The sequence below is a fragment of the Peribacillus sp. NPDC097224 genome (genome assembly GCF_044761985.1).
Taxonomy (GTDB): domain Bacteria; phylum Bacillota; class Bacilli; order Bacillales; family DSM-1321; genus Peribacillus.
The window spans coordinates 230,686-278,205 of sequence record NZ_JBIWDK010000006.1; the positions used below are offsets into that span (position 1 = coordinate 230,686).

Here is a 47,520-nt window from a genome sequence, read left to right on the forward strand (position 1 = left end):
TATTATAGGTATGCCCTCTTAAGGGTTTATGTGGGTGTCCTTGTCGGGCACCCTTTAACTATGATGGAATTAAACATAATACTTCCTTATAAATGCCCACATCTCAACCAATTTATTTCCTATATCTATCCAGATAAATCTGATTTACTATAGTAGTAGCAATGAATGATTACATTTTGATGGCAATCTATACATTGGTTTCCCTACATCTACTTTCAACGATACCTGAAAGTTCGACCAAAAGGCATGTAATATTTTTGAATGCCCGACCAAGCTAATAGACTTCAATAAAAATCTTAATTATGCAAAAAAAGGGATAGTCTCTCAAAGTTGAGAGACTATCCCTTTTTAATATGAAGCCCTAGCCCTACGTGTCAAACTAATTTTATTTTAAATTAATTGGATTTAAGATTTTTGCTTTTTGATTTAGATAATTCAAAGATGGTTCCGTTAGTTAACATACCTAATAATCAATGTTTGATCCAGCGCATTGACCTGTAACACTATAGCACTTGCTTCATCAATCTTTTCGCAGTTAATTACTTTGTAAGATGTGCTTCGAACATGTCAATAATTTCAAGAAATCTTTCAGCTTCACGGAAAACATGGTCTGCTAATAAAGGATGGATAATGCTCTTAATTTTACATTCCTCAATTAGATCCCGAGCTGTTTTCTTGAAATCTCGAAGCGAAACTACAGATACCCTATTCTGATCAAGAAACTGATCTAAAAGAGGACCGGTCTTTGATTGTGGTTTCATAGACTCTAAGTCTGTAGCCTGAAACAACAATTGATCAAAATCATTGCTAAACTCCCTTGCCATATCCACAAGCTTTCTTTCCGATGGATCAAGGAGATGTCCAATGAATTTGGCATGATCGGCCATAATTCTTAAGAAAAAAACATTCTCTTTGATTATTGCATCAGGAAGTGGTTTCAACTTCCCTTCATTTAATTCAATTAACCGTTTTCTAAAATAATTTGCTTCTCGACTTGTATGGTCCACTAAAAGCGGGAAATTGTTTGCTCCTGGTAATTGACCGGTTAGTATCAGTCCTAACACTTTCCTCTTAAAGGCAAATATACCTGTCGCAGCCTGTTGAACTTCCGAATTAAACCTTTTAATTTGTTCTGGATCGGTTTGATTTGTAAAAGAATGTGATTGTTGCTCAACTTTTTCAAACAATTGATAATACTGATTTGCTTCTTCAATTAACTGTGTATCGTCACATCTAAAACCCAATCTAAGAAATAAAGAGTGTTCCTTCATAATTCTAGACCAAAAGCGAATTTCATCTAAAGACCGTGCAACAAACATTCCTGTAGCTGTTCCCATATTTGAACCTTGTGAGTTTTCATTCCAATTCATACTATGCCCCCAATATCATGCATAAATAAAATACCTTTAATATTGTATTAGCAAGTGTTCATAAAAATACTGCCAGCCTGGATAAAATATATGATTGTACATTCAAAAGGCCTCGAATTGGCAGCCCTATAATGGCCCGAATTCTACAAGATTTCGAATGAGAGGCTTGTATGTTCAACAGTCATAATTAATAAAAAAAGTCGCTCAACTACTGATTTCTCAGCATGTTGAACGACTTTTCCGATTTGGTTACGGCAGGATTTGAATATTCCTTAGTGATTTATTCCCTAAAATTCAACGTGAAGGTTTAGGAGCTGAACAATCTGAACAACTTCTCTGATTGCTCCCTTTAAATTTAGTGAAAGATTTTTCAAAGATATTTCCGCATGAACATTTAAACTGTAGTTTTTGAGAGTACCCAAGATATTCAGTAGAAAGTAATTCACTATCGGAATTCTTCGTGACATAGTCACGGATATTTTCAATAGTCCATTTTTTATTCATATTAACACACCTCCGATAGTGTTTCCGAATTAAAAAAGGAAGAAGTTTCGGATAATTCCCTTTCAATGTAGGTAAAAGGCTACCCAATCTACTTGAGTACCCTATTATAGCATTACTTTTATCATATAACACATAGCTCTTTCATATTTTAAAGTATATGAACCCCTTTCATTCTGAAGGTAGAAGGCTAACATCCTCCAAAGAGTAGAATTGTCAGCCTCTACTATTTTGCCACTTACTCTTTAGCCCTTTTTTTAATGGGTAACTAGGGGGATTTTATCTAGGCAGCTTTTACATAAGATATCTCTTCATTTAACATTTAATGGACACATTAGTTTATAAACAATTGGGTATATGAATGAATAGAATGTTTAACCAGTCTTTATAATTTTCTTTGTATTGATATTCATGATAAATAATTTTTAACTGGAGTGTTGTTAAATGCATATTGAGCTAAAAAAAGAAGCAGTAGAACAATTAAGAAAAGTGGACTATAAAAAGAACGAAGGGATACGAATCGAAGCCATCTATCTTGGAAGCTGTTCCATTTATGTGGAACACGAACTGAAAATTGATAACCAAACAAAAGAAGATGAGAAATTCATAATCGATGGAGTGCCTATATTAATATCAAGTGAATCCAAAAAGCATTTACCTAATAAAGTATTTCTTAGCTACAGTGATAGTCTTGGATATAAACTATATTCAGACGAAGAAACTTTGAGATATAATCTCCAATTGAAGAGAGTAAATGAATAAATAACTCAAAAAAAACCAACTTCTATTTCAGTTGGTTTTTTTAAGTGTAACCATATTGTTGGTTCTGTTTTAAAACTCGACCGTTTCCAAGTACAACCCAGCTGGGTCTGCCATACGGCCCGTTTGGATTCTTTCTTTCGACTCAATGATACTTGGGATATTTTTAGCTTCTATTTCATTCAATCCGACTTCTATTAACGTTCCCACAATCTTTCTAACCATATTATAAAGGAAACCATTACCTCGCACTCTAATTTCAATGAAGCCTGCAACTTCTTCTATATCAATAGAATATATTTCACGGACCATGGACTTCTTCTTTGACTTTGCATTCGAATAAGCCGTAAAATCGTGACTGCCTATAAAGTATTGACTTCCTTCTATCATGCTTGGAATATTGAGGTTTTCCTCAACATGCATACTGTATTTTCGCATGAACGGATTTGTATAGGGTTCGTTCCAGATCTTATACAAGTAGGTCTTATCCTTCACATTATAACGGGCATGAAAACGTTCAGGAACCAATGTAACTTCCACAATACTGATATCCCGTGGTAAATACCTATTCAAATAATTCATGACTTCAGTTTCAGTCATATTCAAACTCATCTTAAAATTGGCTATTTGTGAAAACGCGTGTACACCCGAATCGGTCCTGCTACACCCAATGATTTCAATGGGTTCTCCTACCATTTCCGTTAACACACTTTCTATTTTTCCCTGAATCGTATTTTCACTATCGCCAAGTCGTTGCCAACCCTGATAGCGTCCACCATCATATTGAATGGTCAATTTGTAGTTATTCATTACTTCCTCCTACTATTATTACTAATAGAGTATATCCAAAGAAAAATCCAGACAAACTAGCCTAGCCCTCACGACCCTTCATGAGGGATTGAATGATTTTTTCATTATTAGTAACACTGGTAATTATTATGTGTTTGTCCTCAAGTCACAAAATAGGAAATTCCGATTTACATATCCGGTTTCGGAATTACTCTTACAATCTTTAATACATGGTCTATGTAAAGATATACAAACATCATATTATCCATTATAAGCCTGGCAACCAAGCTGAGTACTTCATCATAGTGTACCAAAGCGGCTAACATCGTGCAAAGAAACAAAATATTCAAACAAAAAAACATGAATATACCTATCTGGATAAAAAAGAAGAAGTAACTGTGCTTACTCTCACTATAGAAATGATTTAGGTGTTGGATATGCATCCAAGTTTACATACTTATGGAGCGAGTTAAAAGGCTAATTATGTCCAAAGATTTCCCATATTAAAAACAGGTGGAGAAAAGCGTTTCTTTTTCATCCTCCTGTTTTTATTTTATTTTTTTAAGCTAAAAGCAGTTGAACATCCAAATAAACTGGATATCTTCATGTGATAAATTTCCTGTTTCATTTACGATTCAAACATTTTAGTTACAAATAATAATATTTGAGTTTTAAGTTAAAGACGCTTTTTCCCCGCCTCTTACCGGGAGTCCATGGTCGTTTTTGCAATCCGGAACAGGAACCAATCCGTAAAGTCCACGAAGCCTTGCTACTGCGTCTGCAGGTGGTTTTGAATTGTAAAAACCTCGTCGAGTCATGTAAACACCTGAATTCTTCTTAAGATCCACTAACGATTCACACATCTTAATCCCAGCAGCAAAAGAGTCGATCACCGGAACATCCCCAATCCTTGATATGCCATGGGTTGCCAGGAATACATTCATTGGTCCTTCTCCCGGTACGATTATATCTGCTCCCTCAGCAATGGCCTTTTCAGCAGCCTTTTTGAATGAAGCTATGACTAGCTCAGGATTTTCGAACCCGGCCAGCACATCGTCAAAACCAATCTCCGTCTGTACAATGGGACCGAGTTTCCCTCCCAAGCCATATCGTTCCGCATTTTGACGAAGCTCATCTGCTAGTGGGGCCAAGAAATTCACCACACCGATTCGATCACCAAGCATGGAAGCAATATGGAAAGAGGCTTGTCCATACCCGATAACCGGAATATCCACCAATGTACGGGCTTCTAACAGACCCACATCTGGAATTGTACCGATGAACATGGCATCATATCCAGCACTTTCAGCCATTAATGCTGCGCGGACAAACTGCTCACGGTGTAAATTTTGAAGATAAGAATAAGTAATAAAATGTCCAGGGTAATTCGATGGGTAAGTCTCTTTCTCCATTCCGTGGAGAACAACCTCCACCCCCGGGCGAGCTACACGATCAATGTGCTTTAAAACAGCATCCCTGTATGGAACCACTGATTCAATACTGGTTAGACTTTGATGCCAGATTTTCATGAGTTACCTCCTTAATTAGAAAATGTGTGCAATTTACGAAAAGGGAATATTACATTTATCAATTACATTAAAATCTTACCCAAGCGTATTATCGGTTTACACTTCCTTACCAACATTCAGTGGGAATTTTCTATGATATTGATTCAAGGTAATGAGCGTCAGCAAACTAACAAGCATAAACCCTGTAATGACTAGCATACCTTGCTGTAAATTTAAGACACCTAATACCATCGGCCCAATAAAACCACCCAAAGATGACAAGGTACTTACGAGAGCGATTCCTGCAGGTGCTGTAGATTCACTGAAGAAAAAGGTTAAATAAGCATAAAATGAACCCGAAATTCCATATAGTCCTGCGGAAGCTATTGAAAGCATTAAAATCATTAATGGTATGGTTGTAACAAAGGCACATCCGATTAAGCCAACCATAGCAATTGATACACAAACAGCCAGATGTTGTTTATGCTTATTGGTTCTGTCCGCATTCCAACCAACAAATAAAATCGAAGGTATGGCAACCAATGGAGGTATCATTGCAAGCCAACCGACTTCCATGTTTGAAGTACCGGACGCAGAAAGATTTTTAATAATGGTCGGTATCCAGAAATTCAGACCGTTCACAGCTACAAATCCTGCAATATTAAATACTGACAGTTTCCAAACATTCGAATCTTTCAGCATACCCCTATGCGAGGTTTTATTATGTTTTGCAGCTAACTTTCTTTCCGTTTCTAGTTCCCCTTCCAGCCATGTCTTTTCTTCATTTGTTAACCATTTTGCATGGGCAGGGCGATTTGTCAAATAAAACAGCACAATTATGCCTAACATTACAGCTGGGAGGCCTTCGAGAATAAACATCCATCTCCAGCCAGATAACCCACCCCAAGCTATTTTATCGATAATCCAAGTTGAGAGCGGCGCACCAACTAATGCAGCTAATGGGAGAGCAACAAAAAACGCTGCAGTTGCTTTTCCACGTTCCCGGGCACGGAACCAATACGTTAAATACAAAATGATGCCAGGGGTGAACCCTGCCTCGGCGACACCTAACAAGAAGCGTAAGATATAAAGATGCACTGCCGATTGAACGAAACCGGTAAGTATGACTATGATTCCCCAGGTAATCATGATGCGAGCGATCCAAAACTTTGCCCCAACCTTTTGCAAAATCATATTACTAGGTACCTCAAATAGACAGTAACTGATATAAAAGAATCCTGATAGAAGTCCAAACATTTCGGCCGATAACGCCAGTTCAGCATTCATTTCTAACGCAGCATATCCCATATTAACCCGGTCAAGGAAAGCAACAATATACAAAACCAAAATAAAAGGCAAAATCCTTACCATTGTTTTCTTCAATGTACTACTTTCAATTTCCTGTATATTGATATTCTGGCTCATATCTATTTCCTCCCACTGAATGGGTTTTCCAAAAGACTAATAGTCTCTATATAACTGAAACCAGTAACGGTCATTCTCCTGTGAGGCTCTTCATCCAGACGTCCATATTTTTAAAAGAATGTTGAACAACTGCGCACATTTTATTTTGTTAACGATTTTCCAGCCCTCAACTTATTTATAGCTTGGTTCGCTGCCACTCTACCAAAAATGGCTGCTTTCCCTAAAGAACTCCCTGTCATGTACCCTGCTCCATGAAATCCACCAACCATCTCTCCTGCCGCATACAAACCAGGAATCACTTCATTAAATGGATTGATGACTTCTGCTCTGGTATTAACCCGTACACCTGCGTATGTCGCTAGCATAGCCGCAACGGTTTCCATCGCATAATATGGTGCTTGTTGAATTGGCAACGGCGTTCCAAATGTATGAGTTAAAGTTTTTCTACCAAATGCATCGTTTCCTCTAGCAATCCCTTCATTATATGATGCGACGGTCTGGATTAAGCTTTCAGTAGGTAGTTGAAGTAAAAGAGCTAGCTCTTCTAAGGAATCTGCTTTCACTATTAAATTTTCTGAATATAAAAGATCAAAATCATATAGGGCATCGTTTTTTACACTTTCATTCATAACTGCTTGATCAAAGACTTGAAAGGTTTTTTGTTTTTGTTGTAATGCTGCATCGCCTAATAATTTGTAAGAAATCGATTCATTCACAAAACGGTTGCCTTCTTCATTTACAATGATGCCACCCTTATAGAATGTATGGGCTTGGAGCTTTCCCCCATTAGTCGATTTTGGATGAAAGCCATATGTGCCTTTCAAATTCGGAAAATCTATTAACCATGCACCTACAGAAGCTGCTAACTTTAATCCATCTCCTTGATTCCCGGTCCCTCCAAGGCGAATCGTACCATCTAATTGAGGGGCATATAAATGCAGCATCTCTTCACTTTGAGAAAATCCACCAGTCGTTAAAATCACACCTGAATTGGCAAAGCATTCTTTTTTCTCACCATTCTGTTCATACACTACACCTTTAACCGAATCTTCCTTGATGATCAATCGATTTACAGGGCTATTCAAATACAAGATAGCTCCATTTTCCACTGCCTTATTCCTTAGCGAGTAAATTGCTTGCTCCGGTATGATTGTATGTCCTCTTGGATTAGAATGGCCACTCACTGCCTGACAATCTTGAAACTGAATACCATGTGCTACGAGCCAGTTATATGTTTCCAGTTGATGTTTTCCATACGCTTTTACTAGCGCCTCATCATTTTGATGCTGGCCAACCGTTAACATATCTTCTATTAAACTAGGAGTTGAGTCTTGGATGCCGAGACGTTTTTGAAAATCCGTTCCAGCAAAGGCCATAAAACAACCGCTTAAAAGGGAACTGCCCCCAATGGTATCTTGTTTTTCAAAGATAGCGACGCTTAATCCTTGCTCGGTAGCTTCCAGTGCGGCACATAGGCCAGCCATCCCAGCCCCGACAATAATCACATCTACTTGGTTCATTACCTTATACTTCCTTTGTTGCTGCTAACAAAACGCTTAGCCCGGCCTCACACACTTGCATATCATGCGTGTAATGCCCACCGCTAACACCAATCCCCCCAACGCACTCACCATCTACCTGGATTGGATATCCTCCACCAAATACCACAAGGCGATTTGTATGTACTAATCCAGCCATTAATGGTGGATCATCCTTCAAGCGATCATACCATTCATGTGTCGCACGATTATAAGCGGCTGCTGAAAATGCCTTATTTTGAGCGATTTCCAATGCCAAGACAGGCGTACCGTCCATAGCAGAAAACGCCTTTAAATTTCCCGCTTTATCCACGATAGAAATCGCAAAGTTCATGCCTAACTCTTTCCCTTTCTCTTCTGCCTTTTTAAGTATCTCCTTAGCCAAATCCAATGTAATTGTTTGTTGTGTGTAAACCTGTTTCAATTCTGTCATTATAAACTCCCCCATTTCATTATTTTGTAATTCCAACTGGCATTCCAGCACCAAATGCTTCTACAGAAGTTGCCGATATAGCCTTACTCTTTGGTAAAACTATATCCACGATTACATAGGCTATATCGATGGGATGCAGCCATCCTGCCTTATTGATATTTCCGCCTAGTGCTGCGGTCATTTGCGTGTCGACAGGTCCCGGACATACTGCATTCACTCGCACGCCATAAGGTTTTAATTCTTCTCCCAATGCTTTCGAAAAACCGATTACAGCATGTTTTGAAGTGATATAAGCACTGCGATCCGGACCACCTTTAGTACCCCATATAGATGAAATGTTCACAATAACTCCATCATTTTTTTGCTTCATTTCCTTTACAACTTGTTTGCTGAAATAGTACGGACCATGCACATTCACATCAAACATCCTTTGCCACTCATAAGTAGATGTTTCAGTAAAAGGTTTTAAAAGCATTGCTCCTGCATTATTAATTAAAATATCAACCGTCCCAAGTTGTTCCCTAACCTTCTCTACAACCGCCTCGACTTCCTCTTCATTCGCTACATCGCATGAAACGGCAATTGCTTTCGTGCCATAAGTGTTTTGAATAAACTCTGCCACGTTTTCACATTCCTGCAGATCTCGGGCGCAAATGGCCACCTTTGCTCCGTAGGAAGCCAGTAAAATGGCGGTTTCTTTCCCAATCCCCTTACTGGCACCTGTTATAAGTGCCACTTTTCCCTCTAGTTCCATTTAAGACCTCCTCCTTCATTAAATCGTTTGATAGCTATCTATATACGACACAGCATGTTTACCCGCACGACGTCCGAATACTAAGCAGCGCAATACAGATGTACCGCCTGGATATTTTCCATAATATATGCCTGATGTTTCACCAACAGCATATAAACCAGGAATCGGCACTGCATCACCTGTTAACACGCGACCCTCGACATCTGTTGCAAGCCCACCGTTAGTAAATACATTGCAACAATGTATGGGATACGCAATAAAAGGCCCCTCATTAATGGGAATCGACCAATTAGATTTATTTAAAGCTAATGTCGTCGTCGCTAAACCATCTACTTTGTCATAAATGAATTCCCCAGTTGGACAATCAGCGTTAAAATTGTCTACCGTTTGTACAAGGTTTTCACGATTCACATTGATTTTGTCCGCTAACTCTTCGATTGTACTAGCAACAATTGGTGGCCTATCAGTTTGTAAGGCCTCTTCGTAATTAGGAATCGTATACATCTTTTGATCTGTAATCATATAGGCGACATGATTTTCGCATGTATAAAAGATTTTGCGTGCTACTTCTTCGTACTGCTCATCAATTGTTGATACACCTTCATCGGTAAAGCGTTCACCATTTTGATTCACCAAAATTGCGTATGGAAATAACATAACAGCCGCTTCTTCACGCTTACTCCTAGGGTCTACCGGCTCTGCATGAAAGGAATCAAATTGACCGTTTCCTGTTGCACCAATTCGCATCGCCATTCGAATAGCTTCTCCTTTATTAAACAAGCCACCTTCTGAAACCGGAGGGATTTTGTGTGCATCTCTCCCCACATATTGAGCCATCATTTCTTTATTGCCTTGAAATCCACCTGCCGCTAAAATTACAGCATTGGTTTTCAAGTAGATGCTACTGCCATCAGATACACGTACATGTAGTCCATTTACAGCTCCTGTATCATCAAGGGTTAAGTCCCAAGCTGTAGCCTCATATATAATTTCGACACCTAAAGCACGAGCGCGTAAACTTAACGTATCAACAATCGCTTTACCTCCCCCCACTGGTAATAAACGTGGCCGGGAAGCGGTTAAAAACATTGTAGGTAAGAAATCAAATTCAACCCCCTTGGATTCAACCCATCGTAACGTTGGCCCAGCCTCTTTTTCCAATGTTTCAGCATATTGAATATCAATTAAATTATCTGAAAAATCACGCATGTCGCCCACCAAATTAGGTGCCGGTGTATCAATGTTTTCCATTCGCATATATGCAGCAGTCCAACGGGTATTCCCACCCCGTTTTTCAAACGGTGCACGTTCTAAAATTGCAATAGAGAGTGATTGGTTTTGAGCTTTTGCCTCTTCCGCTGCGGCTAAAGCAGCTGCTGTTCCAGCTGCTCCACAACCAACAATAACAAGATCATAATTTACTTCATCCATGTGCATTCACCACTTTCTCACTTTTCAGAATATTTTTCTTCCATTTTATTAATCTCATGTAATTTAAATAATTCTTGACGTTCCTCCCATGAGCAAATATATGGTGCTATATTTTTCTGTGACTGTTCTTGCTTTAAAACGTTCACTGCATCTTTTACTCCTTTAATGGCACCACGTAAAACCGTATTGGCACAAAGCATAACGCGATAACCCATTTCTTGTACTTCCGTTTGAGAAAATAGAGGGGTCTTTCCCCCTTCTACCAAGTTCAAAATAAGTGGAATGCCTGTTACTAATTTTGGAATTTCTACAATCTGTTCATATTCTTGTGGAGCTTCGATAAAAATGGCATGAGCACCAGCTTCTTTGTACGCATTCGCACGTTTGATTGCTTCATCAAAACCTAACACAGACAGTGCATCCGTACGTGCAATGATTGCCAGTTTTTCATCTTGACGCGCATCAAGAGCTGCATGTATTTTCCCTATCATTTCTTCTTGAGAAATCACTTCTTTACCATTAAAATGGCCACATTTCTTTGGCATGACCTGGTCTTCAATTTGAATGGCAGCGGCCCCTGCCTTTTCTAATATTTTTATAGTTCGTTGCATATTAATAGAATTTCCAAATCCAGTATCTGCATCTACCACCAAAGGGACCTTTGTGATATCGGCCATCCAAGAAACAACCTGTGCAATTTCCGTCAACGTCGTTAACCCCACATCCGCCCAACCAAGTTGCGCATTGGCAATGCCTGCTCCTGTCACATAAATCGCTTCAAAACCTGCTTCTTCTAATATCCGAGCTGTCATACCGTCATATGCGCCTGGTAATAACAGTGTCTCTTGCTGCTGTAATAATTGATAAAATTTTTCTGTCTTAAGCATGTACTTCATCCTTTAACTAGTTACTTGTAAGTCATGTGCTACACTCTGATGAAAAATAATTGTAGATTCCTCAAAATGAAAGTTTTGATTGAATTGTATTCTTTGATCAAACACATGCACAACTTGGGAAATAACCCGCTTTCCAATCAACATGGAAACATAATAACTACCCTCATCAGGGAGAGTATAATGCTCTTTCAAACCCTCATGGAAATGGTACTGGACTTGATAAGGTCTTCCGAGTAGTGCAGTCATCGTTTCCACTTTTCCTTTTCGTAAAAGTTCTCGTAAATAAGTGGAACTTACCTTAGTACCATACATTTCATACTTTTCTACGGCATCCACGGATAGAAGTTGTTCACTGTGCTCTGCAATCGTTTTAATCGTTCCAGCACCCTTCGCTCCATACGTATAATCAAAACCAGCTACCACGTGTTTCACTTGTAAGTTGATTAAATATTCTTGCACAAATGTTTTCGGTGTTTGAGATGCAAATGTCTTTGTAAATTCCACAATGTAGAAAATATCTACACCCAGTGTCTTTAATTGTTGTACTTTTTGCTCCATTGGCATTAAATAATCGATTTCTTGATTTGAAAACACGGTTTTGGGATGTGGAAAAAAACTCATGACCGCTAAAGGAAGCCCTCTTAGCTTTGCTGATTTTTTAGCCTTTGTTATGACATGTTGGTGCCCCTTATGAACTCCGTCAAAAAACCCTAATGCCATTACGCTTGAACAACTATTAGATTGAAAAAATGATAGATTTTGTTCATTTACAAGAATCACTTTCATCACTCTTGCCTACCTTCCATACATTAGCGAACTTCAATAGTAAGATTGTTCAGTTCCTTATCCTGCACAGTGTCACCCCAATACGTATTGCAGGAAGACCGTTCCTCTAATGTCCACTCAATCGGCTCCCAGTCCGGTTCGAAAATTTGATAACCACCTGAAAACAATTCCACACGACACCCACTTCCTGGGTCTATAACATATAGATAAATAGCTTGTGTTGCACCGTGCTTTCCTGGTCCGATAAATTGCAGTCCATTCTCTTTTAAAATATCCGCTGCTCGTAAGATATCTTGTGAATCATCCAACCAATATGAAATATGATGCAAACGAGCCGGAGTTGGTAATTTATCTTTCTTTAGTAAAGCAACATCATGAACCAAGGATGTTACACTTAACCAAGCTGCTAAAATACCATCATCACCGCGCATATATTCACGCATGTTAAAGCCCAAAACATCCATTAAAAACTCGTATGAAGCGTTTACATCTGTAGACGTATGAATATTCACATGATCGAAGCGTCGAGGAGAAATACCCTTTCGCCATGATTGATATACCTGATTTTTTAATATCGATGCATTTCCATTTGTTGCTTTCGGCTTCTCAACATCATAATACAGCTCAAATGTATGGCCACTCGGCATCTTAAACCGGATTGAATCTCCTATTCCAACCGTTGTCCCTTTTGGATATTCTTCAAAGGCCACTTCGTGTTTTTCCAATATTCCCTTGAAGCTTTCAACGCAATTTGCTGTTTTAGTACGCCAGCCAATATGTTTCACATAGCCTTCCTCTCCAGCTTCCAGGCTTAATGTGTGATGTTGAAAATCGCTATATGCACGCAAATAATGAACACCATTTACCTCCTCAGTTTCTTCCAAGCCGATCACTTCTTTGAAAAAGAATAGTGATTTATTTAAATCGCTCGTAACTAATGCAACATGTCCTAACTTCGCAATTTCTGGTTTCAATGCTCCTCTTCCTTCCTGTATGAAAACTCGATTAGCTTTGGTTCCATCTTACAAACTTTTTTTATTGAAAACTACGAATCATTTTTCTGAAATTCAATCAGTTTTCCATAAAGAACTACCTAATTTTCGCTTTATCCTCATTGGTCATAAACTGATAGTTTGCCACTCCTCGTTGTTCAATCGGAATAGCCAGTAAATATCCCGCAAGAGGTTCCCGCTTAACCTTGTCCTCTGGTAATGGTTCATATGCAGTCGTGACAAACAAGGTATCTAGGTTTTCACCACCAATTGTGCAAGAGGTCACGTGTGATAATGGCAGTTCAATTTCTTGAATGACTTCCATCTTTTTAGGACAGATACATACAATTCGCGTCGGTGTCTTTAAGCGAGCAGCTATGGTACCACCTTTATATAAAGCTACCCATAGGTTTCCATCTGCATCGATTACCATACCGTCAGGGAAACCTTCATCCATTTCAAAAGAGTAGATGATTTTTTCAAATTGGATTTCACCATTTTCTTTTAGCTGATATTGGAAAATCAGATGCTTAGAAGAGTCAATATGATAAAAATTATGGGTCTTGCGATTCCAATCCAATCCATTCGAAAATGTTATATTTTCCAGTTTCACAGAAATATTCCCACCAGCATCAACACTAAATAACTTGGAGTTTTCAAAAGGGTAATGTGACAATGCTGTATAAGGAGATTCTTTGAAGCGTTTAAAAAAACCGTCCGACATTCCTACCCAAATCTGTCCATCCGGTCCGCACTTGCCATCATTCAAATAATGAATATCATTAAGTCCATCTGGTAAGACAAAAGGGACTTTACTACCTTTTTTAAAATTCAAATAATACAAACCATCTTTATATATGCCAATAAACTGTCCATCCGCTGATGGCACAATAGATTTGATCCAACCTAGTGCATCATATACACTTTCTTGTTCCGTTTCCGGGTTGTACGTAATGATTTTCTTCGCCGTAATATCCAGCCAAATTAAACCATATCCTTCATGCCAAATCGGGCCATCTCCAAATTTCGCACGGTAGTTTCCACATTTTTTTATATTAATCACCCACTATTTCTATATCGTTCCACCCTGTCTTCCCTTCTGACATATTAACTCGTTTTCACAAAGGTGAACTTGCATGGAAAACGGATAAAGTTCATAAAATCATTAGTGAATTGTAAAAAAAGAAAGAGTATTTATCTCTTCCTTTTCTTACGATATGAGAGGGTATTTACTTTGCGTGTTGCAATTGCTGTGCTACTTCATAAATCAAGTCTTCCTGACCCCCAACTGCCTTGCGCTTTCCTAGTTCTACTAAAATATCACGTTCATCTACCTGGAATTGTCTTGCAGCTTTTTCAGTGTGAAGTAGAAAACTCGAATATACTCCCGCATAGCCCATCATAAGGCTTGAACCCGATATTTCTTGTGGTCTCGGCAAGATTGGCGCTACAGTATTATTTGCCGTATCAATAATTTTGTATAAATCAATACCAGTTTGAATATGGAGACGATTTAAAACAGCAATCAATGCTTCTGTTTGAGTATTGCCACTACCTGCCCCAAGCGCACGTAGTGAACCATCAATATATGTAGCTCCTGCCTCAATAGCTGCTAGGGAATTCGCCATCGCTAAAGACATGTTATTATGTGCATGGAAGCCAATTTCACAGTGCACATGCTGCTTTAAGGCTTGGATGCGTTCCGTCACTTGATTCGGTAACAAATGCCCTGCCGAATCGGTCACGTAAATGATGTCCGCACCGTATTGCTCAAACAATTTCGCCTGTTCTACAATGACATCGACTTGTGCCATATGCGCCATCATTAGAAAACCTGCTGTTTTTAAACCTAATTCCTTACTCATGGCAATATGTTGTGCAGCTATATTCGCTTCCGTTACATGCGTTGCAATACGGGCCATTTTTGCCCCGACTTTAACCGCCTCTTTTATATCTTCCTTAATACCGATTCCTGGGATTAAAAGTACGGCTACTTCTGCCTGCTGACATTCATCGACAGCCGTTTCAATGAGTTTCAGTTCATCTACCAAGGAAAAACCGTATTGTAAACTGGAACCGCCAAGCCCATCTCCATGAGCTACCTCAAAATACTCCACTCCTGCCTGATCCAAACCTCTTGCAATATCTCTTACTTGCTGCTCGGTAAAAGCATGTTTCATTGAATGACTGCCATCCCGTAATGATACATCCAGCACATGAACATCCCTCATGAAACCGCTCCTCCCTGAGCCAACATACTCTTCGCCATTTCATTAGCCACACGCGCGGCCGCTGCGGTCATAATATCTAGATTCCCTGAGAAGGCTGGAAAGAAATCGCCTGCACCTTCAACCTCTAAGAATACAGAAATCTTATGATCTTCAAAAACAGGTTCTCCACGTAAACGATAGCCTGGCACGTATTCCTGTACTTCTTGTACCATAGCTCGAATAGAGCTAATGATTGCTTCTTCTTTTCCCTTTTCTGAAACAAGGGCATGCACCGTATCTCGCATAATGATTGGTGGCTCAGCAGGATTAAGAATGATAATGGCCTTACCCTTTTTAGCACCGCCTACGACTTCGATTGCACGAGAAGTCGTACGTGTAAATTCATCGATGTTGGCGCGTGTGCCAGGGCCTGCACTTTTGCTCGCAACCGTGGCAACTATTTCGGCATAATCTACAGCTACTACACGATTGATAGCATGTACGATGGGAATTGTAGCTTGTCCACCACATGTCACCATGTTTACATTATCTTTATCAAAGTGCTCCGTTAAATTAACGGGTGGCACTGTGAAAGGTCCGATTGCTGCTGGTGTTAAATCAATCATCTTTTTACCCGCGGACTTGATTACCTCGTAATTTTCCGCATGTGCGTAGGCGCTTGTTGCGTCAAAAACGATATCAACAAGATCCAGCTGATTTTTCAACCCTTCTATCCCATTTTCAATCGTATGATAACCTCGATCTCTAGCTCGTTTTAAGCCTTCTGAATTCTTATCGATACCGATCATGACCGACATTTCTAATGCATCGCAACGTTCAATTTTATACATTAAATCGGTTCCAATATTCCCGGAACCGATAATTCCCACTTTTAGTTTTTCCATATTGTCACCTCAGTCTGAAAAAGTTACCTTCATATGGCCGTATGGGCCATAATCTATTTCAAATACATCTCCCGATTCAAACGGTACAGCCGCAGTGATTGCACCGGAAAGAATAAATTGTCCTGCTTTTAATGTAATATCATAGGCTGCTAACATGTTCGCAAGCCATGCCACGGCCTTTGCTGGGTTCTCCATGACAGCATTGCTAATTCCTTCATCAAAAACCGAACCATTTTTCATCGCTATAATCTTAATGTTTGCTAATTCAGCCATTGTTGGTTGGGAATGGATATCGCCTAGTATGGCACCGGCCGATGAACCATTATCAGCAACCGTATCCTCAAAACGGAATTTCCAATCTCTAATTCGGCTATCGATTATTTCAATTGCCGGTACCACCGCTTCGGTTGCCTTTAAAACATGTTCCGCCGTAATGTTCGGGCCTTGTAAATCCTCCCTTAATATGAAAGCGATTTCAAATTCTACCTTTGGACTGATAAAATTTGAAACGGATACTACACTATTATTCTCGAAAACCATATTGTTCAAAATATGTCCAAAATCCGGTGAATCAACACCAAACATGTCCTGCATGACCTTACTTGTCAAACCAATCTTCATGCCTACTAAATTAGCATTTTCTAATTTCTTTTGGATCTGCAGCAGTTGAATATGATATGCATCATCTACCGAGATTTTAGTTGTGGATGTAAAAGGTTCAATAGGTATCTTGTTTTTTTCAGCATCTAGTAATGCTTGGCTTGCTGATTGAATGTTCATACCTTCCCCCTAGACGACGGTTTGCAGTGAGTAATATTTTCCTGAATAGAATAATAATGGTTCTTTTTCTTCCAGGAGAATATCCTGCACTTTACCGATAAATAATGTATGATCCCCTTCGACATATGAAGAAACTACTTCGCAACTAATTTGAGCTAAAGCACCTGGTAGTACCGGAACCCCAGCCAATGTATCAAATTCAATATCTATTTCACCCTTCTTCTGTCCAGCAAATATCATCGAATATTCTTGCTGATCTTCGGCTAATATATTGACTCCAAATTGGCCACTTTCTCGAATTTTGTTAAGACAACGAGCATTTTCACCAATTGAAATAACAACTAATTTGGGATTAAGGGATACGGACATGAAAGCATTTGCCGTCATCCCGTGCACCTTACCATCATGCTTTGTTGTGATCACGGTCACGCCCGTCGAAAATTTCCCCATTGTATCTCGAAATAAACGATCGTCCATCCAGATTCCCCTCCTTTATGCTTTAATGGTTGGATTATTTTCTGTATTCGCATCCATTTGATCTCCCCAATATGTGAAACCGATATCCATTTCATCAACCGTCCAACGAATTGGTTCCCAGTCTGGTTCAAAAATTAAATAGCCGTTTGTAAAAATCTCCAATCTTACACCACTACCCGGATCAATCGCATATATATACATGGCTTGTGAGATACCATGCTTTCCAGGTCCTTTAAAGAAGATTCCATTTTCTTTTAAAATATCTGCCGCTCTCAATAAATCTTGTGCATTATCTAACCAGTAAGCGATATGATGGACTTCATGTGTTGACGGTGAGTTTGGATCGAAGCTAAAGGCAATGTCATGGACCAGTGGAGTGACACTCATCCAAGCGCCTACATACGTACCATCTGGTGCCTCTACATATTCACGGAGATTAAAACCTAGGTGTTCTTGCATGAAGTCTACCAATTCATTCGCAGGCAATGAACTTAATAGATTTACATGGTCAATTCTGCGCGGAGACACACCTTTGTTCCAAGATTTATGTGTTTGATTTTTTAGCACAGAACGTGTTTCTGGAGAAGCTAATGTTTTTTCCATATCGTAATAGATTTCAAAAGTATGACCGCTTGGTAGTTTGAAACGGAATGCCTTTCCTTGTCCTTTTTCGGTTCCTTCTTCTACCCATTTGATGGCTATGCCGCTATTTTCGAGTTGTTCAGCAAATAAATCGACATCTTCACGACGCTTTGTACGCCAGGCAATGTGATCTAAGTAAGCTTCCTCTCCAGCACGTATCGACAATGTATGGTGCTCGAAGTCACCCCATGCACGAAGATAATGGACGCCATTCACTACATCAGTTTCCTCTAATCCAACCACTTCTTTAAAGAACCAAAGTGATTTTTCTAAATCCGTACTCACTAACCCAAAATGACCCAATTTTGAAATTTCTGCTTTACTCATACCATTTCCCCCTTATCTAATTTATGCAAAGTATGTGTTTGCCTCTAAATCACACATAACCCGGCCATATGTCTCCAATAAACTTGACGGTGTAATGAAACCATGTAAATGCATGGTGATGAAATCACGATAAAATGTTTGGAATACATTGTTGTTATAAGCGAATATGGATCCTGATCCAGCTAACATCAAATCAAATGCTTCCTTACATAATTGATTAGCATAGCCAAACTGCGCTTTTATCCGGATACTTTCTTTCTGTGTAAAAACTTGCCCTTTTGTCGAATGGCCATCTAAATTCCCAATGGCATTTTCCAGTAACATTCGTGCACATTCCAGTTTCATATCAATTTCAGAAATTTGCAGATGCGTCACTGCCGCTTCATCCATTTTGTTGTAGAAGGTATTACCGATTCCCGCTTTTGCCACGCGCTCCATATGCAAATCAAAGCCACCAAGCGCGATTCCCAAAGCCGGAGCCACGATGGACAACGTTAACGATGGTACAAACGGTGTGCGATATAGCGGATTATCCTTAAGTTCATCGATAACATAATGTCCTTGCTGCGCAAGACGATCCAATGACGTACGATGTTCCGGAATGAACACATCCTTCACAATAACACTGTTACTACCAGATCCCCGAAGACCCACAACGTCCCAGTCATCTAAAACCGTGACATCTTCTTTTGGAATAACCAGGATTGCCATCTCAACGCCGCCATTGCCATCATCAATTGGTGCACCAAAGTAAAACCAATCCGCGTATGGTGAACCGGAGACAAATGGCCATTTAGCATCTTTAATCATGTAGCCGCCATCTACTTTTTCAATATCAATGTGAATGGGTTTGAAATTCCCAGCTAAGACAACATCCCTATCTTGATTAGGTCCAAAAATATCCATCAGTGCTTTTCGACCAAACGCATACGAAATCATGTAATCCCGAATATTACTAAGCGAAACAAACCATCCAGCTGAAGCATTGCCACGACTAATTTCTGTTACAACATCAAAGTACGTGCGCATGTCCGTTTCATACCCCTTGAACATTTTCGGACGCAGAATTTTCAAAAGTCCTTTATCACGTATAGAATCAACGATTTTCGTAGATAATGTACTCGTTTGATCTATTTCTAGAGTAGCATCGCGTAATTCCTTTCGTAGTGATCGTGCGTTTTCAATAAGCATCTCACTGACGTTTTCTATATTCACTATGGCTTCACTCATCGTAATTCCTCCTTTCAATCATTTAGATTTTCACTTGAACTTTATCTTTGGTAAAGAAATGCTTCGTCTCATGCAAAAATTCTTCTCGTTGTTCAATCATTACCCAGTGTCCACATTTTTTGAAGACGCGCAATTCCACATTTGGCAAATGGTCAAGTGCATATAGACTACTTTGTAATGGTACGAAACGATCGTAGTAACCATGAATCAATAAAAACTCATTCTCCATCCGTTCAAGTGCAGTTTGTGGAATAAGCATTTCTGTCAACGAAGACTTGGTGAAGTTCTCTCGATATGAACGAAGAATTTCCGGACGCTGGAACATTGCAAAACGCTCATCTACTACCTGATCCACAAAATCTTTCATGCGATTCACATCATGGACAAACCAGCTTAATAAGTTCCTTAAATTTTCTTTTGTCGGGTCCAGATGGAAACTAGAAAGTTTCATCAGTTCTGGAGTAGGCTCTTTTAAAAGGACCCCTGCTCCCATTAGAACGACTTTTCCAAAGCGTTCCGGTGCCTGCATGTTCAAGTACATGGATACAACGCCACCAAGGGAATTTCCTATTAAATTGGCTTTTTTAACTTGCAATGCATCCATCAAGTCCAGAATTTGCTGAACGCGCATCGACATCCATTGCACACCATTTTCCGGATAGACTTCCGGATGATCCGTATCCCCGAATCCGATTAAGTCTGGTGCAATAACATGGAAATCTTGTGCATATTCTTCTAAGACAAATTGCCAGTTGGCTTTTGCATTGGCTCCTGGACCTGACCCATGAATGAAAATGACCGTTTCTTCATGTTCCTTACCACCCTCATGAAAATACGTTTCAAAATCACCTGTTTTAACTTTATTTTGTTTGATTGTCATATCCATACCCCCTAAGTAGTTTTAATTTTCAATCTTTTTAACTTTTGAATGTATTGCCCAGCGTGTTCACCAGCCCTTTTTCCAAATACAGCACCGGAAGTCAAGCCAGCACCACCAGGGTAGTTATCATAATACAACCCACCTACGATTTCACCGGCTGCATATAACCCTTCAATGGCAGTGAAGTCATTGTGTATCACTTGTGCCTGTTTATTGATTTTTAACCCTCCGTAGGTGAACGTGATTCCGCAAGCCACTTCATAGGCCTCAAAGGGTCCTTCATCTAGTGTATTGGCCCAATTTGATTTTGGTACAGCCAAGCCGACAGCACTCTTGCCATCTAGAACATTGGGGTTGAAAGCCACATCAGAAACGGAAGCGTTGAAAGTTTCCACTTCTTTTAAAAATCCATTTTTATTGATGCCATCCAGTTTGTCAGCTAATTCTTCTAATGTATTGGCCGTCACTTTGGTAATATGGCGACCATTGTATTCCTCTCGGATAAAAGGTTTAACCTTTGCATCAAAGATTTGCCATGCAACTTGTCCCGGTTGCTTTAAAATTTCTCTACCGACTTTCGCATAAATATAGTTACGGAAATTTTCCCCTTCATCAAAGAAACGCCGGCCTTGTTGATTAACCATAATGCCAAAAGGGAAACTTAACTTTTGAAAACCTTCCTTATAATCTTGAAGATATCGATCTCCACATACTGCATGTGCCCCTGACCAATTGCCAGTCGTACGCGCCCCAAGTGACATTGCCATCCGTAGACCATCACCAACATTATATTTACAACCTCTTGTATGAACCGTATCCCATCCGGGTCCTAAATACTGTGTCCTCATCGCCACATTGGCATGAAATCCACCAGATGCTAAGATGACAGCTTTACAGGAAATTATCCGTTCTTGGTCACCGTTGCGCACTATAACTCCTTCAATTGTGCGGTTTGCGGTTACGAGGTCGATTGCTGCTGTATCATAGTGAATTTTCACACCCAGTCGTAATGCTTCTCGGTGGAGAGCATCGACCAATCCTTTACCTCCACCAACGGCCTCAATGACCATTCCTCCCCAAAAATTAAACTTATTTTCCATTTTATAAGCCTGCCGACCGTAGATTGGAATCCAGTTAACATGATGTTCAGTGAGCCAACGAACGGTATCATAACTCATTTTTGTCATGATCGAAGCCAAATCATAATCCGTTCGATAGTTCGACATCACGGCAAGGTCATCAAAAAATTGCTCTTTCGTATAAGTACCAAAGTCAATTGTATTAAACTCCTCATCCGTCATGTCCGGTAATAGAGTGCGGACTTGTTCACCATTTTCATAGGCGAATCGAATGGAGCCATGTGTATAGGCTGTGTTACCGCCTTTTTCTTCCGCGGATGATATTTCTAAAATCGTGACAGTCACGCCTTCTTCAGCTGCTGCAATGGCAGCACATAATGCAGCATTTCCCGCTCCAATGACCACGATATCCGTTATTTCCGACATTCTTTTCACTCCTATAATCTACCTATTTTATAAGCCTTTTAATAAGAGGTTATAAATGCCTATTAAAGAATTCTTGTATTAGATGATTGAATTGTTCTTTCTTTTCGATTTGCGTCCAGTGTCCACATTGACTGAAAACATGTAATTGCGCATCATCAAGATAGTCCATTAAATAATAGCTAGATTCAATCGAACACACTTTGTCATCTCTACCATGAACAAGAAGAATGGGATTTTTAATGCGACCTAGCGCCACTGTTGGAATCGGTACAGCTGCCGTTGAAAAAATGGAATTGTTAGAACGACGTACCTCTTCACGCATCGCATTTTCAAACCGATCATCTGTCAAGCCATCTATAACTGGCTGCATCTTTTCTTTATCGTATACAAACCACCCCATGATTTGCTGTAATCTTTTTTTGGAAGGGCTATCGTAAAATGACTTAGCACGGGCTAATTCTAGGCTTAATTTGGTATTAGGTGTACCACCGGGTCCCATTAAAACAATGCGGTCAAATCGCTCAGGGTATTCTAACAATAGCTCTAGCGCAATAGAACAACCAAGTGAATTCCCGACTAGATGAACTTTTTCTAATTCATAGTAATCGAGAATTTCCATCACTTGTTCGATCCAGCAGTCCATCCAAGCTTGACGATTCTTCAATGGCTCTGCTGGATGGTCGCTTTTGGCAAACCCATATAAATCTGGTGCCAAACAGTGGAATGTATCTGCACAATCGGCTAAAGCATAGCTCCAATTCGCAATGGATGTTACGCCTGGACCTGAACCGTGTAAAAAAAGGATCGTTTCATCATTTTTTTTGCCCGTTTCATTCATCCAAGTCGTATATTCCCCTGTATTAATGTGCTTCGAAGTAATTAATTTCTCTTCCCTTGTCATTTTCACACTTCATTCCTCCTTTAAGCTTCTATCGTTGGTACTATAAGTGCATTTCCCGTAATACTGTCACCCCAATACGTGTTACCAAATGCCCTTTCCTCAGGTCGCCAAACAACCGTTTCCCAGTCTGGTTCGAAGATCAGGTAGCCTCCAGTAAATAGCTCCACCCGACATCCACTTCCAGGGTCAATGACATATAAATAAATAGCTTGTGAAACACTGTGTTTTCCAGGACCAATGAATTGAAGTCCATTTTCTTTCAATATATCTGCCGCTCTCATCAAATCTCCTGAACTATCTAACCAATAAGAGATATGATGGAAGCGGGCTTTCGTTTCCAATGAATTATGTGCTACAAGTGCAACGTCATGTACTAGAGGTGTCACGCTCATCCATCCAGCTAACAGCTTGCCTTCTACTGTTTCAATGCACTCATTGATACGGAAGCCCAATTCTTCTACAAAGAAATCGAAAGCGCTATTTCCTGGGGCACATGTATGGATATTCACGTGATCAAGACGACGAGGAGAAGCTCCCTTTGCCCAAGACTTATATGTTTGATTTTTCAAGACAGATCGCCGATGATCGTCCACTTCTCCTTTTTCAACATCGTAATATAGCTCTAGCCTGTGACCTGATGGGGCAACAAATTGAAAGGCATCTCCAATTCCTGGTGTCGTTCCCGCTGCTACATGCTCTATGCTATAACCTTTCGTTTCTAGTTGTTCTTTAAATAAGTACAAATCTTCTGAACTTTTTGTGCGTAAAGCGATGTATGTCACTTTTCCCATCTCACCTGGTGAAATAGATAGAGTATGATGTTGAAAATCGCCCCAAGCTCTAAAATAATACGTATCTTGTACTTTTTCTGTTAACTCTAGTCCAATAACATCTTGGAAAAAGGTAACCGACTTTTCGATGTCTGAAGACTCTAAAGCTACATAACCTAACTTTGCAATTTGTGGTTTCACACCTAAACCCTCCTTACGGTTTTCATGTTAGAAAAATGAAAACCATTCACTACCCTATATCGTCTCCTCTATTTTTCAAAAGATAAATTTAATAGCGGACTTGATTTGGTTCTAATCCTGATAAGTGACGACCAAAATTCTCAAGAGTGATAACTGGCGACAATGAACGATGTGAATGCAAAGTAATGAAATCGCGAATTAAACGTTGCATCGGATTGCCATCATATACAAACCCTGATCCACCGATGGATAAAAGTTCTTGCATCGCTTCGTTCAATAGACGATTACTATAACCGATATCGGCAAGTATCTTTAGACGTTCTGATTTTGGCATGATTGTTAGCTTATTCGCCCATTCATCAATGCTCTTTGCTATATTCATTAAATAGATTTCGGCAGTTTCTACCTTTAATGTTGCTTCGGCAAGGATGCTATGAGTACTTGCTGCATCCTTAATCATTTTGACGCCCATATGTTGCGCGGTTCGATAAGGTAAACTTTGATGGAACAAACGTAGCATTTCTTGCATCACACCTAATCCCGGTAATGCTAAAGATAATATGAGACAAGGGAATAATGCCGAACTATATAGTGGATTATCTCGCAGATGTTCCGATTGGAAATGTCCATCCAATACATTGACAAAAGACGTACACCGATGTTCCGGTATGAATACATTCTTCATGTGAACCGCGTTACTGCCCGTACCACGTAATCCAAGAGTGAACCAATCATCTTCCACTTCTAACTCTTCAAATGGCAATGTCATCAAAAGTTGCTCTTGAATATTTCCGAGATCATCTTTTAAATACATGCCGAAGTAACCCCAAGTAGCATGCAGTGAGCCCGAACAGAACATCCAATGCCCTTCTTCCACTATGTAACCGCCTTCAACTTTCTTAACAGTACATGAACGGGGCTCATACACTCCTGCAAACAACACGTCATCCGGATCCCCACTGAAAATTTCCAGATGTGTTTTTTCACTGAAGGATTCAGCAACCATCATTTCACGAATCGCACATAAAGAAGCAACCCAACCTGAAGAAGCGCATGCTTTTGATATTTCTAAAATAACTTGGCTATAAGTTTGGATATTAACTTCTAACCCACCATACCTGGCTGGACGCAGCATCTTGAAAATGCCATGATCTTTTAATTGTTGGATTGTAGAGTTTGGAATGCGACGGAGAGTTTCAGTTTCCTTTACTCGATCGCGAATATCGTTAGCTATTTGCTTAGCATTATGAATCGTTTCTAATTCTTTTTCATTCAAGGTGATTGTCATATATCCAACTCCTTTGCTTAATTAATATTTAATATATCAAACTGCTAGCTATTAAACTTTAGTGAAATGTCTTGAATTTTCATGATGAATTCTAATAAAAACTGCTTAATTTTATTTATTTGCATTTCTCCTAGAAAGTTATTAACCCAATCATCTGGGAAATCAACCTAATTAACGGTATTGGAAAACCGAAAAAACAGTTTCAAACTACATGGGTTATAATTCCTATAAAGTTTACATTTTCCATTTATTTCTGTTAGAATGTTTTTTGTAAGCGCTTTATTTTTTGTAGATCCGTAAACTTATGGGGGGATTCTATGATGGCAAATTCAGGATATGTCGATAAAGAATTATTTTCAACATCAGGTACATTTGGTCTACTACGCAAAGAGTTGATTGAATATCTCGGCTTGGAATATGCTAAAGTCTTTTTAAGACGTTATGGCTGGAATATCGGTGTCGTTCATGCAAAAGAAGTCGAACAGAGACCACTTAGTTTACGTGAAAAATTAGATTGTGCCTCTGGTTATCATTTGAATTCTGGCCAGATTACTGATGTTATATCTGATAGAATTTTAGAACTTAATCCTGACGATACGGTTAAATATATGTATGCAAAGGGAATCTGGATCAATTCTTATGAAATATATGAACATACGAATCATTTTGGCAAAAGTGATTCGTGTATTTGTCATACCCTAGCAGGGTATGCAAGTGGTTATACTTCCTATTTAACCAAGAGAGAAATTTATATTGTTGAAATTACTTGTAGAGCTAAAGGTGATGATGACTGCGCTTTTGAAATGAGAATGATAGAACATTGGGATGAAAAAACGAAGGAAGAATTACAAAAAACACATCAAGCACCAATGATTGATGTGTTGAATCAAACCTATGAACAACTTTTTCTCGAAAAAAAACAAACCGAAAAAGTTTCTTCTTTCCATAACGATTTAACAATTGGCATTTCTCAGGGAATGACAATTGAACAAATATTAGATACAATTCATGAAAATTTAAACGTTCCTGTCATTATTCAAGATTTAAATTTTAATACACTTCATTCCATTGGAATGACAGAACCAGAATTAGAAGCTGTAGCTACTGATTTTGCTAATCAAATGCCGCAGACTAAATCAGGGAAGATCTTAATGAAACACATTGAACCTTTACATTCAATTCAAATTGATTGCACAGAACACATTCGCTTAATCAGTCCAATAACGGTTCAAAAACAAATCATTGGCTATATTTCTTTTCTTTACTCATGTGAAGAAGGACCACGAAAGGATGAAATGAACTTTTTACAACGATCAGCTACTGGGATAGCCTTATGTTATTTAAATGAAAAATCAAGCTTAGAAGCTATAGAAAATATGAAGGCTTATTTTTTTGAGCAACTATTACAGAAGCAATATATATCGAAAAGTAACATGATATCTCGCAGTTATTTGTTGCAAATCGATTTAAACGAAGACTTCTATATTGGAAATTTACGCATTACAAAAAAAGGAATCATCATTAAGGATTCCACCTTGATGAATAAAATTATTCAATCCTTTACAACCTATTTGGAAATGCACCAAGTTCAAATTTTCATTACGGAGTTTCAACAAGAAATCACTTTTTTGTTTCCAAAGAAAGAAAAGACACATGAACTTCTAACAAATATTTTAAAACATTTACATCGAACATTTAAAAGTTATGAATTTCGTGCTGGTTTAAGTCGTTCCCTTCATACCATCGAAGATATACCTGAAGCCAATCAACAGGCAATGACATCATTAAATATCGATAAGAAATCCAACCTTATTTACTATGAAAATACGAGTATTATGGGATCCATCATTAATCCCGTCAATATGAATACAATTATCCAACTTGCAGAAAAAGAACTCTCACCCATTCTTGCATTAAAGGCACATAAAAAGGATGAATTTTTAAAGACGCTCTATGCATTTTTAAACAACAACGGCAACTTACAACAGACCATGCTTGATTTAAACTTATCAATGAGTGGGCTGGTCTATCGAATACAAAAAATTGAAGAAATGCTCAATAAAGATTTAAGAAGTTCTACTCATTCATTTGAACTTATGCTACTTTTGAAATCCCTAATTATCTTAGGAAAAATTGAAATGGATTGACCTAAAACAAATATATTTTATTGAATTCACCATCAAATCAAATTATTTCCGACATTAAAAGTTATAGTTTTATATAAAAAAGGCTCTCTTGTTTTTTGATTATTCTGAATAAATAAGTGATTTTTTCGTAAAATGGCTCTACTTTTGATTAAAAACCATCGATATTGTATGTGAGATTCTATGCTATCATCTTGAGTAACTATTAAGAAGGAAGTCACATTCAGTATCTAAGCCATTGCACGGCATTTATTTAAAATTGAATAAAAAATTTGGGGGTCTTTATTTATGGCAAAGACAAAAAACGTTACTTTTTTAAAGTTTTTAATCGTTCTAATCGCATTCCAGGATGTTGCCGCAGGTGTAGCAGGTTCCATTATGGCCGATCTTATCGTGGCCTTTCCTGAATTTCCCCCTTCCGTCGTGATGCTCATTGCTACAATCCCTGGTTTTTTTCAGATTTTCCCTTCCTTGTTCTATGGGAAATTAGCGAATGCGTTTTCAAAAAGGACCCTTCTTTTTACCGGACTCCTCCTGTTCATTATTGGGGGAATTATGCCATTCTTCATAGATAATCTATTTATAATAATTGCATTCCGCGGTTTATTGGGTCTTGGTGTCGGCATTACACTACCATTATCCATTGATATCATATCAAGCTTCTTTAATGGTCGTGAAAGAGATACTTTAATTGGTCTTGGCACATCAACTGTTGCTTGTATTGGTGCAGTATTCTTTCAAGTGGCTGGTGGTATGCTTGCTGATGCCTACAGCTGGCAATTCGGATTCTTAGTCTATCTTTTTCCTATTTGGATTTTGGCGATTACATTCTTATATTTACCAGAGCCCAACAGGCTACAAGTGGAGAATGCCTCTCTTAAAGAAATTCTATTTTCAGCTTCTAAAACCGTTTATGGCTTTACACTAGGACAAGTTTTTTATACAGCCTTGGTATTCGGCTATGTGACGAACATTTCGATCATTATTCAAGCCGAAAAACTAGGTAGCGCAACAGAAGCGGGCCTAGCTATTTCATTATTCACTCTAGGTACATTATTAGTTGGCTTCTTCTTCGGACGACTTCGCCAACTTTGGCCAAACTTCAATATTCCTTTCGGCATTATATTGACTGCAGCTGGAATCCTGTGGTGTTTCTATGCTAAAGACTTAACATTCATATTCATGGCCAGTTTAGTTGGGGGGATGGGCTTAGGAGTCGTGATTCCTGGTGTATTATCACGTATTTCGGATCTTTCAAATATAGCCAAGGGCATATCTTTCGTTGGATTTGCAGCTGCCGCACAAGGACTTGGCGCTATCATTAGCCCTTTCATGTATCAACTAACTTTACATTCATTTGGACAAGTAGGTGGTCGTTTTACACTATTTCTTGCTGCCATTGGTTTATTGGCACTAGCCATTATTTGGTTGGTGATAACATCACTCTCTAAAAAAGGATCCGTCCAAACAGAATACGAGCCTTCTAATTCAACAGACGTCATCTAATAAAAATAATTCAGTAGGTTAATAATTTACCGGGTTATTTCTTGCAGATTTATTTATCAAATTTTCACACTGACAATACTTGATCAATTATTGGTATACAGGAGCCTCTAAATATGAAGACCTGATTGAGCTGATTTTTCCGTGAATGTTAAATATTACTTTGTATTTGAAAAACATGTCAAGACCAAATTTCATTTTTAAATTTAATTTCACTCTAGATTTCAATAAATCTTATTCTAGTACCATGTAAAGCTTAACCATTACAATAAGTGTAAGAACTTTAAGGAGGATATTAATATGGGCATAAAATTATTACGTTTTGAATATGAATCTCAAGTACATTGGGGTGTTTTAGAAGAAGCCATTCGAATCATTGAACATGAGGCCGAATCATTAAACAAATTATTAACTAACGGGTATGAAGCCATTCAACATGCAAAAACAGATGGAAAAATCGTTACTAATGAAGAAATCACTTTACTTTCACCAGTCACTGAAGATGCTAATATCTTTTGTCAAGGAACCAACTACAGCGTACACCGCGAAGAAGCAGGTTTTACAAAACAAAAGCCTCCGTACAATTTATTGTTCACAAAAGCGTCTAGCACATTAACATCCGCAACGGCTGATATACTCTTTCCTGCACATGTGAAATTATTGGACTATGAGATTGAGCTTGGTCTGATCATAAATAAAGACATCACAGAACAAACCACGATTACAGGGGATAATCTGAAAAACTACATTGCTGGCCTTGTTATCGCCAATGATATGTCTGCACGAGACGTGCAAATTGTAGAACAACAATGGTTCAAAGGAAAAAGCTATCGAGGTTTTTGTCCAGTAGGGCCGTACATTTATTTATTAGAAGAAGATGAGATTCAATACCTAGATCAACTTGTTCTTCACTTAGAAGTAAACGGGGAAACCCGCCAACATGTAATAACGGATCAATTACTTTTCAAACCAACAGAAACATTAAGTGAAATGTCCGAAATCTTCAATTTGAAAACAGGAGACCTCGTGCTTACAGGAACGCCCGGTGGCGTATGCTTACGTCTAAATGCTGATATCATCCAATATATTTCTGATAATGCAATCCCTCATGAAGAGAAAATCTCTTATTTTATCGATACGCAAAAAGACAATGGATACTTGCAAGATGGCGATGTTTTACGTCTTTCCATCAAAAGCACAGACAATGTAATGGACTTAGGCATGCAAGAAAATAAAATTTCACATGCCATACCTGTAAAATAAAGGGCTGATTCTACGATTCAAGTTTTCTGGCTAGATTAATATTTCCATGTGTGAATTTACCTGCCAACCTATTCCTACCATGAAGATTGTTGGCTAGGATAAAGGTAACGACAGTTTGCTATCAGTTGAAAAATGGACAATGGATAGATCAAATAAGTTACCACTTAAAAACTTAATTTTCAACCATCTTAATAAAGCGTTATAAGAGCAAATTACTTTATATTCACGGAACTAAAATAACTCCCTTTTCAATTAGTTGCCTTTAAATAAATTAGTTGTCCCACCGTGTTAGAAAATAATCTAACTCAGTGGGACATGATTTTTTTATACTTTTAATCTATCTATTGTGAGGAAACCCTATTTTCCAAAATTCCAATCCCATCAATTTGTATTTTTACTACATCCCCTTCTTTTAGGAACACTTGAGGTTCTCTAGAAACTCCAACCCCACCCGGAGTACCTGTTAGCACAATATCCCCAGGTTCCAAAGTCATTAATCCAGATAAGAAGGCCACTAATTTTGGTATTGTGAAAACAAGATTTTTGGTGTTTGATCGTTGACGTTCTTCTCCATTTACTGAAAGTGAAATGCCAAGACTCGATGGATCCTTTAATTCATCCGGTGTTACCAACCATGGTCCCATTGGCGCAGTGCCATCAACAGACTTTCCCTGTAACCATTGCAATGTCCTTTTCTGGATATCTCTATAGGTAATATCATTTGCAATCATATAACCAGCCACATAATTAAGAGCATCTTCTTCAGGTACATTCTTTGCCTCTTTCCCTATAACGAACGCCAATTCGGCTTCATAGTCTAATTGTTCTGAAAAAGAATAATGCGGTATAGCTTCTTCTGGCCCTATGATTGTATTGGAAAATTTAGCAAATACCACTGGGTGTGAAGGAAGTTCACGTCCCATTTCCTCGATATGTTCTCGATAGTTATGGCCAACACACATTATTTTACCCGGTTTAGACAAAGGTGCTTCTATTTTCACTTTATCTCGGGTATACACCATTTTCCGATTGAAAGCGGATGGCTTTTCAATTGCATATTTCAAGGCTACCTTTGCCATTTCAATACTTTCCATTCCGCCTTGTAAAAATGGTTCCATTTTGGGTGGAATAAATGCTTCTGCGATTTCTTTATAGCGGTACTTTCCTTCACTTTGCAAAAGAGCCTGATACGCGTAATTTAAATCGACAACTTGATTACCTTCTACCATTGCTCCAATTCTAGTATAACCATTTACTGTATAAGTAACTAATTTCATAATATTCTCCTTTATTTTATCAATCCTTTATAGTGTTATAGGTTCATATGACCCATCATTTAAACACACTCATAAATTTTCATTAGCGGCTAAAGCGATGTTTGTATTGACAACCCTAGCTTTTCTTCTTAACATCATAACACCTAAAAGAATAGCGATAGCCTGGATAGCTAATACACCAAGGAACACAGCATAATAGGAACCAGTTATATCATACACAAATCCAAAAATTGTTGTTCCAACAGCAATGGCTAATGTAGAGGCTGCCATGATAATGGAATAGATAAAAGCATAATCTCTGTCTCCAAAAACGGATTTGATCATGAATGGCGGTAAAAGGGTACTAGTGGAATAACCAATACCAAAAGTAAGTCCTCCAATATATAGAGAAATACCACCTAAACTCCCACTAAATAAAATAAGCATGATTCCTGTCATACCAGAACCGATTCCAACGAAATTCGTAATCTTTATACCTGATTTATCTTTTAACCATCCTAATAGGAACTTTCCGGATGTTTGTCCAATCATGACAAACGTAACGACCGTTGCAGCTAATGTAGTGGATAATCCTTCGGACATGAGGTGATTAGGAATATGAAAACTTACGGTTACCACTAGACCTAATAGACCTGTAAAAATAAATAGACCGTAAAAGGAAACTGATTTAATTGCCTGATTGAATGGAATTCCTATCTCTTCAACAACCTTTTTGTTGGGTGTAACTTCATTAAGTTCCGATCCATATGCAGTCATATTCTTTTCTTTTGGATTTTTTCGGATTATAAAAATCGTAAAAGGAAGGGTGATGACAGCAACTAGCAACCCAAGTACCATATATGAGCTTCTCCATCCAATTGTTTCAATTAGATACCCGGCAATAGGAGCAAAGATAGCTCCTCCTATACCCATAAATGTCATGGAAAGCCCAAGAACAGTTCCCATTTTGACTTTAAACCAGTTGTTAATAATCAATGGTACTGCCGCATAAATTAGGAAGGAGTTGCTTATACCAAGAAATACACCAGAAACGTAAAATTGGTAAACAGATGTAAAGGTCCCCATTAACCCAAATGCAAGGGCATCCGTTAGTGCAGCTACTGATAATATCAGGCGTATATCAAACTTGGAAAAAATTTTTCCTGCAAAAGGAAGAGTGATGGTTATCACTAAATACATAAGTGTTGTATAAAAAACAATATCAGCTGTACCAACGCCCAATTCAGTACTCACAGATTTATAAAACAATCCAGCACAACTAACAATAATTCCGACGCTGCCTGCATAAATAGCACAGCAGGCAACTGCTATCCACCATGCATAGTGAAATTTCTCACCTTTTTTGGACACTATAATCCCAACTCCTTCTATAAATCTTTATTTAGCGGGTAATCAGTAGATGGTAAGCGGACTCGATACCTTTCCATTGTTTTTTGCATGTATCCTGCTTTAATTATTGAATGGTGAACCCGCCATCAATTGGTACAGCGGCACCACTCATGAATTTCGCTTCATCCGATGCTAAAAATACGGCTAAATCAGCCACTTGTTCCACTTGTCCGAATATACGTGTTGGTACTAAATCCTTGGGAATTCCAGTTAATATATCTTTAACCAAAGGTGTTTCGATGGTTCCTGGACAAATGGCATTAACTTTAATGCCATAACGTGCATATTCAGAAGATAAATGCTTGGTATACCCATATACTCCATGCTTAGTAGCGGTATAAGCAGCTCCACCTTTACCTGCAACCAAACCAGCAACAGAAGCAATATTTACGATAGAACCAGTACCACGCTCAATCATGCTAGGTAAAACAGCATTCGAGAATTCGAATACACTTGTTAAGTTAATATTTAAGAAGAGGTTCCATTGATCTAATGTCGTATCTAATGATTTAGCATATTTATCAAATACACCTGCATTATTTACTAAGACATCAACTGGACCGAAAGTGTCTTCTGTTACTTTGACACAATTTTGGATATCCTCGGTTTTCATAACGTTCACAGATACAGCGATAGCTTCTCCGCCAAACGCTTTAATTTCTTTAGCAACAGCTTTTGCCCCTTCTAAATTCAAGTCAGCTACAACTACTTTTGCGCCTTCTTTTGCAAAACGGATAGCTTCTCCTTGCCCCATACCGGATGCTGCTCCTGTAATGATCGCTACTTTGTCTTTTAATCTCATAATGGAATCCTCCAGATTTAGAAGTACTTGAATTATTTATTAGTACTTGACGAAGGTATAGCAACAATATTAAATTCTCTTATTTCTCAGAAGCCTTTATTTACAGGTTCATATGCTTGGCTATAATCTCTTTTTGAATTTCATCTGTACCTCCACCTATTCTCATGAGTCGTGAATCACGCCATTCCCGAGAAATCGGATATTCATCCATGTATCCATAACCACCATGAATCTGCAGTGCTTGATCAGCCGTACGAAAATAAACTTGGGATGCAAACAGTTTGGTCATGGATATTTCTTTAGGTAATACTATCCCTTTATCATAGGAAGCTGCTGTTTGGTAAAGAAGAGCACGCGCTGCCCCCACTTCGGTTTGCATATCTGCTAAATAATGACGTATAACCTGTTTCTTTGATATAGGCTTACCAAACTGTTCACGCTCTTGTACATATTGAGTTGCCAAATCCAAACAACGTTGAGCACCAGCAACACAAGCAGTTGCCTGAATCAATCTTTCCCCGTCTAGTTGCCACATTAGTTGTTTAAAACCATTCCCTTCGAACCCAAGCAAAGCGTTATCCGGAACAAAGACGTTTTCAAAGAAGATTTCAGTTGTATCTGAGGCACGCATCCCCACTTTCTTTAACTTTTGACCAACTGTATACCCGTCAAGATCACTATCAACCAAGAAAATACTAAACCCATTCATACCAGCATCAGGGTCAGTTTTTGCTATAAGGATTAAGAAATCTGCCCGTTGTCCATTCGTAATAAATACCTTTGAACCATTGATAAGCCAGCCACCATTAACCTTATTGGCTATGGTTTTTAGTCCAGCTACATCAGATCCTGCCGATGGCTCCGTTATGCCCAACCCAGCAATTTTTTCTCCTTTAATGGCCGGGATTAAATAGTTTTCCAAATGATATTCAGTTCCATATTTTAAGATTGGATTTGTTGCCATAAGGGATTGTACATTAAAAGCCATACCAAGCCCCCCTGAACCAGAAGCAACTATTTCTTCAGTTACAGCCATAGCAGCAAAATAATCCATATTGCTACCACCGTATTCCTCAGGATAACAAACACCGAACAAGCCCATTTCCCCCATTTTCTTAAAAATCTCATTTGGAAATCCACTTTCTTCCCATTCTTCTACATAAGGAACAATCTCATTTTGTACAAAACGTCGCACTGTTTTTCTCAAATCACTATGCTTTTCCATTACTAAATTTGTCATTTTCCCCAACACCCCTTGATTCCAAATTTTTTAAGGCTTCATTTTTCACTAGGAGAGGCTTTGTATCAACGCCCCGTCCAAACAGGATCTCTTTTTTCTTTAAATGCCGACATTCCTTCCTGATAATCTTCCGTTCTGCTTAATAAGACAACTTGATCCCGCAAATATGTCAATGAGTTTTCATAATTCATATCTTGAATCATATACATTGATTCTCTTCCATTACTTAGAGCTATTGGATTTTTAGTTGCCAATTTTTCTGCCATGCTGTATACTTTTTCTTCAAATTCTTCCTCGGAAAATATATCATTAATTAGTCCAATTTCCTTTGCCTTTTCTGGCTTTATACGTTCTCCGGTATACATCAGTTCTAAAGTATTTTTGTAACCGATGTTTTGCACCAAAGGAGCACTGATCATCATTCCCCATAAACCTACGTTTATTTCTGGTACTCCAAATTGAGCAGATTCCTTAGCATAAGCAAGATCACATGAAACGGCCAATCCCAGTCCTCCAGCCAACGCGTATCCATTGACGGCAGCAATTACAGGTTTGCTCAAATTCCGTAGGGCAAGTAAACAATCCCTATATTTAGTAACATGCTGCTTAAATTCAATGACGCTATCTTTACTATTATTATCCATACCTCCAAGATCTGCACCGGAACAAAAGGACTTTTCACCTGCCCCTGTTAAAACTACCACTCTTATTTGGGGATCATTTGATAGCTCCTCACAAACGTTTACGAATTCCAGCATCATTTCCCCGGAAAGCGCATTATGTACCTGAGGTCGATTCAATATTACAGTAGCGACTCCGTTAGAAATTTTCAAAATGATGTTGTCATTTCCAGCCATAGAACCATACCTCCATTAACCCAATTTGAGTAGATTGGTATTCTTGGAAACATCTCCTTTTCCCAAGAAACATGTTATTTCTTCTATTTATGAGTTAAATTTCTCTCAATGAAATTTGTTGTTGTATTTCCCAATTTAAATTCAGGATGAGTTATAATCTTTTGCAGCAGAGGAATATTCGTTTTAATCCCTTCTACTTTATAGTCATCTAACGCATGAACTAAAGCCACAACCGCTTCTGCCCTATCTTTTCCTGTAACGATTAATTTTGCAATCATCGGATCATAAAATGGTGTGACCGTAGACCCTTTTTCTACTGATAATTCATGACGAATATTTTCGCCGTTTGGGATATTAAATTCAGTGATTTTTCCTGGAGATGGGAAGGACGTTTTAGGATCCTCAGCATAAATTCTCACTTCAATGGCATGACCGCTTAACTGAATGTCCGCTTGACTGAAAGCAAGTGATTCTCCATATGCAATTTTGATTTGTTGCTCTACTAAATCAAGGCCAGTAATTTCTTCAGTAATGGGATGTTCAACTTGTAATCTAGTATTCATTTCCAAAAAATAATAGTCTTTTTCTTCATTCATTATGAATTCAACTGTTCCTGCATTACTATAACCAATGGCTTTGGCTGCTTTAACAGCTGTTTCACCCATTCTTTTTCTGGTTGAATCATCAATAAATGTGGAGGGTGCCTCCTCTACTACTTTTTGGTGACGTCTTTGAATTGAACATTCTCTTTCTCCGAGAAAAATGGTATTCCCTTCATTATCAGCCAGAATTTGAATTTCAATATGCCGAGGATTTTGCACCAGTTTCTCAAGAAACATAGCACCGTCGCCAAAGAAATCCGTTGCTCTTTTTTTATTCCCACTGAATGCCTTCCGTAGCTCTTCCTCATTATGGATTACTTGCATTCCAATTCCACCGCCCCCGGCAGAAGCTTTAAGCATCAATGGGTAACCAATTTGATTGGCTGTGGTCGCTGCCTCTTCTAAATCCAATAACGGTGTGCTATTACCAGGAACAATCGGCACTCCTGCCGCTTCCATTGATTTTCTTGCTTCTATTTTACTTCCCATTTTTGAAATCACTTCTGGAGAGGGACCGATAAAAACTATCCCATTTTCCTGACACACTTTAGAAAAGTTTGAATTTTCTGATAACAAACCATATCCCGGATGAATCGCTTCAACCTGTGCCTCTTTCGCTACTTCAATTATTTTATTAACATTTAGGTAGCTTTCATTAACACGTGACCCGCCTACCAAATAGCTCTCATCAGCTAGTTTGACATGTAGGGATTCTGCGTCAGCTTCTGAGTAAATGGCTACAGTTGCTATTCCCATGGATTTACAGGTTCTTATAATACGTGCGGATATTTCACCACGGTTAGCTATTAAGATTTTCTTGAACAAATTTTCACCTTCTTTATTGAATTTGTGTATATACAATTATTTTAATTTAATAATGAGATCTCCATCATTGACGAAGTCACCCTCATTGATAACAATTTCTTCAACCACTCCAGCGCTTTCAACTGTAATTGGGATTTCCATTTTCATCGATTCTAAAATAACAACCTCTTGACCCTCACTGACCTTATCTCCAACCCCTACAACAACTTTCCATACGTTTCCTGCCATATTTGTCAAAACTTCCATTTATAACACCTCATTTAATTTTTTTAAATTGCTAGCGGATTTTTCTTGTTCAGTACTATACCATTCTTTTAACTTAAGCTTTTGCACCTTCCCAGTGGATGTCAACGGGAGTTCATCATGACGAATAATTTTGATATACTTCGGGACCTTGAATCTAGCAAGGCGATTGAAAACGTATTCAAAAATTTCTTCTTCATTTAATGAAACATCAAGCTCAGGCACGATCCAGGCCTGCCCCACTTCACCCATTATTGGGTCTGGCACACCAATAACATAAGCTTGATTAACCTTTATATGACTCGTAAGTACATCCTCTATCTCTTTAGGTGCCACATTTTCTGCGCCTATTCGATAGATTTCTTTAATCCGTCCCGTTAAAGAGACATACCCGTCTTTATTCATTACAGCTAAATCCCCTGTACTAAACCAACCATCACTATCTATTGAATCTTCTGTTTCCTTACTATTTTTATAATACCCTTCCGTAACCAGCGGGCCTTTACAAACCAATTCCCCCTCATTTTCGTAAGGCAAAAACTCACTTGAACTTATATCTCTAATCCTAAATTGAATATTATTCCCATCCAGGCTACTAAGGCCGATATGACCGCCAGGAATTGTCCGTCCAACATACTTAGGAAGGTATGAAAGATCATCATTTGGATCAGTCTGTAACACTCCAGCCGCACACTCTGTCATACCATAGCCTGTGATTAATTCTTCAAGGCCTAACACTGTTTTTAAGTCTTTCCACATTTTTTGCGATACCTCAGCACCGGCACAATACATTGCTTCTAAGCTTGTTAGGTTGCGTGCTTTTTTCCGTTGTGCTTCAAGCAACTTCAAACCAATCGTTGGTACACATATGATATCGTCTGCTTTATATTCCTCCATTAAATCCAAGGCTTGATTTTCATCAAAATTGACTTGGATAATCACCGCTCCTCCTACCATACTTGCTGAAATAATACCCTCAATATAACCAAAGCAATGATAAAAAGGAATCGGCACGAAAATCTTCCGTCCTTCTTGAAAACCTCTATTAATACAACTGCCAAAAGCACTTCGCCAAATCATATCATGTGTAGTAAGTGACCCTTTTGGTAAGGAGGTCGTTCCGGATGTATATAAAATATCTGTCATGACACTTATAGTGTCCTTCGGTAGATTGCTAACTACCTTTTCTGCCTGATCTTCTTCTGTCGAATATAGTAATTCATAGAAATCCGTAGTTCCTGGATACTTTTTTCCACGAGGTGAAAAAATGATTATGTTTCTCAGATTTGGAAAAGTCCTTGATTTCTTCCCCTCAAACACTTCTGGACATAATTCCTCTAGGATTGAAACAAAGTTTACATCATTCCACTCATCCAAAGTTATAATAAAAGATGAATCCGACTGGCTTATTAAATATTTAAGTTCTTCATTTTTCAAACGATAATTTAATGGAACTGCAACACCATTGGCAGCCAAAACTCCAAATTTTGAAACGACAAATTCCGGATAGTTTGGGAATATCAAAGCGACATGTTCACGTTGCTTTAATCCAAGGTTAATTAGCCCAGATGCAAATTGTTTGCTACTATCTTTCACATTCGAATATGTCCATGTTTTTTGCTGACTAATTATAAATTCGTTATCTTTATACTTCTCAGCCATTCGAAAAAAGAAGTCATGTATAGGTTCTGGAACCCATTTTTTACTTTTTTCCTCAAATTCTCGTCTTCTATCTTCAAGGGATATCAATTTTTATCTAAACCTCCTTTGATCTTGTTTAATATTTTTCCTAGCCTCTTCTCACGACTGTTTTCCTTTCAGCGATTCCCTCTAAGGTATCTCTATTCTCAGAATAAAGTTCAAAGCGCTGTATTAGATCATTTCTCAATCGATCACCTGGTACTACATCGTCAATAAATAACTCGGAGGCTGGACTCCATACATTGATATCGTTGTTATATTTCTCCCGTTGCTCTATTATGAATCTTTGACGTTCTTCAGGATCTTCAATTGATTGAATTTTATTAAAGTACATGGCATTAACAGCTGCCTCTGGCCCCATTACCGCAGGTTGCGCTTGCGGAAGTGCTATACACGCATCAGGTTGCATCGACGCACCCGACATTACTACATACCCAGCACCATATGCCTTTCTAATAATTACCGATATCCGAGGCACAGTCGCATTCGCAACCGTCGATAACATTCTTGCACCTCTGCGAATGATTGCTTGTTTCTCCACTTTACTGCCAACCATGAATCCAGGTAAATCGACCAAAAATAGTAAGGGAATATTATAAGCATCACATAAGGACACAAAGTGAGCAGCTTTTTCTGCTGATTCAGGGAAAATGACCCCGCCTTTTACTTTGGACTGATTGGCTACAATTCCGACCGCCCTTCCCCCTAACCTACAAAATCCGGTAATCAACTCTTTCGCAAAAAGTTTTTTAAACTCAAAGAAGGAGTCAGCATCTACGATTCGTTCAATTACCGCATGCATGTCCATTGGAATACGTTGATTTGCTGGTACAAGTTCTTCAATCTCTTTTCCCGGAACCGGCTCAACGGATTCCTTTAGAGGAACTTTCTCCGTCCAATTTTGAGGCATGAAATTTAAATAATTACTTGCCGCATCTAAGGCATCCTGCTCATTGTCAACAAGCATATCCCCCAATCCGCTTATCTGGTTATGCATTCGGGCTCCGCCCATTTCCTCCATTGTCACTTTTTCTCCGGTGGCCATTTCCGCCATCCGTGGAGAACCTAGATAAACGCTTGCGTTTTTATCCACCATGACAACAAAGTCACATAAAGCAGGAAGATAGGCACTACCTGCAGGCGAAGAACCAAATACAAGCGCAACTTGTGGAACTACACCTGATATTCTTGCCGTATTATAAAAGATTTTACCGGCATGTCGGCGATCTATAAATGTATCAAATTGTTCATTCAATCTAGCACCAGCTGAATCTATCATGTAGATTAAAGGGATTTTTCTCTTTTCCGCTAATTCCTGCATGCGCATGATTTTTTCAATTGTCTTAACTCCCCATGTACCAGCCTTTACCGTTAAATCATTAGCGATAATGGCAACGGACCGACCATTTATTTTAGCAACAAGTGTAACTACTGCATCTCCAGGTAAAAACTGTTCATCCTTATCACGTGCAAATATTCCATTTTCAATGTCGATACTGTCCTCATCGACTAAGTATCGGATTCTATCACGGACAAACATCTTTCCCTGCTCTTTTAACTTGCTATAGTAGGGACGATTGGCTGATGTTTTTATATTTTCTAATTTTTCATATACTAAACTATCTATTTTACCCATATTATGATTACTCCTTTTTGTCACTTTTTTAACAAAATAGTTGAACTGCCAATAGACTTGGTGCTTACAAAATGAATTGTTGATTGAATAAATCATTTTAGTAAGCGGTTACAATGTGTTCTTGCAAAATCGTATAAAGTTGCCGAAACCAGGTGAAGATATCTTTACTATTTATTACTGACTTAAAAGTTAACTATGAGAAGGCTGACGGTAGGCAGCTAAACTTCCTCCTTGAGCCACTTTACTAGGAAGTTGGCGACCTAAAATCCGTTCTGCCTCACGCGTCACTTCCAAAAGTTTCTCCAAATCGACCCCAGTTTCAATACCTAGTTCATGACACATGTGAACTAAATCCTCTGTAGCGATGTTACCTGCTGCTCCACTAAACCCACCAAATGGGCATCCTCCCAATCCTCCTACTGAAGCATCAAAGTTTCTGACACCCATCTTTAACGCCACATATGCGTTCGTCAATCCCATCCCCCGTGTATCATGTAGATGTAGAATGATGTCTTTTTGTGGCCATCTATCTTGGACCTGACCCACAAGATACTCGGTAGAAACGGGATTTGCCCATCCTACTGTATCACCCAGAAGGATGCGATCAGGGTTAATCCCCTGAGCGTTTGCCTTTTCTATGGTTCGCGTAATCAAATCAAGTACATGTTGCGAGTCTACATCTCCCTCATAGTTACAACCAAAGGCAGTCATGACAGCGATTGTGCTTACTGGAATATTAAACTCGCGTAAGGTGGAAATCCGATTGTCCATTTCAACAAAGGTCTCTTCGATTGATCGATTTGTGTTCTTTCTGGAAAATGTCTCACTCGCAATTACACTAATGACGCCTTCCAAGTCAAATTTCCCTGTCGCCTGAGCTCTCTCAATACCCTTTGAGTTCAGGTATACACACTGGTACTCTGTACCTGGATGCCTTTTAAAGCCCGATGCGATCAATTCAGCGTCTGCCATTTCAGGAACCCACTTCGGACTCACAAATGAAGTGACTTCAATCACAGGAAAGTGACACTCAGAGAGCATATCAACCAGCCGAATCTTATCCTCAGTCGCTACTGGTGTTTTTTCAACTTGCATTCCTTCCCGAGGTCCTACTTCGCGTATCATTACTTTTTTAGGAAATGCCATTCTTACCCCTCCGATGTAATATTGTCATTCCAATAATAAAATCCACCATTAATCCTCTAGATTGGTAACAATATTTTTTGGATTACGAGCTGTTACAAATTCGATAGTATTGGTATCGCTTACATTACGTTCAATGTGCGGCAAAAACGGAGGTACACGAAGAAAGTCTCCAGAACTTAATTCTTCAAAGTCTTCATAACCTTCACCATATAAGAGACGTGTTGTACCACTAATAATGAACCCAGCTGTTTCAGCTATACCGTGGTGATGAGCCCCTGAATCCTTTGCAGGTGCACCCGTTACGCGTCCAATCCAAAGATTCGGCGATTGAACCCCGGTTCTTCTTGGCATGTTTTGAGTTTGATTAGTCGAATCATCTAAATCTGATGCTCTTACCACCAAAACCTCCTCTTTATCCAAACCTTCAGGAATATCAACTTTCTCACTTCTTTCCATATGCACTATCTGGTGAGATGGCACCATAGCAGTGATAAAGTCAAGTGTTTGGTTACTACTTGAATTTTGAAAAATATATGGTTGATATGGTGGAATGTAAATAAAGTCCCCCTCGTTAAGAATCACAGATTTTTCAAATTCCTTGCCATAATGAACAGTAGCCTTCCCTTGGAACACATAGTGTACAGTCTCAGATTGTTTATGATGCTGTGCACCAGATTCAGCACTAGGATCAGCCACGACACGCCCCATCCAGATTTTTTCTCCATCAACCCCAGTATTCCAAGATATATTCGAATTTTCTGTTTCTTTTGGCGTCAAGTTATCCTTTTTTGCTACCTCAATTCGAGTATTTACAATCACTCTTATAACCTCCTTGTTATTTATAATCCCAATTATAGCATTTTTTGTTATAAATACAAATATTTTGTGAATTTTCTAAAAATATTAATCTAATTTCTTCTATCCACATCTTGTATATATTCTTTTCGTTATTATTCAGTGCACAAACTATTCCTAACAAACAATTCATTTATACCCTTGGATGTTCTAAATATCTAATGAACAATACAAATGGATATACGTTACAGCTATAGACTGTCGCTAGTACCCCGGAGTATTGAAGGCTAACAGAACATGGATGAAGTCTTATCAAAGAATCATTTTAAATAATTAACCAATAATGTATAATTTATGTTATATATTTAAAACACTAAGGTTATAAGAGAAAAGGAGTTTAACAATGGAATTATTACAGTTAAGATATTTTCAAATAGCTGCTAAATATCAACATATGACAAAAGCAGCTGCTAATCTTAATATCTCTCAACCTGCGTTAAGTAAGACAATTGCTCGTCTTGAAGCAGAACTAGGCGTATCTTTGTTTTACAGAAAAGGAAAGAGTATACATCTTAACGACTTCGGAAAAGTCTTCCTAGAACGAGTGAATGGTATGTTTCTTGAAGTAAATGAAGGGATAAGTCAAATTAATGACATGAGTAGCCTGGAAAATGGGAAAATTAAATTAGCTATGACTCTTCCTCATATAACGCCTATGTTTTTAAGTGAATTTTTAAACAAGCATCCCAATGTTAAAATAAATCATAATCAAGCTTCATCGTCAGAAATGCAGTCCAAACTAGAAAAAGCTGAATTAGACATCTGTATTTCTACTAGTCGGATTGACAGTTCTAATATTGAATGGATCCCGTTAATTGATGAAGAAATATTCTTATCTGTTCCTTTAAACCATCGATTGGCCAACCGGAAATCGATTGACCTTGAGGAAGTTGCAGAGGAAAAATTCATTGGACTACAGCAGGGATATGGCTTTAGAGATATTACCGACCAATTTTGCAAGGAGGCTGGTTTCACCCCTAATACAACTGTTGAATTAGAAGAATCCTGGGCTGTACAAAAATTAGTTGAATTAGGTAACGGGATTGCTTTTATTCCGAGTCTTTCTATACTTAGGGATTCAGCTCCAAATACTCATCGAATAAAAATTACCAATCCTGATTGTAAAAGAACAATAGGTATGGCTTGGAATAAGAATCATTACTTATCACAAGCGGCTATCGAGTTTCGTGAATTTACAATGACCTTTTTCAAAAATATTGTTAACTCATATTATTTGTAGAAATTCCATTTACCTAATTAATGAAATGTACGTAACTTTTTCTTTTAATCTTCATTGTAGTGAAAAGGAAAGATGATATACCTGTCTTCTCTTTTCACTCTGCTATTAAAGAATGACCATTAACAAAAAAATATGAGTTTATAACTTATTAAGCCCTTTTACTAAAAGTGTATATATACTTCACCACTTCAATATATATTGATATTCCATCTAAATCCCTATCTCGCCGAATCTTCGCTACGAATAATTCCGCATTTAAAACTAATCTCATTTAATCTCATTTAATCTTTTTTATATTCTTGAAAATAACGATGACAATGGGCAACGAATGCCTCCGAAATTTTTGTAGGGAATAAATATCGATGCTTTAATAAGCCAATGGTACGGGTAAACTTCTTATTTTCAATTTTCAAGTGCTTAAGTTTACTTTCATATAAATTAACAGCTGTTTCAGGTGTAAAGGCTGCACCATGTCCATTTTTCACAAGCTGTAAAATGGTTGTTGCTTCTTCCACTTCAACTTGATAAGTCGGTGTATATCCTATTGATTTACAAAATCTGTCGGTAAATTGACGAAAGGTGTACTTATTGGTTAAACCGATAAAAGGTAGTTCGTCAAATTCCAACAAATTAATTGTTCCTTCTTTCTTCTCTTTATATGATTTTGGTACAGTTAGAAAAATTTCCTCTTCAAATAATGGGACCCATTCTACATTTGGATGTTCGATTTGCTCAGTGGTAATACATACATCATATTTTCCATTTTCCGTGAATTGTTGTAAATTTTCTTTTGATAACGGTACTTGTTGATATTTAACATTGGAATAATTATTGAAAAACTGATCTAAGATATTCGTGAAAGTATATGGTAATGTCGTCACAATCGACAAGTTCCCACTTCCCTCGCCTCGTCTTTCTTCTAATCCACGCTCTAAATGATGTACCTCAGAGAAAACGCGCTCCGCACGTTTGAATAAAAACCTTCCATTTTCATTTAATGAAATGCGCTTGCCACTACGGAAAAACAAATCCATCCCTAACTCTGCTTCAAGATTAGTGATCGCCTTACTTAACGCTGGTTGCGAAATCGATAGTTCTTTAGCTGCAAGTGACACGTTTTCTAATTGTGCGGTTGTATAAAAGTATCGCAACTTTACTAGGTCCATAATTTTCCTCCTACCCTTAATAACCTGAAGTTATAAGGAAATAGTTAATTGGTATTTTTCATTATATCAAAATACGTTTAAAATGTAATTGTCACTGATATATGAACAAATTGTGAACAAAAAATATATGGGGGTTTTCAATATGAGATTAAAAGACAAAGTAGCGATCATTACAGGAGCAGCATCCGGTATGGGGCAAGGAGAAGCTATCCGTTTTGCAAAAGAAGGCGCAAAAGTAGTTGTAGCTGACTTGAATTTAGAAGGGGCAAAAGCTGTTGCTGAAGAAATTAAAGCGTTTGGCGGAGAAGCTATCGCTGTATCTGTGAACGTTATGAAAACCGAGGATATCCAAAATTGTGTCAAAGTAACAGAAGACACTTTCGGTCCAGTTGATGTCTTAGTAAATAATGCAGGTGTATTTGATAAATATGCTAAATCATTAGATACGACATTAGATCAATGGAACTTCTTCTTAAATATTAACTTAACAAGTGTATTCGAATTCTCGAATGCTGTTTTACCTAGCATGATTGAGCGTGGTACTGGTTCCATCGTAAATATTGCTTCTGTTGCTGGTTTGGTTGCAGGTAAAGGTGGAGCTGCTTATACCGCTACTAAGCATGGAGTAATTGGGTATACCAAGCATTTATCTTCTGAATATGCACGCCATGGCATTAAAATTAACGCTATTTGCCCAGGAACCATCGAAACACCTTTAGTTAAGGATGTTTTAGCTGGAATTCCAAAAGATTTAGTACCGACTCGTACATTTGGTCAAGTAGAAGAAGTCGCTGATTTAGCTGTATTTTTAGCATCAGATGAAGCGAAATTCATAAGTGGTGCCGCTGTACCAATCGATGGCGGATTTACCATTCAATAAATATACAAATTTTTAACTGCTTAATTTATAAAATAATACAAAGTGGAGAAGCAACGTGCTTGTTTCTCCACTTTTACGAGGTGACATCATGAAAAAACAAGGGAAAATCCACTATGCTTGGTGGATTATGGTGGCAAGTGCTGCAATTTACGCCGCAAGTGTCGGAATTATCGTAAGCTGTGCAGGTTTACTATACCGTGCAGTAGCAGAAGATCTTCAAGTTGGGGTTTCTGAAATTAGCTTGTATACATCGTTAATGTATTTAACTGTCACCATTTTATTACCATTTGCAGGAAAGATATTGAACAAGTTTGACATCCGCTATATTTTGACGATTGCTGGTATTATAAATGCACTAGCATTTGGATTAATGGGTACCTATCATTCTGTCTTCCCTTTCTATATTTCAGGGATTGCATTAGGAATTGGTAGTACATTCTTAATTTACGGGTCCATTCCTTTAATCATGAATAACTGGTTTAAAGCAAAAGTTGGTACCTCTTTAGGTTTTGCTATGGCATTCATGGGGGTTGGCGGTGCGGTCTTCGCTCAAATCACCGGTGCCTTGATTGAATCGATTGGCTGGCGCTCCACATATATGACATTAGGTGTTATTGTAGCCATTCTTATTTTACCATTCTCTCTATTCGTTATTCGTTCAAAACCAGAACAACTAAATATGACTGCTTATGGTGCCGATGAAGTCGACACCGATACTACTAATACGCAACAAAAACCTGAATCAGGTGTCTTGAAAGGTGTTGCAATGAAATCCCCAGCATTCTATTTGGTTGTTTTATTCACAGGGCTTTTCGGACTGGCTTCAACCGTTAGCTTCCATGTACCAAACTTTGTACAATCCGTAGGCTTTAGTGCTACAATGGCTGCTACAGGTGTAACTTGTGTAACGATTGGTCAAACAGGTGGTAAATTCCTGCTTGGTGCCATAAACGATAAAATGGGAATTAAAGTAGCTCTATGTGTTGGTATTGGCGGGGGTATGCTAGGTGTTGTCGCACTACTTATTTCTGATTCATTCGGAATTGGTATGCTATATACTGGTGCCTTACTATTTGGTATAGGATTCTCAGGGTCTACCTTACTTCCTCCAGTCGTGATTCGCGAAGTATTCGGCGGGCGAGACTACGCATCCATTTATACAACGATCATGTCAGCCTCTACATTAGGTGTGGCATTCGGTACAACATTATTCAGTTACATTTTTGATTCAACAGGTTCTTACTATACTGTATTCATTATTGTTATTGTCCTCTTTATCATTACGATTTCTTCAAGTTTAATTTCTTTAAAATGGAAGAAAAAATTAAATTTTAACTAATGAAAAAGCCTACAAGATCCTATAAAGTGTACCCTGTGTAAAGGACATTTTAAAAAAGCCTAAGCAATTTTTAAAAGATGATCTCTGTATTGAACAGGGGTCATCTTTTTTAGG

44 protein-coding genes (1 of these 44 only partly in view) are annotated in these 47,520 nt (G+C 38.3%); 8 read left to right on the top strand and 36 right to left on the bottom strand.

Features of this window, described 5'->3' with window-relative positions; translation table 11 throughout:
- Positions 1-22: the end of an aldehyde dehydrogenase family protein gene (locus tag ACIQXR_RS13680; RefSeq protein ID WP_402872447.1), read on the top strand. It extends 1,406 nt beyond the left edge of the window; the window shows 22 of its 1,428 coding nt (coding positions 1,407-1,428); its start codon lies beyond the left edge, outside the window; the stop codon is at positions 20-22.
- A 517-nt stretch (positions 23-539) separates the two neighbouring features.
- On the opposite strand, the gene ACIQXR_RS13685 is transcribed toward ACIQXR_RS13680, so the two are convergent.
- Together ACIQXR_RS13685 and ACIQXR_RS13690 are read right to left on the bottom strand one after the other, a co-directional pair.
- A complete protein-coding gene (locus ACIQXR_RS13685) occupies positions 540-1,370 on the bottom strand; it encodes a DUF2935 domain-containing protein (protein WP_402872444.1) in 831 nt (276 codons plus the stop codon).
- A 294-nt stretch (positions 1,371-1,664) separates the two neighbouring features.
- A complete protein-coding gene (locus ACIQXR_RS13690) occupies positions 1,665-1,874 on the bottom strand; it encodes a hypothetical protein (protein WP_402872441.1) in 210 nt (69 codons plus the stop codon).
- Positions 1,875-2,315: 441 nt separating this feature from the next.
- On the opposite strand from ACIQXR_RS13690, the gene ACIQXR_RS13695 reads away from it, so the two are divergent.
- Complete coding sequence (locus ACIQXR_RS13695) at positions 2,316-2,633, top strand: iron-sulfur cluster biosynthesis family protein (protein WP_402872438.1); 318 nt, start codon at positions 2,316-2,318, stop codon at positions 2,631-2,633.
- Positions 2,634-2,702: 69 nt separating this feature from the next.
- On the opposite strand, the gene truA is transcribed toward ACIQXR_RS13695, so the two are convergent.
- From truA to ACIQXR_RS13805, 22 genes are all read right to left on the bottom strand, one after another.
- Entirely contained in the window at positions 2,703-3,440 is a 738-nt protein-coding gene (gene truA / locus ACIQXR_RS13700) for a tRNA pseudouridine(38-40) synthase TruA (protein WP_402872435.1), read from the bottom strand.
- 650 nt (positions 3,441-4,090) lie between these two features.
- Positions 4,091-4,948: an aspartate/glutamate racemase family protein gene (locus ACIQXR_RS13705; RefSeq protein ID WP_402872432.1), complete on the bottom strand. Its 858-nt coding sequence runs from the start codon at positions 4,946-4,948 to the stop codon at positions 4,091-4,093.
- 96 nt (positions 4,949-5,044) lie between these two features.
- The gene (locus ACIQXR_RS13710) at positions 5,045-6,352 is read right to left on the bottom strand and encodes an MFS transporter (RefSeq protein WP_402872429.1); all 1,308 of its coding nucleotides are present in this window, start codon (positions 6,350-6,352) and stop codon (positions 5,045-5,047) included.
- Between the two features lie 140 nt (positions 6,353-6,492).
- Positions 6,493-7,872 carry an FAD-dependent oxidoreductase gene (locus ACIQXR_RS13715; protein ID WP_402872426.1) on the bottom strand — a complete coding sequence of 460 codons (1,380 nt, stop codon included), beginning with the start codon at positions 7,870-7,872 and terminating at the stop codon, positions 6,493-6,495.
- Positions 7,873-7,876: 4 nt separating this feature from the next.
- Positions 7,877-8,323 (bottom strand): GlcG/HbpS family heme-binding protein, encoded by a 447-nt coding sequence (locus tag ACIQXR_RS13720; protein WP_402872423.1) that lies wholly within the window; start codon positions 8,321-8,323, stop codon positions 7,877-7,879.
- Positions 8,324-8,342: 19 nt separating this feature from the next.
- The gene (locus tag ACIQXR_RS13725) at positions 8,343-9,077 is read right to left on the bottom strand and encodes an SDR family NAD(P)-dependent oxidoreductase (protein WP_402872420.1); all 735 of its coding nucleotides are present in this window, start codon (positions 9,075-9,077) and stop codon (positions 8,343-8,345) included.
- A gap of 18 nt (positions 9,078-9,095) precedes the next feature.
- Positions 9,096-10,508: an FAD-dependent oxidoreductase gene (locus ACIQXR_RS13730; protein WP_402872417.1), complete on the bottom strand. Its 1,413-nt coding sequence runs from the start codon at positions 10,506-10,508 to the stop codon at positions 9,096-9,098.
- Between the two features lie 17 nt (positions 10,509-10,525).
- The gene (locus ACIQXR_RS13735; protein ID WP_402872414.1) at positions 10,526-11,395 is read right to left on the bottom strand and encodes an isocitrate lyase/PEP mutase family protein; all 870 of its coding nucleotides are present in this window, start codon (positions 11,393-11,395) and stop codon (positions 10,526-10,528) included.
- 12 nt (positions 11,396-11,407) lie between these two features.
- Positions 11,408-12,190 (bottom strand): FAD synthase, encoded by a 783-nt coding sequence (locus ACIQXR_RS13740; RefSeq protein WP_402873163.1) that lies wholly within the window; start codon positions 12,188-12,190, stop codon positions 11,408-11,410.
- Between the two features lie 23 nt (positions 12,191-12,213).
- On the bottom strand, positions 12,214-13,164 hold the full coding sequence (locus ACIQXR_RS13745; RefSeq protein ID WP_402872411.1) for a VOC family protein: 951 nt from the start codon (positions 13,162-13,164) through the stop codon (positions 12,214-12,216).
- 115 nt (positions 13,165-13,279) lie between these two features.
- Positions 13,280-14,245, bottom strand: a complete 966-nt coding sequence (locus tag ACIQXR_RS13750; RefSeq protein ID WP_402872408.1) for an SMP-30/gluconolactonase/LRE family protein — start codon at positions 14,243-14,245, stop codon at positions 13,280-13,282.
- A 166-nt stretch (positions 14,246-14,411) separates the two neighbouring features.
- Positions 14,412-15,413 (bottom strand): 4-hydroxy-2-oxovalerate aldolase, encoded by a 1,002-nt coding sequence (gene dmpG, locus ACIQXR_RS13755; RefSeq protein ID WP_402872405.1) that lies wholly within the window; start codon positions 15,411-15,413, stop codon positions 14,412-14,414.
- The gene (locus tag ACIQXR_RS13760; RefSeq protein WP_402872402.1) at positions 15,410-16,297 is read right to left on the bottom strand and encodes an acetaldehyde dehydrogenase (acetylating); all 888 of its coding nucleotides are present in this window, start codon (positions 16,295-16,297) and stop codon (positions 15,410-15,412) included. Before ACIQXR_RS13760 ends, dmpG begins: the two co-directional genes overlap by 4 nt.
- 9 nt (positions 16,298-16,306) lie before the next feature.
- Positions 16,307-17,077 carry a 2-keto-4-pentenoate hydratase gene (locus ACIQXR_RS13765; protein WP_402872397.1) on the bottom strand — a complete coding sequence of 257 codons (771 nt, stop codon included), beginning with the start codon at positions 17,075-17,077 and terminating at the stop codon, positions 16,307-16,309.
- A gap of 9 nt (positions 17,078-17,086) precedes the next feature.
- Positions 17,087-17,554: a flavin reductase family protein gene (locus ACIQXR_RS13770; RefSeq protein ID WP_402872394.1), complete on the bottom strand. Its 468-nt coding sequence runs from the start codon at positions 17,552-17,554 to the stop codon at positions 17,087-17,089.
- Between the two features lie 15 nt (positions 17,555-17,569).
- Positions 17,570-18,523, bottom strand: coding sequence for a VOC family protein (locus ACIQXR_RS13775; RefSeq protein WP_402872389.1), 954 nt, complete (start codon positions 18,521-18,523; stop codon positions 17,570-17,572).
- A 21-nt stretch (positions 18,524-18,544) separates the two neighbouring features.
- Positions 18,545-19,753, bottom strand: coding sequence for an acyl-CoA dehydrogenase family protein (locus ACIQXR_RS13780; protein ID WP_402872387.1), 1,209 nt, complete (start codon positions 19,751-19,753; stop codon positions 18,545-18,547).
- 22 nt (positions 19,754-19,775) lie between these two features.
- Positions 19,776-20,633 carry an alpha/beta fold hydrolase gene (locus ACIQXR_RS13785; RefSeq protein WP_402872384.1) on the bottom strand — a complete coding sequence of 286 codons (858 nt, stop codon included), beginning with the start codon at positions 20,631-20,633 and terminating at the stop codon, positions 19,776-19,778.
- An 11-nt stretch (positions 20,634-20,644) separates the two neighbouring features.
- Positions 20,645-22,138 (bottom strand): FAD-dependent tricarballylate dehydrogenase TcuA, encoded by a 1,494-nt coding sequence (gene tcuA, locus ACIQXR_RS13790; RefSeq protein WP_402872381.1) that lies wholly within the window; start codon positions 22,136-22,138, stop codon positions 20,645-20,647.
- Positions 22,139-22,187: 49 nt separating this feature from the next.
- Positions 22,188-23,039, bottom strand: a complete 852-nt coding sequence (locus tag ACIQXR_RS13795) for an alpha/beta fold hydrolase (protein ID WP_402873160.1) — start codon at positions 23,037-23,039, stop codon at positions 22,188-22,190.
- A gap of 20 nt (positions 23,040-23,059) precedes the next feature.
- Positions 23,060-24,010, bottom strand: a complete 951-nt coding sequence (locus ACIQXR_RS13800; RefSeq protein ID WP_402872378.1) for a VOC family protein — start codon at positions 24,008-24,010, stop codon at positions 23,060-23,062.
- A gap of 88 nt (positions 24,011-24,098) precedes the next feature.
- A complete protein-coding gene (locus tag ACIQXR_RS13805; RefSeq protein WP_402872375.1) occupies positions 24,099-25,298 on the bottom strand; it encodes an acyl-CoA dehydrogenase family protein in 1,200 nt (399 codons plus the stop codon).
- Between the two features lie 320 nt (positions 25,299-25,618).
- Between ACIQXR_RS13805 and ACIQXR_RS13810 the strand changes: the two genes are divergently transcribed.
- The 3 genes from ACIQXR_RS13810 (at position 25,619) to ACIQXR_RS13820 (ending at position 30,208) form a co-directional block, all read left to right on the top strand.
- Positions 25,619-27,445 (top strand): helix-turn-helix domain-containing protein, encoded by a 1,827-nt coding sequence (locus ACIQXR_RS13810; RefSeq protein ID WP_402872373.1) that lies wholly within the window; start codon positions 25,619-25,621, stop codon positions 27,443-27,445.
- Positions 27,446-27,730: 285 nt separating this feature from the next.
- On the top strand, positions 27,731-28,948 hold the full coding sequence (locus ACIQXR_RS13815; protein ID WP_402872370.1) for an MFS transporter: 1,218 nt from the start codon (positions 27,731-27,733) through the stop codon (positions 28,946-28,948).
- A 297-nt stretch (positions 28,949-29,245) separates the two neighbouring features.
- Positions 29,246-30,208 (top strand): fumarylacetoacetate hydrolase family protein, encoded by a 963-nt coding sequence (locus tag ACIQXR_RS13820; protein WP_402872368.1) that lies wholly within the window; start codon positions 29,246-29,248, stop codon positions 30,206-30,208.
- Between the two features lie 341 nt (positions 30,209-30,549).
- On the opposite strand, the gene ACIQXR_RS13825 is transcribed toward ACIQXR_RS13820, so the two are convergent.
- The 11 genes from ACIQXR_RS13825 to ACIQXR_RS13875 all read right to left on the bottom strand — a co-directional run bounded on the left by ACIQXR_RS13825 (position 30,550) and on the right by ACIQXR_RS13875 (position 42,745).
- Entirely contained in the window at positions 30,550-31,485 is a 936-nt protein-coding gene (locus tag ACIQXR_RS13825; protein WP_402872365.1) for a fumarylacetoacetate hydrolase family protein, read from the bottom strand.
- A 69-nt stretch (positions 31,486-31,554) separates the two neighbouring features.
- Positions 31,555-32,835, bottom strand: a complete 1,281-nt coding sequence (locus ACIQXR_RS13830; RefSeq protein WP_402872362.1) for an MFS transporter — start codon at positions 32,833-32,835, stop codon at positions 31,555-31,557.
- A gap of 103 nt (positions 32,836-32,938) precedes the next feature.
- The gene (locus tag ACIQXR_RS13835; protein WP_402872360.1) at positions 32,939-33,676 is read right to left on the bottom strand and encodes an SDR family NAD(P)-dependent oxidoreductase; all 738 of its coding nucleotides are present in this window, start codon (positions 33,674-33,676) and stop codon (positions 32,939-32,941) included.
- A 100-nt stretch (positions 33,677-33,776) separates the two neighbouring features.
- The gene (locus tag ACIQXR_RS13840; RefSeq protein ID WP_402872357.1) at positions 33,777-34,916 is read right to left on the bottom strand and encodes an acyl-CoA dehydrogenase family protein; all 1,140 of its coding nucleotides are present in this window, start codon (positions 34,914-34,916) and stop codon (positions 33,777-33,779) included.
- A 65-nt stretch (positions 34,917-34,981) separates the two neighbouring features.
- Entirely contained in the window at positions 34,982-35,773 is a 792-nt protein-coding gene (locus ACIQXR_RS13845; protein WP_402872355.1) for an enoyl-CoA hydratase/isomerase family protein, read from the bottom strand.
- Positions 35,774-35,856: 83 nt separating this feature from the next.
- Entirely contained in the window at positions 35,857-37,200 is a 1,344-nt protein-coding gene (locus tag ACIQXR_RS13850; protein WP_402872353.1) for an acetyl-CoA carboxylase biotin carboxylase subunit, read from the bottom strand.
- Between the two features lie 36 nt (positions 37,201-37,236).
- Positions 37,237-37,446 carry an acetyl-CoA carboxylase biotin carboxyl carrier protein subunit gene (locus tag ACIQXR_RS13855; protein ID WP_402872350.1) on the bottom strand — a complete coding sequence of 70 codons (210 nt, stop codon included), beginning with the start codon at positions 37,444-37,446 and terminating at the stop codon, positions 37,237-37,239.
- Entirely contained in the window at positions 37,447-39,192 is a 1,746-nt protein-coding gene (locus tag ACIQXR_RS13860) for a class I adenylate-forming enzyme family protein (RefSeq protein ID WP_402872348.1), read from the bottom strand.
- Between the two features lie 40 nt (positions 39,193-39,232).
- Positions 39,233-40,876, bottom strand: coding sequence for an acyl-CoA carboxylase subunit beta (locus ACIQXR_RS13865; protein ID WP_402872346.1), 1,644 nt, complete (start codon positions 40,874-40,876; stop codon positions 39,233-39,235).
- Positions 40,877-40,969: 93 nt separating this feature from the next.
- Positions 40,970-41,926: a hydroxymethylglutaryl-CoA lyase gene (locus ACIQXR_RS13870; RefSeq protein ID WP_402872343.1), complete on the bottom strand. Its 957-nt coding sequence runs from the start codon at positions 41,924-41,926 to the stop codon at positions 40,970-40,972.
- Between the two features lie 48 nt (positions 41,927-41,974).
- Positions 41,975-42,745 carry a cupin domain-containing protein gene (locus tag ACIQXR_RS13875; protein ID WP_402872340.1) on the bottom strand — a complete coding sequence of 257 codons (771 nt, stop codon included), beginning with the start codon at positions 42,743-42,745 and terminating at the stop codon, positions 41,975-41,977.
- A 379-nt stretch (positions 42,746-43,124) separates the two neighbouring features.
- Here ACIQXR_RS13875 and ACIQXR_RS13880 point away from each other — a divergent pair, with 379 nt between their 5' ends.
- A complete protein-coding gene (locus ACIQXR_RS13880) occupies positions 43,125-44,021 on the top strand; it encodes a LysR family transcriptional regulator (protein ID WP_402872337.1) in 897 nt (298 codons plus the stop codon).
- 281 nt (positions 44,022-44,302) lie between these two features.
- On the opposite strand, the gene ACIQXR_RS13885 is transcribed toward ACIQXR_RS13880, so the two are convergent.
- A complete protein-coding gene (locus ACIQXR_RS13885) occupies positions 44,303-45,187 on the bottom strand; it encodes a LysR family transcriptional regulator (RefSeq protein WP_402872334.1) in 885 nt (294 codons plus the stop codon).
- 142 nt (positions 45,188-45,329) lie between these two features.
- Between ACIQXR_RS13885 and ACIQXR_RS13890 the strand changes: the two genes are divergently transcribed.
- Both ACIQXR_RS13890 and ACIQXR_RS13895 read left to right on the top strand, forming a co-directional pair.
- Entirely contained in the window at positions 45,330-46,067 is a 738-nt protein-coding gene (locus tag ACIQXR_RS13890; protein ID WP_402872331.1) for an SDR family NAD(P)-dependent oxidoreductase, read from the top strand.
- A gap of 55 nt (positions 46,068-46,122) precedes the next feature.
- Complete coding sequence (locus ACIQXR_RS13895; RefSeq protein ID WP_402872328.1) at positions 46,123-47,406, top strand: MFS transporter; 1,284 nt, start codon at positions 46,123-46,125, stop codon at positions 47,404-47,406.
- The last annotated feature ends 114 nt before the right edge of the window (positions 47,407-47,520 follow it).

Excerpts from the sequence above, each read along its gene's own strand:
- ACIQXR_RS13890 (WP_402872331.1), top strand. The coding sequence starts at position 45,330 with ATGAGATTAAAAGACAAAGTAGCGATCATTACAGGAGCAGCATCCGGT.
- ACIQXR_RS13720 (WP_402872423.1), bottom strand. The coding sequence starts at position 8,323 with ATGACAGAATTGAAACAGGTTTACACACAACAAACAATTACATTGGAT.
- ACIQXR_RS13795 (WP_402873160.1), bottom strand. The coding sequence starts at position 23,039 with ATGACAAGGGAAGAGAAATTAATTACTTCGAAGCACATTAATACAGGG.
- truA (WP_402872435.1), bottom strand. The coding sequence starts at position 3,440 with ATGAATAACTACAAATTGACCATTCAATATGATGGTGGACGCTATCAG.
- ACIQXR_RS13695 (WP_402872438.1), top strand. The coding sequence starts at position 2,316 with ATGCATATTGAGCTAAAAAAAGAAGCAGTAGAACAATTAAGAAAAGTG.
- ACIQXR_RS13845 (WP_402872355.1), bottom strand. The coding sequence starts at position 35,773 with ATGGCTGGAAATGACAACATCATTTTGAAAATTTCTAACGGAGTCGCT.
- ACIQXR_RS13785 (WP_402872384.1), bottom strand. The coding sequence starts at position 20,633 with ATGACAATCAAACAAAATAAAGTTAAAACAGGTGATTTTGAAACGTAT.
- ACIQXR_RS13705 (WP_402872432.1), bottom strand. The coding sequence starts at position 4,948 with ATGAAAATCTGGCATCAAAGTCTAACCAGTATTGAATCAGTGGTTCCA.
- ACIQXR_RS13880 (WP_402872337.1), top strand. The coding sequence starts at position 43,125 with ATGGAATTATTACAGTTAAGATATTTTCAAATAGCTGCTAAATATCAA.
- ACIQXR_RS13815 (WP_402872370.1), top strand. The coding sequence starts at position 27,731 with ATGGCAAAGACAAAAAACGTTACTTTTTTAAAGTTTTTAATCGTTCTA.
- dmpG (WP_402872405.1), bottom strand. The coding sequence starts at position 15,413 with ATGAGGGATGTTCATGTGCTGGATGTATCATTACGGGATGGCAGTCAT.
- ACIQXR_RS13870 (WP_402872343.1), bottom strand. The coding sequence starts at position 41,926 with ATGGCATTTCCTAAAAAAGTAATGATACGCGAAGTAGGACCTCGGGAA.
- ACIQXR_RS13820 (WP_402872368.1), top strand. The coding sequence starts at position 29,246 with ATGGGCATAAAATTATTACGTTTTGAATATGAATCTCAAGTACATTGG.
- ACIQXR_RS13805 (WP_402872375.1), bottom strand. The coding sequence starts at position 25,298 with ATGACAATCACCTTGAATGAAAAAGAATTAGAAACGATTCATAATGCT.
- ACIQXR_RS13760 (WP_402872402.1), bottom strand. The coding sequence starts at position 16,297 with ATGGAAAAACTAAAAGTGGGAATTATCGGTTCCGGGAATATTGGAACC.
- ACIQXR_RS13780 (WP_402872387.1), bottom strand. The coding sequence starts at position 19,753 with ATGAGTGAAGCCATAGTGAATATAGAAAACGTCAGTGAGATGCTTATT.
- ACIQXR_RS13835 (WP_402872360.1), bottom strand. The coding sequence starts at position 33,676 with ATGAGATTAAAAGACAAAGTAGCGATCATTACAGGAGCAGCATCCGGT.
- ACIQXR_RS13710 (WP_402872429.1), bottom strand. The coding sequence starts at position 6,352 with ATGAGCCAGAATATCAATATACAGGAAATTGAAAGTAGTACATTGAAG.
- ACIQXR_RS13855 (WP_402872350.1), bottom strand. The coding sequence starts at position 37,446 with ATGGAAGTTTTGACAAATATGGCAGGAAACGTATGGAAAGTTGTTGTA.
- ACIQXR_RS13730 (WP_402872417.1), bottom strand. The coding sequence starts at position 10,508 with ATGGATGAAGTAAATTATGATCTTGTTATTGTTGGTTGTGGAGCAGCT.
- tcuA (WP_402872381.1), bottom strand. The coding sequence starts at position 22,138 with ATGTCGGAAATAACGGATATCGTGGTCATTGGAGCGGGAAATGCTGCA.
- ACIQXR_RS13770 (WP_402872394.1), bottom strand. The coding sequence starts at position 17,554 with ATGGACGATCGTTTATTTCGAGATACAATGGGGAAATTTTCGACGGGC.
- ACIQXR_RS13725 (WP_402872420.1), bottom strand. The coding sequence starts at position 9,077 with ATGGAACTAGAGGGAAAAGTGGCACTTATAACAGGTGCCAGTAAGGGG.
- ACIQXR_RS13765 (WP_402872397.1), bottom strand. The coding sequence starts at position 17,077 with ATGAACATTCAATCAGCAAGCCAAGCATTACTAGATGCTGAAAAAAAC.
- ACIQXR_RS13825 (WP_402872365.1), bottom strand. The coding sequence starts at position 31,485 with ATGAAATTAGTTACTTATACAGTAAATGGTTATACTAGAATTGGAGCA.
- ACIQXR_RS13715 (WP_402872426.1), bottom strand. The coding sequence starts at position 7,872 with ATGAACCAAGTAGATGTGATTATTGTCGGGGCTGGGATGGCTGGCCTA.
- ACIQXR_RS13810 (WP_402872373.1), top strand. The coding sequence starts at position 25,619 with ATGGCAAATTCAGGATATGTCGATAAAGAATTATTTTCAACATCAGGT.
- ACIQXR_RS13735 (WP_402872414.1), bottom strand. The coding sequence starts at position 11,395 with ATGCTTAAGACAGAAAAATTTTATCAATTATTACAGCAGCAAGAGACA.
- ACIQXR_RS13840 (WP_402872357.1), bottom strand. The coding sequence starts at position 34,916 with ATGACAAATTTAGTAATGGAAAAGCATAGTGATTTGAGAAAAACAGTG.
- ACIQXR_RS13690 (WP_402872441.1), bottom strand. The coding sequence starts at position 1,874 with ATGAATAAAAAATGGACTATTGAAAATATCCGTGACTATGTCACGAAG.
- ACIQXR_RS13740 (WP_402873163.1), bottom strand. The coding sequence starts at position 12,190 with ATGAAAGTGATTCTTGTAAATGAACAAAATCTATCATTTTTTCAATCT.
- ACIQXR_RS13685 (WP_402872444.1), bottom strand. The coding sequence starts at position 1,370 with ATGAATTGGAATGAAAACTCACAAGGTTCAAATATGGGAACAGCTACA.
- ACIQXR_RS13775 (WP_402872389.1), bottom strand. The coding sequence starts at position 18,523 with ATGAGTAAAGCAGAAATTTCAAAATTGGGTCATTTTGGGTTAGTGAGT.
- ACIQXR_RS13865 (WP_402872346.1), bottom strand. The coding sequence starts at position 40,876 with ATGATTTATTCAATCAACAATTCATTTTGTAAGCACCAAGTCTATTGG.
- ACIQXR_RS13885 (WP_402872334.1), bottom strand. The coding sequence starts at position 45,187 with ATGGACCTAGTAAAGTTGCGATACTTTTATACAACCGCACAATTAGAA.